The organism is Marinobacter sp. UBA5687, assembly GCF_002420325.1.
In the GTDB taxonomy this organism is placed as follows: domain Bacteria; phylum Pseudomonadota; class Gammaproteobacteria; order Pseudomonadales; family Oleiphilaceae; genus Marinobacter; species Marinobacter nauticus.
This window is the reverse complement of the sequence record NZ_DIHV01000028.1, coordinates 4,900-52,876: the sequence shown is the minus strand read 5'-3', so window position 1 is coordinate 52,876 and position 47,977 is coordinate 4,900. Positions and strand designations below refer to the sequence as shown.

The 47,977-nt window shown below is 57.3% G+C and carries 41 protein-coding genes and 1 tRNA gene; 10 read left to right on the top strand and 32 right to left on the bottom strand.

The features are described from left to right. Positions 1-1,493, bottom strand: a 1,493-nt coding sequence (locus tag B3Y70_RS03120; RefSeq protein WP_288589176.1) for a proline dehydrogenase family protein, incomplete at its 3' end; no start/stop codon positions are given. A gap of 198 nt (positions 1,494-1,691) precedes the next feature. Here B3Y70_RS03120 and B3Y70_RS03115 point away from each other — a divergent pair. Next, a complete protein-coding gene (locus tag B3Y70_RS03115; protein ID WP_011785524.1) occupies positions 1,692-2,144 on the top strand; it encodes a winged helix-turn-helix transcriptional regulator in 453 nt (150 codons plus the stop codon). 1 nt (position 2,145) lies between these two features. Further along, positions 2,146-3,282 (top strand): glycerate kinase, encoded by a 1,137-nt coding sequence (locus B3Y70_RS03110; protein ID WP_286894119.1) that lies wholly within the window; start codon positions 2,146-2,148, stop codon positions 3,280-3,282. Here the strand turns inward: B3Y70_RS03110 and B3Y70_RS03105 are convergent. Then, positions 3,271-3,912, bottom strand: coding sequence for a Crp/Fnr family transcriptional regulator (locus tag B3Y70_RS03105; protein ID WP_022990937.1), 642 nt, complete (start codon positions 3,910-3,912; stop codon positions 3,271-3,273). The two genes, B3Y70_RS03110 and B3Y70_RS03105, sit on opposite strands and share 12 nt — an antisense overlap. A gap of 112 nt (positions 3,913-4,024) precedes the next feature. Between B3Y70_RS03105 and B3Y70_RS03100 the strand changes: the two genes are divergently transcribed. Continuing rightward, on the top strand, positions 4,025-4,213 hold the full coding sequence (locus B3Y70_RS03100) for a YgaP family membrane protein (protein WP_011785527.1): 189 nt from the start codon (positions 4,025-4,027) through the stop codon (positions 4,211-4,213). Between the two features lie 89 nt (positions 4,214-4,302). Here B3Y70_RS03100 and B3Y70_RS03095 read toward each other — a convergent pair whose 3' ends face one another. The 21 genes from B3Y70_RS03095 to B3Y70_RS02995 all read right to left on the bottom strand — a co-directional run bounded on the left by B3Y70_RS03095 (position 4,303) and on the right by B3Y70_RS02995 (position 31,089). Continuing rightward, positions 4,303-4,668, bottom strand: a complete 366-nt coding sequence (locus B3Y70_RS03095; RefSeq protein WP_011785528.1) for a MerR family transcriptional regulator — start codon at positions 4,666-4,668, stop codon at positions 4,303-4,305. Beyond that, positions 4,649-4,951, bottom strand: coding sequence for an integration host factor subunit alpha (ihfA, locus tag B3Y70_RS03090; RefSeq protein WP_011785529.1), 303 nt, complete (start codon positions 4,949-4,951; stop codon positions 4,649-4,651). The genes B3Y70_RS03095 and ihfA overlap by 20 nt, the downstream gene beginning before the upstream one ends. Positions 4,952-4,954: 3 nt before the next feature. Continuing rightward, complete coding sequence (gene pheT / locus B3Y70_RS03085) at positions 4,955-7,327, bottom strand: phenylalanine--tRNA ligase subunit beta (protein WP_286894125.1); 2,373 nt, start codon at positions 7,325-7,327, stop codon at positions 4,955-4,957. Positions 7,328-7,389: 62 nt separating this feature from the next. Further along, positions 7,390-8,388, bottom strand: a complete 999-nt coding sequence (gene pheS / locus B3Y70_RS03080; protein ID WP_011785531.1) for a phenylalanine--tRNA ligase subunit alpha — start codon at positions 8,386-8,388, stop codon at positions 7,390-7,392. A gap of 137 nt (positions 8,389-8,525) precedes the next feature. Then, positions 8,526-8,879 (bottom strand): 50S ribosomal protein L20, encoded by a 354-nt coding sequence (gene rplT, locus B3Y70_RS03075; RefSeq protein ID WP_011785532.1) that lies wholly within the window; start codon positions 8,877-8,879, stop codon positions 8,526-8,528. 50 nt (positions 8,880-8,929) lie between these two features. Then, positions 8,930-9,121, bottom strand: coding sequence for a 50S ribosomal protein L35 (gene rpmI / locus B3Y70_RS03070; protein ID WP_007151842.1), 192 nt, complete (start codon positions 9,119-9,121; stop codon positions 8,930-8,932). Between the two features lie 92 nt (positions 9,122-9,213). Beyond that, on the bottom strand, positions 9,214-9,759 hold the full coding sequence (gene infC, locus B3Y70_RS03065) for a translation initiation factor IF-3 (protein WP_081432078.1): 546 nt from the start codon (positions 9,757-9,759) through the stop codon (positions 9,214-9,216). Continuing rightward, positions 9,756-11,681, bottom strand: coding sequence for a threonine--tRNA ligase (gene thrS / locus B3Y70_RS03060; RefSeq protein WP_022990940.1), 1,926 nt, complete (start codon positions 11,679-11,681; stop codon positions 9,756-9,758). The genes infC and thrS overlap by 4 nt, the downstream gene beginning before the upstream one ends. Before the next feature lie 151 nt (positions 11,682-11,832). After that, entirely contained in the window at positions 11,833-14,433 is a 2,601-nt protein-coding gene (locus B3Y70_RS03055) for a TRAP transporter permease (RefSeq protein WP_022990941.1), read from the bottom strand. 80 nt (positions 14,434-14,513) lie between these two features. After that, the gene (locus B3Y70_RS03050; RefSeq protein WP_011785536.1) at positions 14,514-15,497 is read right to left on the bottom strand and encodes a TAXI family TRAP transporter solute-binding subunit; all 984 of its coding nucleotides are present in this window, start codon (positions 15,495-15,497) and stop codon (positions 14,514-14,516) included. 187 nt (positions 15,498-15,684) lie between these two features. Further along, positions 15,685-18,072 (bottom strand): efflux RND transporter permease subunit, encoded by a 2,388-nt coding sequence (locus tag B3Y70_RS03045; RefSeq protein WP_022990942.1) that lies wholly within the window; start codon positions 18,070-18,072, stop codon positions 15,685-15,687. Between the two features lie 46 nt (positions 18,073-18,118). Further along, positions 18,119-19,267: a WD40/YVTN/BNR-like repeat-containing protein gene (locus B3Y70_RS03040; RefSeq protein WP_023010629.1), complete on the bottom strand. Its 1,149-nt coding sequence runs from the start codon at positions 19,265-19,267 to the stop codon at positions 18,119-18,121. A 145-nt stretch (positions 19,268-19,412) separates the two neighbouring features. After that, on the bottom strand, positions 19,413-20,801 hold the full coding sequence (locus B3Y70_RS03035; protein ID WP_288589175.1) for a DUF1329 domain-containing protein: 1,389 nt from the start codon (positions 20,799-20,801) through the stop codon (positions 19,413-19,415). Between the two features lie 205 nt (positions 20,802-21,006). After that, positions 21,007-23,649 (bottom strand): aminopeptidase N, encoded by a 2,643-nt coding sequence (gene pepN, locus B3Y70_RS03030; protein WP_288589174.1) that lies wholly within the window; start codon positions 23,647-23,649, stop codon positions 21,007-21,009. 31 nt (positions 23,650-23,680) lie between these two features. Then, positions 23,681-24,517, bottom strand: a complete 837-nt coding sequence (locus B3Y70_RS03025) for a DUF2797 domain-containing protein (RefSeq protein ID WP_121206949.1) — start codon at positions 24,515-24,517, stop codon at positions 23,681-23,683. Continuing rightward, on the bottom strand, positions 24,514-24,813 hold the full coding sequence (locus tag B3Y70_RS03020) for a YeaC family protein (protein WP_121206950.1): 300 nt from the start codon (positions 24,811-24,813) through the stop codon (positions 24,514-24,516). The genes B3Y70_RS03025 and B3Y70_RS03020 overlap by 4 nt, the downstream gene beginning before the upstream one ends. A gap of 175 nt (positions 24,814-24,988) precedes the next feature. Then, a complete protein-coding gene (locus B3Y70_RS03015; RefSeq protein WP_170155414.1) occupies positions 24,989-25,663 on the bottom strand; it encodes a rhomboid family intramembrane serine protease in 675 nt (224 codons plus the stop codon). A 16-nt stretch (positions 25,664-25,679) separates the two neighbouring features. Then, positions 25,680-26,693: a metallophosphoesterase gene (locus B3Y70_RS03010; RefSeq protein WP_113878887.1), complete on the bottom strand. Its 1,014-nt coding sequence runs from the start codon at positions 26,691-26,693 to the stop codon at positions 25,680-25,682. A gap of 2 nt (positions 26,694-26,695) precedes the next feature. After that, entirely contained in the window at positions 26,696-27,580 is an 885-nt protein-coding gene (locus B3Y70_RS03005) for an NAD(+) kinase (protein WP_011785545.1), read from the bottom strand. Positions 27,581-27,656: 76 nt separating this feature from the next. Continuing rightward, entirely contained in the window at positions 27,657-28,892 is a 1,236-nt protein-coding gene (locus B3Y70_RS03000) for a DNA repair ATPase (RefSeq protein ID WP_011785546.1), read from the bottom strand. 133 nt (positions 28,893-29,025) lie between these two features. Then, positions 29,026-31,089 (bottom strand): NADPH-dependent 2,4-dienoyl-CoA reductase, encoded by a 2,064-nt coding sequence (locus B3Y70_RS02995; RefSeq protein WP_222179949.1) that lies wholly within the window; start codon positions 31,087-31,089, stop codon positions 29,026-29,028. 135 nt (positions 31,090-31,224) lie between these two features. Between B3Y70_RS02995 and B3Y70_RS02990 the strand changes: the two genes are divergently transcribed. Beyond that, on the top strand, positions 31,225-32,271 hold the full coding sequence (locus B3Y70_RS02990; RefSeq protein WP_288589172.1) for an AraC family transcriptional regulator: 1,047 nt from the start codon (positions 31,225-31,227) through the stop codon (positions 32,269-32,271). Between the two features lie 23 nt (positions 32,272-32,294). Here B3Y70_RS02990 and B3Y70_RS02985 read toward each other — a convergent pair. After that, positions 32,295-32,371, bottom strand: a tRNA-Asp gene (locus B3Y70_RS02985). Positions 32,372-32,489: 118 nt separating this feature from the next. Further along, on the bottom strand, positions 32,490-33,521 hold the full coding sequence (locus B3Y70_RS02980; protein WP_014420974.1) for an AraC family transcriptional regulator: 1,032 nt from the start codon (positions 33,519-33,521) through the stop codon (positions 32,490-32,492). Positions 33,522-33,757: 236 nt separating this feature from the next. On the opposite strand from B3Y70_RS02980, the gene B3Y70_RS02975 reads away from it, so the two are divergent. Beyond that, positions 33,758-34,633 carry a MaoC family dehydratase gene (locus tag B3Y70_RS02975; RefSeq protein ID WP_288589171.1) on the top strand — a complete coding sequence of 292 codons (876 nt, stop codon included), beginning with the start codon at positions 33,758-33,760 and terminating at the stop codon, positions 34,631-34,633. A 3-nt stretch (positions 34,634-34,636) separates the two neighbouring features. On the opposite strand, the gene B3Y70_RS02970 is transcribed toward B3Y70_RS02975, so the two are convergent. From B3Y70_RS02970 to B3Y70_RS02960, 3 genes are read right to left on the bottom strand one after another with little or no spacing between them, the layout of a single operon-like run. Continuing rightward, positions 34,637-36,205, bottom strand: a complete 1,569-nt coding sequence (locus tag B3Y70_RS02970) for a response regulator (protein ID WP_023009323.1) — start codon at positions 36,203-36,205, stop codon at positions 34,637-34,639. A gap of 51 nt (positions 36,206-36,256) precedes the next feature. After that, positions 36,257-36,877, bottom strand: coding sequence for a response regulator FixJ (gene fixJ / locus B3Y70_RS02965; RefSeq protein ID WP_014420970.1), 621 nt, complete (start codon positions 36,875-36,877; stop codon positions 36,257-36,259). Positions 36,878-36,915: 38 nt separating this feature from the next. After that, positions 36,916-39,324: a Lon protease family protein gene (locus B3Y70_RS02960; RefSeq protein ID WP_011785551.1), complete on the bottom strand. Its 2,409-nt coding sequence runs from the start codon at positions 39,322-39,324 to the stop codon at positions 36,916-36,918. A gap of 238 nt (positions 39,325-39,562) precedes the next feature. Here B3Y70_RS02960 and B3Y70_RS02955 point away from each other — a divergent pair, with 238 nt between their 5' ends. Beyond that, positions 39,563-39,940, top strand: a complete 378-nt coding sequence (locus B3Y70_RS02955) for a PilZ domain-containing protein (protein ID WP_031210250.1) — start codon at positions 39,563-39,565, stop codon at positions 39,938-39,940. On the opposite strand, the gene B3Y70_RS02950 is transcribed toward B3Y70_RS02955, so the two are convergent. The 4 genes from B3Y70_RS02950 to B3Y70_RS02935 form a co-directional block, all read right to left on the bottom strand. Beyond that, positions 39,941-40,402: a flavodoxin family protein gene (locus B3Y70_RS02950; protein ID WP_014420968.1), complete on the bottom strand. Its 462-nt coding sequence runs from the start codon at positions 40,400-40,402 to the stop codon at positions 39,941-39,943. It abuts the gene before it with no gap. Positions 40,403-40,434: 32 nt separating this feature from the next. Continuing rightward, positions 40,435-41,478: a recombinase RecA gene (gene recA, locus B3Y70_RS02945; protein WP_011785554.1), complete on the bottom strand. Its 1,044-nt coding sequence runs from the start codon at positions 41,476-41,478 to the stop codon at positions 40,435-40,437. 157 nt (positions 41,479-41,635) lie between these two features. Then, positions 41,636-42,136, bottom strand: coding sequence for a CinA family protein (locus B3Y70_RS02940; protein ID WP_014420967.1), 501 nt, complete (start codon positions 42,134-42,136; stop codon positions 41,636-41,638). Between the two features lie 37 nt (positions 42,137-42,173). Next, a complete protein-coding gene (locus B3Y70_RS02935) occupies positions 42,174-43,274 on the bottom strand; it encodes an FAD-dependent oxidoreductase (protein WP_286715199.1) in 1,101 nt (366 codons plus the stop codon). 73 nt (positions 43,275-43,347) lie between these two features. Between B3Y70_RS02935 and B3Y70_RS02930 the strand changes: the two genes are divergently transcribed. From B3Y70_RS02930 to fdxA, 4 genes are all read left to right on the top strand, one after another. Then, positions 43,348-44,052, top strand: coding sequence for a TIGR04283 family arsenosugar biosynthesis glycosyltransferase (locus tag B3Y70_RS02930; protein ID WP_286715197.1), 705 nt, complete (start codon positions 43,348-43,350; stop codon positions 44,050-44,052). Further along, on the top strand, positions 44,049-44,672 hold the full coding sequence (locus B3Y70_RS02925; RefSeq protein WP_286715195.1) for a TIGR04282 family arsenosugar biosynthesis glycosyltransferase: 624 nt from the start codon (positions 44,049-44,051) through the stop codon (positions 44,670-44,672). Before B3Y70_RS02930 ends, B3Y70_RS02925 begins: the two co-directional genes overlap by 4 nt. A 111-nt stretch (positions 44,673-44,783) precedes the next feature. Further along, positions 44,784-47,408 (top strand): DNA mismatch repair protein MutS, encoded by a 2,625-nt coding sequence (gene mutS, locus B3Y70_RS02920; RefSeq protein WP_286715193.1) that lies wholly within the window; start codon positions 44,784-44,786, stop codon positions 47,406-47,408. A 163-nt stretch (positions 47,409-47,571) separates the two neighbouring features. Further along, positions 47,572-47,895: a ferredoxin FdxA gene (gene fdxA, locus B3Y70_RS02915; RefSeq protein WP_011785560.1), complete on the top strand. Its 324-nt coding sequence runs from the start codon at positions 47,572-47,574 to the stop codon at positions 47,893-47,895. The last annotated feature ends 82 nt before the right edge of the window (positions 47,896-47,977 follow it).

Here is a 47,977-nt window from a genome sequence, read left to right as displayed (position 1 = left end):
TCAATAGGGTCTTTGGCGATTTCTTCCGGGGTGATGCTGGTATCCACAATCTGGTTCACAAAGGAACTGTTGGCGCCGTTCTCCAGCAACCGGCGAACCAGGTAAGCCAGCAGGTCTTTGTGGGCACCTACCGGCGCGTAGATCCGGCAAGGCACACCGCTGTCCTCCAGAACCTGGTCGTGCAGGGATTCGCCCATACCATGCAGGCGCTGGAATTCGAATTTATCCCGACTCAGATCCTTGGCCAGTTCCAGCACCGCTGACACCGAATGTGCATTGTGGGTGGCGAACTGCGGGTAGATACGGTCGGTCATGGCCAGAAGCTTGCGAGCACCGGCCAGGTAAGCGACGTCGCTGCAGGCCTTGCGGGTGAAGACCGGAAAGTCTGACAGGCCCATCACCTGGGCACGCTTGATCTCGGCATCCCAGTAAGCACCTTTAACCAGCCGCACCATGATGCGGCGATCCAGTTTTTCAGAAAGCGCATAGAGCCAGTCGAGGGTCTGCGAGGCGCGCTTGCCGAACGCCTGAACAACAACACCAAAACCTTGCCAGTCTTTCAGTTCCGGGTCGGACAGGATGGCCTCAATCACATCCAGGGAGAGATCAAGACGATCCTGCTCTTCGGCATCAATATTGAAGCCCATGTTGGCCGCTGCCGCCTTTCTGGCGAGCTTGAGTGCCCGGGGCATGAGCTCATTCATCACCCGCTCTTTATGCCCGTACTCATAGCGTGCCAGCAGCGCCGACAGCTTCACCGAGATACCCGGATTCGTCCTCACATCGCCTTTGCAGCGCTTGCTGATGCTGTCAATGGCATCAGAGTACGCCTGGTAATAACGCTGAGCATCGGCATCGGTGCGCGCCGCTTCGCCCAGCATGTCATAGGAATAGGTATAGCCCCTCTCTTCCTGGGACTTGCCGCGGTCCTGTGCCTCTTCAATGGTACGACCCAGTACAAACTGGCGCCCCATTTCCTTCATGGCCTGGCCCGCCACGGTGCGCACAACCGGTTCGCCCAGGCGCTTTACCAGCTTGCGCAAGGTATCCCCCACACTCTGGCGCTCGGAATCCTTCAGCAGGTTGCTGGTCATCAGCAGGGCCAGGGTGGCCGAGTTGATCATTCCGGATTTGGCTTTGCCCACGTGGGCGCCCCAGTTGCCAGAGGTGATCTTGTCTTCGATCAGGTCCTGGATGGTGAGGTTGTCGGGTACCCGCAACAAAGCCTCCGCCAGGCACATAAGAGCCACCCCTTCTTTGGTGGTCAGCCCATATTCGGCGAGAAACTTTTCCATGATGGTCGGGCGTGCGCTGTTGCGAACATCACGCACCAGCTCTGCCGCCCTGGCCGAAATAGCCTTTCGGGTTTCATCCGACAACTGGGCCTCAGCAATCAGCCGGTGAATCACTTCATGTTCATCTGCCAGGTAGTTTGCACGGATCGCCTGGCGAATGTCGTTAAGTTCCGGTGCCACAGATTGCTGAAGACTCATGGTGTACCCTCCTGATTGTTTGAATACTGACCGCATTTTAGCGAAGCAGGTACATGCAATTAGCCTGTTCAGCATCAAAATAGATTATTATTTTCCTTTTTTAGTACCCTAAAAATTATCTATAAGCCTGCACTTTCGCTAATATTGGACGTTTCGGCCTTTTAAAAAATTCATCCACTATCTCAAAGGATAGCAGTCATGGCAGATCTCGACAGAATCGATCTTTCCATCATCCGGGAACTGCAGAAGAACGGCCGTATTACCGTGACAGACCTTGCTTCCCGGGTCGGTTTATCAAAGACTCCCTGTCAGGTACGAATGAAACGGCTGGAAGATCAGGGATACATTACCGGCTACAGCGCCATGGTGAATCAGACCAAGCTGGGGCTCTCTCATGTTGCGTTCGCCCAGGTCACTCTGAATGACACCAGCAGCAAAGCACTGGCGGCGTTCAATGAGGCCGTCCGGCAAATCTCCGCGGTGGAGCAGTGTCATATGATGGCGGCGAATTTCGACTATCTTCTGAAAATACGTACCCGCAACATGGCTGAATACCGCCAGGTTCTGGGAGAACAGATCTCCAGCCTGCCCCACGTACTCCAGACCAGCACTTTTGTCGTGATGGAAAACGTTAAAGACCGAGGACAGTAAGATGCGGATCGTTGTTGCCCCCGACTCTTTCAAGGAATGTCTCTCAGCGCAGCAAGTTGCCTCTGCCATCGCCCGTGGTTGGCGCAACGCTGCCCCGGAGGATGAGATTGTAGAAATCCCTCTCGCTGATGGGGGCGAAGGAACCACAGTGGCACTGACAGAGGCTCTGGGCGGGCAACTGCATACGGTGGCCGTCACGGGCCCGCTGGGTGAGCGTATCGAAGCCCGCTTTGGCCTGGCCAATAACAACGAAACCGCCGTCATCGAGGTAGCTGAAGCCAGTGGCTTGCATTGTGTACCCGCCGAGGCCCGTAATGCGCTCCGGGCAACCAGCCGTGGTACCGGAGAGATGATTCTGGCAGCCCTGAAACACCGGCCGAAAACATTGATCATGGGCCTGGGAGGAAGCGCCACAACGGATGGCGGCGCTGGTATGTTACAGGCTCTGGGGGCGCGCCTGCTGGATAACCAGGGCGAGGAAATCGGGACCGGCGGTGCGGGCCTGGCACGACTGGCCACGGCAGACCTTGAACCTGCGATTCGCAGACTCAACGGCATCCAGTTGATTGTGGCCTGTGATGTCACCAATCCGTTGCTGGGCCCGGAGGGAGCGGCAGCGGTTTTCGGGCCACAGAAAGGCGCCAATGAAGACGACGTTCGTCAGCTGGACGCCAGTCTTGCGCATTTTTCCCGTCTGGTTAAGGCGCAGGGCCTGGACATTGCCAGCTTTCCCGGCAGTGGCGCGGCCGGGGGTATCGGTGGCACGGTCAAGGGTATTCTGGGCGCCCGACTCCAACCGGGAATAGAGCTGGTGATGGAGGCCGTCAAACTGGAGCAGTATATCCGCAACGCGAATCTGGTGATCACCGCGGAAGGTGCCATCGATGCTCAAAGCGCCTTTGGAAAAACGCCGGCCGGCGTGTCCAGACTGGCACATGCCTACGGTGTACCAGTGATTGGCCTGTGTGGAAAATTAGGGGCTGAACTGGCTCCGCTCCATAGCGTTGGGTTAACAGCGGCTTTCTCGATCACCCCCGCGCCCATCACCCTGACGGAAGCCTATGGCCGGGCAGAAGCGAACCTCGAGAAGTCTTCAGAACAGCTGGCGCGCCTGGCGCACAGTTTATCACGCAGGTGAAGCGGTTTTCCGTAATCCGGTGAGTTCTACCCGGCCGCGGGCCAACCGAACCTGGCCCCGGCGTTCGAGTTCTTTCAGCAGTCGGCTGACCACTTCCCTGGCCGTTCCCAGCTCCACGGCCAGCTCCTGATGGGTAATATTCAGTACACTCTGACCATCAGCCGCACGTGCCTGAAGCCACTCCGCCAGACGCTCATCCATACGGTGAAACGCTACTTCTTCAACCAACAACATCAGATCGTCAAGTCGACGGCCATAGGACTCCATAATCCCCAGCCGGAACTCTGCCGACTGATCCATCAGCCGATCGAATAATCCGCGCGGGATAATGGCGGCTTCTGCCTCATCTTCAACGATGGCTTCAGCCCGGTAGCCACGCCCCGTCATCAGACAGCCAATGGACAACGTGCAGATATCGTCAGCGCCCATACGGTAGAGCACGATGCTGTGGCCAGATGCTCCGGTCATCTGCACCTTGATACTGCCATCCAGCACCAGGGGAAGCCCCCGGCAATGTTCTCCGGCACTGAACAGCACCTGCCCGGGAGGGAAACGCATGGCCTGGAGACCCTCCAGGGCATCTTTGCGCAGGGAGTCGTGTAGTGTGTCGAGAATACTGTGCCTGGCCATTCCGCATTGCCTTGTATCGAAAGTCGTCTACCTGTGTGACTTTATCACTGAACCCGGCCAATAACAGGCCTATAGTCAAACCATCATCCGACATCACACAGGAGAGACCAAGATGACGGTAAACATGGGTTCCGCTGATCGTATTATTCGTGCCATCGTGGGTGTTGTCCTGCTGGCCCTGGTCTTTGTTGGCCCTCAGACGCCCTGGGGCTGGATTGGCATTGTACCGCTGGCAACAGCACTGGTGGGAAACTGCCCTGCCTATTCCCTGCTCGGCATCAAGACCTGCAAAACAAAATAGGCCTCCAGGCACCAGAAACACAAAGGCCAGAGCAGCTCTCGCCACTCTGGCCCTTGTCGTTCTTCAATGCAGACAGGCTTACTTCTGTTTCAGCGCACCGGCGTGTTCAGCACATCCAGCACTTCCTCAAGTTCGGTGATCATCTGACGGATCAACTGCTTGTACTGTGAAGTATCATCCTTCACTTCGCTGCTGCTGAGCTTCTGTTTGGCACCACCAATGGTGTAGCCCTGATCGTACAGCAGGCTGCGGATCTGGCGGATGGTGATCACATCCGCGCGCTGATAGTAACGGCGATTGCCCCGGCGCTTGACCGGCGACAGCTGCGGGAATTCCTGCTCCCAATAGCGCAACACATGCGCCTTGACCGCACATAGCTCGGCCACTTCACCAATGGTGAAATAACGCTTCCCCGGAATAACCGGGAGCTCATTGTTATGACTGGGTTCCAGCATACGCTTCTACTTTCTGCTTCAGTTTCTGACCTGGTCGAAACGTAACTACGCGCCGTGCACTGATGGGAATTTCCTCACCCGTTTTCGGGTTCCGTCCCGGTCGCTGCTTCTTGTCCCTGAGATCGAAGTTGCCGAAACCCGACAACTTCACCTGCTCGTTGTGGCTGAGTGCGCCTCTGATTTCGTCGAAGAAAGCTTCCACCATTTCCTTGGCTTCCCGCTTGTTAAGCCCCAACTCCTCGTACAAGCGCTCCGCCATGTCCGCTTTCGTCAAAGCCGCCATCTGTCAACTCCTCAGTGTTGCCCCCAACTCTTCTTTAAGGGCATCGATAACCCCGTTGAAGAGCGAATGCACTTCGTCCTCGTTAAGCGTGCGTTCAGGATGCTGCCAGAACAGGCTCAGAGCCAGGCTTCGGTTACCCTCGCCCAGGCTTTCACCTTCATAGACATCAAACACACGCAACGCCGTGAGGTGCTCGCCAGCATGTTTACGGGCCACATGTTCTACCTGGGCGAACGCCACATCGCTCCCGATAATGATAGCCAAATCCCGGCGAACTTCCGGGAATTTTGAAATATCTTTGAAATTAGGCACATAACCGGCAACGATCGAATTCAAGAATAGCTCAAACATCAGGATCGTGCCATTAAGTTCAAGATTTTTCTGAACTTGTGGATGCAGTGCACCCAGCCAGCCCACATGCTCGCCATCCCTCAACAGTTCCGCCGTCTGGCCCGGATGTAGCGCAGGGTGATGGCTGGCAATAAAATCAACCTCGATGCCAAGCAGTCGGAACAGGCTTTCCAATTCCCCTTTTACATCAAAGAAATCCGTGGTTCTGCGACCGTTTACCCAGTTTTCAGGATTCTGGTTACCAACCACCACCCCCGCCAGCATCGGCTGCTGACTGATGCCATCGGCATCCTGAACGAATCGCAAACCGGTCTCAAACAGGCGAATACGGGGCTGCTGCCGGTTCTGGTTGTAGCCCACGGTTTTAAGCAGGCCGCTCCACAGCGTCGTGCGCATCACCGAAAGATCCGACGAGATGGGATTGGCCAACGCAATCCCCTCACGTTCCGGATCCACCAGCTGTTGAACCTTGGGATCAACAAAGCTGTAGGTCACCGCTTCCTGGTAGCCCTGGGCGACGAAAAAGTTACGCACAGCAGACAGCGGCCGAACCGCTTCTTCCCGGGCCCGCAGCCCAAGCGAGCCGGTTGGCTCGGTGACCGGCAGATTGTTATAACCAAAAATGCGACCGACCTCTTCGATCAGGTCTTCTTCGATGGAAATATCCGGCCGGAAGCTGGGCACACTGATACGCCAGCCGTCTTTCAACAGCTTGTCGATGTGCAGGCCAAGCCGGCTGAGAATCTCTTCAACGGTAGTGCGGTCAATTCTAAGCCCCAACACATCCGCCAGGCGCTGCTCACGCAGATCAATCACCTGCGCCTTTGGCAGGTGTTCCTTGCTGGCCACTTCGACAATTTCGCCGGGCTCACCCCCGACAATAGCCATCAGCAGACCGGTTGCCCGCTCCATGGCATCCCGTGCCAGCTCATAATCCACGCCCCGCTCAAAACGGTGGGAGGCATCTGTATGCAAGCCATATTGACGAGCCTTGCCGGCCAGCGTGATCGGGTCAAAATAGGCGGATTCAAGCACCAGATCCCGGGTTTTCTCACTCACCCCGGAATGCTCGCCCCCCATCACACCGGCAATGGCCACTGGCTTCTCGTGGTCGGCAATCACCAGCGTTTCCGGAGTAAGCTCGACCTCCTGACCGTCCAGCAATACCAGTTTTTCGCCCGAGCCAGCCATACGCACAACAATCCCACCTTTGATCTCATCCCGGTCAAAGGCATGCATGGGCTGGCCCAGTTCCAGCATGACGTAGTTGGTGACATCCACCGCCGCATCAATGGAACGGATACCGGAACGACGCAGCTTCTCCTGCATCCAGAGCGGCGTTTCTGCCTGCAGATTGACGTTTCGCAGAACACGCCCCAGATAACGGGGGCAACCCTCAGGGGCCTCCACCCGGATATCAGGCACTTCCGAGTGCACCGCTTCCACGTGCAGAATGGAAGGCGCATTGGTGACCAGGCTGTTCAACACGCCCACTTCCCGGGCCAGGCCCTTGATGGACAGACAGTCGCTGCGATTCGGGGTCAGATCCACATCAATGGTGATGTCATTCAGCTTCAGATAGTCAACCACCGGCTGCCCAACCGGGGCATCCTCCGGGAGCTCCATCAGGCCGTCATGGTTATCGGACAAGCCCAGCTCGGATTCCGAACACAGCATACCCTCGGAGGGCTGCCCCCGGAGCTTGGCTTTCTTGATCTTGAAATTGCCGGGCAGCACAGCGCCCACCTCGGCAAAAGGTACCTTCAGCCCGTCGCGAACATTGGGGGCACCACAGACCACCTGCACGGTCTGCTCGCCATTGCTCACCTGACACACCCGCAGCTTGTCGGCATCCGGATGGGGCGCAACGGAAACGACCTCGCCCACAACCACGCCGGAAAATTCGCCAGCCACGGCCTCAAAGCCGTCGACTTCCAGCCCCGCCATGGTGATCTGGTCCATCAACTCCTGAGAGCCAATGTTCGGGTTTACCCACTCGCGCAGCCACTGTTCACTGAATTTCATTATCCTGGTCCTGTCCTGATTCGGTTGATTCTGAGCCTGTTACGCCAATTCCTGGTGTCGTATCAACGGAACTGACGAAGGAAACGCAGGTCGTTTTCGAAGAACATACGCAGGTCTTTTACTCCATAACGAAGCATGGCCAGGCGCTCGACACCCAGACCAAAAGCAAACCCGCGATATTCCTCGGAATCAATACCGCAATATTCGAACACTTTCGGATGCACCATGCCGCAGCCCATCACTTCCAGCCACTTGATGCTGCCATCCGGCTCACGTCCCCATTCAATATCCACTTCCGCCGATGGTTCGGTGAACGGGAAGTAGGAGGGACGGAAGCGCACTTTCAGATCCCGCTCAAAGAAAACCCTGAGGAATTCCTCCACCGTGCTTTTCAGGTCCGCGAAGCTGACATTCTTCTCCACCAGCAGACCTTCCACCTGATGGAACATAGGGGTGTGAGTCATATCGGAATCACAGCGATAGACCCGTCCGGGGCAGATCATGCGGAACGGTGGCTTGCCTGCCTCCATGGTCCGAATCTGTACCGGCGAGGTGTGGGTACGGAGCAAGGTACCCGGATTGAAATAGAAAGTATCGTGCATGGCACGGGCCGGGTGGTGCCCGGGAATATTCAGAGCTTCGAAGTTATGGTAATCGTCTTCGATTTCAGGCCCTTGCTCTACGCTATAACCGGCACGGGCAAAGATTTCCTCAATGCGCTGCAGGGTGCGGGTTACCGGATGCAAACCACCCAGGTCCTGCCCCCGCCCCGGAAGTGTTACGTCAATTGATTCCGCCGCAAGCCTGGCTTCAATGGCCGCTTTCTCAAGATCTGCCCGCCGTGCGTTGATGGCTTGCTCCACCTGCCCCTTGGCTTCATTGATCTTCTGGCCGGCCGCCGGGCGCTCCTCCGCAGAGAGCTTGCCCAGAGTTTTTGCCTGCTGGGTAATCACACCCTTTTTGCCGAGGTATTCCACACGAATTTGATCAAGCGCCTGCAGGTTGTCGGCCTTTTCTACGGCATTCAACCCGTCCTGAACCAGTTGCTCCAGGTTTTCCATTGACCCTGCTCCAAACCAGAAATGGGGTAGGTTAAAACAAAAATAGGGGAAGAGCGTGCCCTTCCCCTATCAGAAGGCGCCGTCATGAAACATGGGGCGCCCGGATCGATCAGCAATCGATGAAAGAGCTTAAGCGATCACAGGGACGCTTTGGCCTTCTCAACAACAGCGGCAAACGCCTGCTGTTCGTTCATGGCCAGATCGGCCAGAACCTTACGATCGATTTCAACATTCGCTTTCTTCAGACCAGCGATCAGACGGCTGTAAGACAGACCGTTTGCACGGGCGCCAGCGTTGATACGGGCAATCCACAGAGCGCGGAATGCACGCTTACGGTTGCGACGGTCACGGTAGGCATATTGACCGGCCTTGATAACCGCTTGTTTGGCAACGCGGTAAACACGGCTACGGGCACCGTAGTAACCTTTGGCCTGATTGAGAATCTTCTTGTGACGACGACGTGCTACCACGCCACGCTTTACACGAGCCATACTTTAATCCTTCTACCTTTACTTTCTAAGGAATGATTCGCGCGGCTGAATCAGCACGCGGTCATGCGCTTGATAGATGCCACGTCCGACTTGGCGATGAGCTTGGTACCGCGCAGCTGACGCTTACGCTTCGGGCTCTTCTTGGTCAGGATGTGGCTGGTGAAGGACTGCTTGTGCTTGAAGCCAGTGGCGGTCTTCTTGAACCGCTTGGTAGCTCCGCTCTTGGTTTTCATCTTCGGCATTTTTAAAACTCCGCATTCTATTTTGGATAAACAATTGTGCCCCTGAACGACAAATCCCCCGCTAATGCGGGGGACCCGTCATGGGATCAGGTTCACTTCTTCTTACGGGGTGCGATAACCATGGTCATCTGCCGGCCTTCCATTTTCGGCCGCATCTCAACCTGGGCTATTTCTGCCACATCTTCCTCAATCCGCTGCATGAGCTTCATACCAATTTCCTGGTGAGCCATCTCACGCCCACGGAACCGGATTGTGATCTTGCCGCGGTCCCCGTTCTCAAGGAAACGTACCAGGTTGCGTAGTTTGACCTGATAATCCCCTTCTTCCGTTCCTGGTCGGAACTTCAGCTCTTTGACCTGCGTCTGCTTCTGCTTTTTCTTGGCAGCCGCCTTGGCCTTTTTCTCTTCAAAGATCTTCTTGCCGTAGTCCATTATCTTACAGACGATCGGATCGGAATCCGTAACCTGCACCAGATCCAGGGTCGCCTCTTCCGCCATACGCAGGGCGTCTTCGATCGGAACAATCCCGACCTGATTGCCTTCGGCATCAATCAGTCGGACTTCAGTTGCGTCAATGTTCTCATTGATAGGCGCCTTGGGTGCGCGCCCACCCCGATTCGCTCGCTGTTTAATAATCAGATCTCCGTTTTGGTTCTACCTTTGCGCTCGACGTCCGCTGCAAGCAGCTTTTCAAAATCGTCGACCGACATGGTTCCCAGGTCTTCGCCCTTACGTGTCCGGACGGCAACGGCGTTGTTCTCGATTTCTTTATCGCCAACAACAACCAGATAGGGAACCTTATTTAGAGTATGCTCGCGGATTTTAAAGCCGATCTTCTCGTTTCTCAAGTCAGCATTAACCCGATAGCCTAAAGAATCCAGTTTTTTGGCCAGATTCTGACAGTAATCACGCTGTTTATCGGTAATATTCAGGACAGCAACCTGTGTCGGTGCCAGCCAGGTCGGGAAAGCACCCTCGTACTCCTCGATCAGGATACCGATGAAGCGCTCAAAGGAACCCAGTACAGCCCGATGCAGCATAACCGGCGTTTTGCGCTCGGAATTGTCGGCCACATACTGCGCCCCCAGACGACCCGGCATCGAGAAGTCGACCTGGATGGTACCACACTGCCATACCCGACCGAGGCAATCTTTCAGAGAAAATTCGATCTTCGGGCCGTAGAAGGCACCTTCGCCCGGCAACAGCTCCCAGTCAACCCCTTCACGGTTCAGCGCCTGCTCGAGCGCTGCCTCGGCTTTGTCCCAGACTTCGTCCGACCCTACCCGCTTTTCAGGGCGGGTGGACAGCTTGTAAAGAATTTCACTGAAGCCGAAGTCTGCATATATCTCGTGCAACATGGCAATAAATGCAGACACTTCTTCCTGGATAGCATCTTCCTCACAGAAGATATGGGCATCATCCTGGGTAAAACCACGCACCCGCATCAGGCCATGCAAGGCGCCAGAAGCTTCATTCCGGTGACAGGAGCCAAACTCGGCCAGGCGCAGCGGCAGATCCTTGTAGCTCTTCAGCCCCTGATTAAACACCTGCACGTGACACGGACAGTTCATGGGCTTGATGGCGTAATCGTGCTTCTCGGACTCAGTGGTAAACATGTCATCCTTGAACTTGTCCCAGTGGCCGGACTTCTCCCACAGGGTCCGCGACACCACCTGAGGCGTCTTGATCTCCTTGTAGCCATGCTTGTGCTGCTGGGCACGCATGTACTGTTCCACCTCCTGATAGAGGGACCAGCCATCCGGATGCCAGAACACCATACCCGGGGCTTCTTCCTGCATGTGGAACAGGCCCAGCTTCTTGCCAATCTTGCGATGATCCCGTTTTTCGGCTTCTTCCAGGCGGTGCAGGTAGGCCTTGAGGTCTTTCTTGTTACCCCAGGCCGTACCGTAGATACGCTGCAACTGCTCATTGCTGGTATCGCCACGCCAATAGGCCCCGGCCACCTTGGTCAGCTTGAAGGCCTTGAGCTTACCGGTGCTGGGCACGTGAGGACCACGGCAAAGATCGATGAAGTCGCCCTGACGATAGAACGACAGGTCTTCCTCTCCCGGAATGTCTTCGATGATGCGAACCTTGTACTCCTCGCCCATCTCGTTAAACAGCTTGATCGCTTCGTCCCGGGACATAATGGAGCGGGATACCGGAAGATCCTGTTTCGCGAGTTCTTCCATACGCTTTTCAATGCGCGCCATGTCTTCATTGGTAAACGGGCGCTCATATTTGAAGTCGTAGTAGAAGCCGTTCTCGATTACCGGACCGATGGTGACCTGGGCGCCAGGGAACAGCTCCTGAACCGCCATGGCCATCAGGTGGGCAGTGGAGTGGCGAATAATATCCACGCCGTCTTCATCACGCTCCGTCACAATCGCCAGCTCTGTATCGTTTTCAATCAGGTGGCTGGTATCCACAAGCTTTCCGTTAACCTTTCCGGCCAGGGCCGCTTTGGCCAGGCCCGCGCCAATGTCTGCGGCAACGTCGTGTACGGTTACGGGTTCAGCAAAACTGCGATGACTGCCATCTGGCAGGGTAATGACGGGCATGTTTATCTCCTCGTGGTTTCTCAGCGGTGATCTATACCAAAGATCACTTGGTTGCCGGGCTGCGCGACACAAACCGCGAGCCGGATTTGAGGGCGAGTCTAACAGAAAAAAACCCGGCAGCAACGCCGGGTTTTTACGGAGCCGAAGCCAATCAGGCCGGCTGGGGTTGGGCCTCCTCCCGTGCCTTGCGCCTGAGCTGACCGAAAGCGACCAGACCCAACAGCAACAGTGCCGGGATAAACATCAACTCTTTCGGTGGCCGCTCCAGCTCAATCTGGACTGCATCAATGGTCCAGCCAAACTGGATACCGGCATCTTCCGCAGCACTGCCAAAGTTGACGAAATCCACCACCAGATCACCGCCCTGCTCTGACACTTCCAGGCCTGCACCCGCCAGGCGCTCCTGCGCGGTTTCACCTCCAGGGATCTCAAGCTCGACGTAGGTGGTGACATCACTGCCATCCAGCGCCATGCCTGATACCTTCAGCACCACCTCACCATCAGCAGGCACATCCGCCACGTATTCCATAACGGCGGTCCCCGGCCGCTCTTCGTTCGGCGGATAGATCATGTCCCACCAGAAACCGGGCCGGAACATGGTGAAGGTAATCAGCAACAACAACAGGGTTTCCCACTTCCGGCTCCGGGTGAACCAGAAGCCCTGGGTTGCCGCCGAGAACACCAGCATGGCCGTGACGGCGCTGAACACCGTAACCAGCAGATCAAACCAGCCAGTCAGACCAATCAACAACAGCTGCGTGTTGAAGATGAACATGAACGGCAGAATGGCGGTTCGAATATCGTAGGTAAAACCCTGGACACCCGTTCGGATCGGGTCTGCTCCTGAGATTGCGGCCGCCGCGTAGGCGGCCAGCCCCACGGGCGGCGTATCATCCGCCAGTATCCCGAAATAGAACACGAACAGGTGCACCGCAATCAGCGGAACAATCAGGCCATTCTGGGCCCCCAGGGTTACGATAACCGGAGCCATCAAGGTGGAAACCACAATGTAGTTGGCGGTTGTCGGCAACCCCATTCCCAGAATCAGACTGATCACAGCGGTGAAGATGAGCATCAGCAGCAGATTTCCGCCAGACAGGAATTCCACGAATTGGGTCATCACCAGGCCGATACCGGTCAGCGTCACCGTACCAACTACGATGCCGGCCGTCGCTGTCGCAACGCCGATACCCACCATGTTCCTGGCGCCGGTCGCCAGCGAATGGAACAAGTCACTGATGCCGCCAATGAATTCAGACATCAATCCGCCATGCTTGCGGAAAAATGCCTTCAGCGGCCGCTGGGTAATAACGATAAAGATCATGAACAAGGTTGCCCAGAAGGCAGACAGCTGGGGCGAAAAGCGTTCAACCGTCAGACACCAGACCAGCACCACCACCGGCAGCAGATAGTAGAGCCCGGTTTTAACCGTGGGCCCCACCTCCGGCAACTCGGTCATCTCTTTGTTGGGATCGTCTTCCTCCAGCTCCGGGAATCGGGTGGCGTATCCAACCAGTCCCGCATAGATCAGAACCAGAATTGGCCCGAGCACCCAGGGCGCAGCCTCACCCAGCACCCCTTTGGTCCAGCCAACCCCGTAATAAACCGCGAAGGTCAGTACGATCAGGCCAATCAGAATGACCACCCAGTTCAGCATGCGCTGGGCCAGGGTTGGACGATTCAGCCGCTCTACCCCTTCCATCTTAAGCTTGCAGGCTTCCAGATGAACGATGTAAATCAGGGCAACATAGGAAATCAGTGCCGGCAGAATGGCGTGCTTGATCACCTCGAGATAGGAAATCCCCACGTACTCGACCATCAGGAAGGCCGCGGCCCCCATGATTGGCGGGGTAAGCTGGCCGTTGGTGGACGCAGCCACTTCAACCGCACCGGCTTTGGTAGCCGGGAAACCGACCCGTTTCATCAGGGGAATGGTGAAGGTACCGGTGGTCACCACATTGGCGATAGAGGAGCCGGAAATCACCCCACTCAGGCCACTGGAAACCACCGCCGCCTTGGCCGGGCCTCCGCGCATATGCCCCAGCATGGCGTAAGCCACCTTGATAAAGTAGTTGCCGGCTCCCGCCCGCTCAAGCAAGGCACCGAACAACACAAACAGGAAAACAAAGCTGGTAGATACCCCAAGAGCAACCCCGAATACCCCCTCGGTTCCGAGCCATTGGTGGGAAGCCAGCTTGTTCAGGCTCACGCCTTTATGAGAAATCACATCCGGCATGTAAGGGCCGGCCAGTGAATAGGCAATAAAAACCGCCGCAACAACAGTCAGCGGGAGCCCAAGGGCCCTCCGGGTAGCTTCCAGCAGCAATACCAGGCCACCCAACGCCACCCAGAGATCCATGGTGGTTGGTGCCCCCGGCCTCTGCGAAAGAGCATCATAAAAAACATAAAGATAGGAAGCCGCAAATGCAGCAGCCAAAGCCAACACCCAGTCATATATGGGCACCTTGTTGGCATGCACCCCCTTGATCATCGGGAATGCCGAGAATGCTAGAAACACCGCAAACGCCAGATGGATTGAGCGCGCTTCGGTGGAATTGAATATTCCGAAATTCAGAATGAACGGCAGGGGTGATGCAATCCAGAGCTGGAACAACGACCAGCACACCGGAATGATGAACAGGATAACCGCTGCAGGCCCGGTCAGCGCCCGGCCTCCGGTTTCGGTCTGCAATACCTGTTCTACCTTGCTGGCATCCACACCCGCCCCGGTACCGGGGTCATTCTTTGCCATAGAATGTTCCTGTGATGGGAAATAACCTTACTGAATCAACAGAGCGGGCCTCAGCCCGCTCTGTTGATATTCCTGGCCGATCAGTCGATCAGGCCAGCCTCGCGATAGTACTTGGCCGCGCCCGGGTGCAGCGGCGCACTCAGGGCATCAGAGACCATTTCTTCTTTCTTCAGGTTGCCGAAGGCAGGGTGCAGACGCTTGAAGCTGTCGAAGTTCTCGAACACGGCCTTGACCACTTCGTACACGACATCTTCCGGAACGTCAGTTGAGGAAACGAACGTAGCAGCCACACCGAAGGTAGTTACATCTTCGTCGGAACCACGGTACATACCACCCGGAATCACTGCCTTACGGTAGTAGGGGTTTTCCTTGATCAACGCTTCCGTCGCCTTGTTGTCAACGGCAACAATTACACTGTCACAGGACGTGGTGGCTTCCTTGATGGCACCAGAGGGGTGGCCAACGGTGTAGAAGAAAGCGTCAATGTTGCCATCGCACAGCGCCTGGGACTGCTCGGCAGCCTTGATCTCAGCCGCCAGCGAGAACTTATCCATGGTCCAGCCCATTTCATCCATCAGCACTTCTGCTGTGGCGCGTTGGCCAGAACCCGGATTACCCACAGACACGCGCTTGCCTTCCAGGTCTTCAAAGGTCTTGATGCCGGAACCTTTGCTGGCAACCACGGTGAACGGCTCAGGGTGCAGAGAGAAGACCGCACGCAGCTTCTCGTTTTTGCCCGCATCTTCAAACTGGCTGGTGCCATTGTAGGCGTGGTATTGCCAGTCGGACTGGGCAACAGCCAGATCCAGCTCGCCCTGGCGAATGGCGTTCAGGTTGTAAACGGAGCCACCGGTACTCTCAACCGAGCAACGGATACCATGCTCCTTGCGATCCATATTCACCAGGCGACAGATAGCGCCACCCGCCGGATAATAAACGCCGGTAACACCACCGGTACCGATGGTCACGAAGCGCTGTTCCTGCGCGGAAACCGCAGAGGACGCGGCACCCAGGCTCACGGCGGCTGCAACGGCAAAAGCGGACGCTTTGAGTTTCAGTGTCATGTGTGCTCTTCCTTTTCTTGATAGTTATAGTCGATTACCCGCACGGGTATACGGGCAAACATCCGGTTCGTTCTAGAACATAGAACACTTCTGGCCATAAATAAAGGAAGGATTAGCACGCTAACCAGCTGACCTATCAACAAAAAAGCCCGCACAGGCGGGCTTTTTTGCTGGTTCAGGGCGATTTTCAGGACTTCGCAGCCCGTGCTTTCGCCAGCATCTTGTCCGGGCGAAGCAGGAATCTCGCCAGGGCCGGCAGCAGCCAAATTGCCCCTACCATGTTCCACAGGAACATGAAGAACAGCAGGAAGCCCATGTCCGCCTGGAACTTGATCGGAGAGAATATCCAGGTCACAACACCAAGACCCAGAGTCACACCGGTAAAGATAACCGCCTTACCGGTGGAGCGCAGGGTTTCATAGTACGCCTCCTGCAGCGTCTTACCCTCCAGCAGGAACTTTTCAAGTTTGCTGTAGATATAGATACCGTAGTCCACACCGATACCCACACCCAACGCAATCACCGGCAGCGTGGCCACCTTGATGCCGATACCGGACACCGCCATGATCGCCTCACACAGGATGGAGGTCAGGCCCAGCGGAATCACAATACAGGCCACAGCCCGGATGGAGCGGAAGGTCAGGAAGCAGAGCAAACTCACTACGCCATACACCAGCAGCAGCATCATGTCCTTGGCGTTCGAGATCACCTCGTTAGTCGCCGCTTCGATACCGGCGTTACCAGCTGCCAGCAGGAAGGTATGCTCTTCGTTGCTGTTGGCATCGGCGAACTGTTCGACCCGCTCGACTACCGTTTCCAGAGTTTCCGCCTTGTGATCTTCCAGGAACACCAGAACCGGCGTGAGGCTGCAGTTGGTATTAATCAAACCTGCCGGCGCGTCACGAATGGAGGCATTGATGATGGTCTGGTTGCGGGAAATCTCGTACCACTTCCAGTTACCCTCGTTCAGAGCCTTGGTAACCAGCTTGGAGACATCAGCCAGGGAGGCGGAGCTCTGCACACCCGGAGTGTTCTGCAGCTCCCACTGCAGACTGTCCATGGCCCGGAGTACGTTGTACTGGGTACATTGTTCTTCCGGGGTCTTCACCATCACCACAAGCACGTCTGCACTGGTGGAATAATTGTTGATGATGTAGGCGTTATCCTTGTTGTAGCGGGAATCCGGGCGCAATTCGGGCGCACCCTGGTCCAGGTCCCCCACTTTCAGGTCCTGCTTGTAGTACATGCCCAGCCCCAGGCCGATCACCGCGATCAGCAGGGAAATCGGCGCAACCCCCGGATGGGAGAAGTAGGACATGACCCGCCACTTGCGGTCCTGCTTTTCACCATGATTCTGAACATGCTGGACACCGCCTTTGGAGATGCCGATGTAAGACATGATCAGAACGTGCAGCACCAGGTTGGTGATAATGACGAACGCCACACCCAGACCGGCCGCCACAGCCAGATCACGAATAACGTCGATTTCAATAAACACCAACGTGAGGAAGCCGACAGCATCAGAAATCAGCGCCAGCATGCCCGGAATATAAAGAGCCCGGAACGCCAGACGTGCTGAGGTGACGGCATCGAAACCTTTGGCCGACTCAACCGCCATGGCATTAACGATCTGAACACCATGACTGATACCGATCGCGAACACCAGAAACGGCACCAGTACCGAGTATGGATCCAGGCCATAGCCCAGCAGCCGCAGGGCCCCCAACTGCCAGAACACGGCAATGATTGAGGTAAAGATCGGCACCAGGGTTCCGGCGATGCAGCGGGAATACCAGAACAGCAGCAGCGTGGTCAGCAGAATGGTAATGCCGGCAAACCAGGCAATGGAGCCGATGCCTTCAATCAGGTCCCCGACTTTCTTGGCGAAACCAACAATGTGGATATTGACGTTCGGATTCTGTGCTTCGTACTTCTCCCGGATCTTCTCTTCCAGCTCACGGGAGAATGCTGCGTAATCCAGAGCCTCGCCGGTTTCCGGATTTTTCTCATACAGTGGCGCATACACAATCGTGGATTTGAAGTTGTCTGAAATCAGACGGCCCACTTCGTTCGAACGCAATACGTTCTGGCGCAGCTGCTCCAGACTCTCCCGGGAGCCATCGTAGCCATCCGGAATCACAGTACCGCCCTGGAAGCCCTGCTCGGTAACCTCTACCCAGCGAACGTTCGATGTCCACAAGGTTTTCAGGCCGGAACGGTCCACCCCATTCAGATAGAACACCTCATCGGTGATCTGCTTGAGGGTTTCCATGTATTCGGCAGTAAAGATGTCGCCTTCTTCCACGGCAACCGCAATCCGGACAAAGTTACCCAGGTTGTCTAGGTCGTCCCGGTGATCCAGCATGTTGACGACGTACGGATGCTCCAGCGGAATCATCCGCTCAAAACTGGCATCCGGCTGGATCTTGATAGCGTTGTAGCCAAGAAACAGCGTCAGCACAAAAAAGGCGATCAGGATCAGCGCCCGGTTGTTGAAAAGTAAACGCTCAAGGAACGGTTCCGCCTTGGGCGTTGTCAGGTAATGTTCACCCCTGTCATGCATCGGGTCAGACATTAAAAAACCCCTCTATCCATTAATCCGTTGATGCCACACCAGGGCGTTAATTCAGGTTCCGGCCGCGAGCGTCGGTAATCTCAACACCGCCTTCGCCGACCAGCAATAGATTGGTTCCCGGCAATGGAACCACACCCATGACACCTTCCCGGTCATTGCGGAAGTAGGGGCGGAAGCTTTCACCATTGTTGGTGCTCATCAGCACTGCGCCGCCATTTCCCACCAGGGTAATGCGTCCATCCTCGGCCACCGCCGCGTTATTCAGGGTGGCGCCACCCTCATTGGGCACCATGGTCCAGCTGCGGCCAAGATCGGTCGACAGCAGAGTGTTGCCCCGCAAGCCGAACGCCAGCACCTCGTTCACCCGCCCGGTTCCGGTGACGCCAAACAGGGAGCCGTCGTAAGGGCTTTCCCGCTTCTCCCAGGATTCTCCGCCGTCAACAGATACGTGAATCTGACCAGCTTCACCGACCACCACCAGCGCGCCACCGGCTACCTCGGTAATGCTGTTGTAGTGGAAGTTGGTTGGGTTATCGAGTTTCGGCGCCCAGTCTTCCCAGGTCTGCCCACCATCCTGGGTTCGCAGAATCATGCCATAGGCACCCACCACAAAACCGTGGTTCTCGTCTTCGAACCAGACATCAAGGAACGGGTTAACCGGCCCGATTTCCATATCTGCCTGGGTGTTTTCGAGGGCGAAGAACAGATCGTCAAGCGCCCACTCCAGGTCAGCCTTCTCTTCTTCCGGAGCCTGTTCAATGCGCTCTTCCAGCTCAGCAATCTGGTCTTCCTTGCTGGCAATCACCAGCTCGGCGGCCTGAATACCATCGAGCTGCAGCTCCCAGGTCTCCCCGGAATCGCTGGAATGCAGCACAACACCGCTGTGGCCAACCACCCAGCCATGCTGCTCGGTGCCAAAATCAACGGCGGTCAAGGTGACCGCCACCGGCACCTCGGCCTGCGTCCACGACTGGCCCTGATCGTCGGAATAGATTACGTGCCCACGCTCACCCACTGACACGATTCGATCGCCTGCGCGGGTTGCATCGGTCAGTAGTGACTGGGGAGCCAGTTCTGTTGGCCTCGCCGGTGTCTCGATAATATCCGCGAGTGCAAATGCCGCTGGAGCTGCCAGTGCCATAGAGAGGCCAAGGCAGGCAGTTCCCAGTGTCTCGCACATGAACCTTTTAGCCATTCAGATTGCCTTTACGTTGGTTAAATCCTGATGCGCCTGCTGCACGACTGGCAGCAGCCTTCGCAAACAAACCGGCAGCCCCCTGGGCCGCCGGTCGACATCCTGCTTGTGGCCTCAGGCGCCGGATCAAACCGGCGCCGAAGCCTCAGCGTACGCTTCGCCTGCGCAAAGAAGCTGGCGAGAAGTACCGTGTGTTTGGTACATCATTGGTAAATACACGGGTATTCGGCTCTTCGGTATCCAGACCCAACACGTGATATCGACGGGCCTGGAGATCGTGATACACATCAAGCACCGTCCAAACCCCCGGCAACTCGTAGTAGTTCTTGGGAATACCCATGGTCACACGCCAGAGATTGCCGCGACCGTCATACTGGTCGAGCAATACGGTGTTCCAGCTGTCTTCATCCACATAGAAGCGACGCTTACCATAGATGTGACGCTCACCATCCTTGAGGGTCGCTTCGACCACGTGCACGCGGTGCAGCTCCCAGCGGGTCAGATCAGGATTGAGGTGGGACATACCCAGAATTTCAGAGTAAGGCGTACCCTTCTCACCGATCCGGTAATTGTTGTAGGGAATGTAGATTTCCCGAACACCTTCGTAATCCCAGTTATAGCGATCCATGGCACCGTTGAAGATATCGGTGTCATCAGCGGTACGCAGGTTATCAGAGGCCGCAATCGGTGAGTCGTAGCCCAGGTTCGGAGCACGGCGGACACGACGTTGACCAGCGTTATAGCCCCAGCCATTGCGCGGATTGATGATCTGGTTCAGGGTTTCGTGAATCAGAATGGCGCCACCGGCAAGACGGGGTGGCGACTGAGTGAACGAGAGATAGTAGAAGATCACGTTGTCCAGATCATCTTCACCACCCTCAGGGTTGTAGAAGTTGAAGAACGCTTCCTGCTGAGAGGTCACCAGGCTGTAGTCGCCGTTGGTCTGAACCGCCACCTCACTGGAGCGCCGGGTGACAGACACACCGCGCCAACGGGTCAGGTGGTTCCAGATTACCTGCCAGGCCTTTTCTTCGTCATTGCCGTGAAGAATCGGGAAAGGATAGCCACCAAAGGCACCCTCAATACCCTCTGCCTCACCCACAATCTCGGCATTCACCGCGTTCTTACGGGTGTTTTCAGCCACCCATTCGGGCACCGCGTGGGTGCGCCGGGACTGATACACGGGTATGCGGAAGGTAGTCGGGTAGGTTTCCAGCATCGCCCGGACGCCATCGGTCAGATACTCGCTGTACTGATCCATGTTGGAGGCTGTAATGGTAAACAGCACTTCGTCGTCGGGGAATGGATTGATATGGTGCTGCCCGCTGCCCTCGTAGCCAGCCGGCGGCTCCGTCAGGCCGCCATCCCACGCCGGAATGGTGCCGGCATCGTTACCGGCCTTGGGTGAACCGAACGGGGTGAGATCCTGGCCAAGGCGCGCTGCCTCGGATGAAGACACTGCCGCCTGAAGTGGCGAAGCAGCAAAGGACAGAGCCAGCAACCCGCCAAACAAAACGTTTTTGTTGTATCTCATTGTGCAACCTTAAATCCGTCTGGAAGCCTCTGTGGGCCTTTTTGTTATCGTCTGATGCAATCGCAGACTTTCTGACAGATTAGCCGATCCGGCAACATTGTCTATCGACCGAAAGTGCGATTTTGTATCCGGCTGTGACGACGGCTTTACAATCACAGCCAGACAAAGGGCCCCACGGCATCAGTCGCGGGGCCAGGCTCCGGCGTCAGTCTGCCAGGCTCTTGTGTACTACTTCATACACGTCTCTGGACAACTCGGCTTTATCGCGAATCCGCTCCAGTGCCGATTTCATCTGTTTGCTATACCCGGGAGCGAACTTCCGCCAACGGGTCAGCGGTGCCACCAGTCGCGCCGCAATCTGGGGATTGCTGTCATCCAGTCGGCATACCTGCTCGGCAAGGAATTCATACCCGCTGCCGTCAGGATTGTGGAATGCCGCCAGGTTCTGGGCCGCAAAGGCACCCACGACAGAGCGCACCTTGTTCGGATTCTTCCAGTCAAACGCCGGGTGATCGAGCAACTGCCGTATCTGCGGCAGCTGACCTGCACGATCGCTGGAAGCCTGCACCGAGAACCACAACTCTACCACTTGCGGGTCGTCGCTGAATCGCTTGTAAAAGGCTTCCAGGGCCTGTGTTCGATCTTCCGCGAAATCAGAATTCACCAACGCTCGCAGTGCGCCGAGCCGGTCAGTCATGTTATCAGCACCCCGGAACTGCTCTTTGGCCAGCGCCAGCGCTTCCTGATCACCAATATGCAGCAACCAGCCCAGCGCGGTGTTACGGAGACTGCGGCGGGCAATGGCCTCGGGCGTCAGCTGGTAATCGCCCTGCCCGGCGTTACGCTGATAACAGGCCATGAGTTCATCCCGCAGGCCTTCAGCCAAATAACCAAGCACCTTTTCACGGGCCTGGTGAATGGCAGCAACATCAGCCTGCTCCGCCAGCTCAATGAGATAGGCCTCGGAAGGCAACTGCAGCATCTTTGCCATCAGAGCCTGATCCAGCTCGCTGTCCTGCAGCAACGACCGATAGGCATCCACCAGGCGCGGCTCCACCTCGGCAGACTCAAACTCTCCCACCAGAGACTGAATCACATCCACGGCCAGGCGCTGGCCTGCGTCCCAGCGGTTAAAACCGTCCGGATCATGGCTCATCAGGAACAGTAGTTGTTCCCGCGTCCAGGGGTAGTGCACCCGCACGGGGGCAGAAAAATCTCTCAGCAGAGAAGGTATCGGGCACTCTGACAGGCCCTCAAACTCAAAGCACTGTTCCGCCTGACTCAGCTCCAGCACCCGCTCCAGAGGCGCTTCGCCACTCTCACCACTCAGGTGCAAGGGCAGAGGCTGGCCGTCAGCGCCCAGAAGCCCGAGCGCAAACGGAATATGCTGCGGCTTCTTGTCGGTCTGGCCCGGCGTGTCAGGAATACTCTGGCGCACGGTAAGCCGATAGACACCGCGCGACTCGTCGTACTCATCAGACACCGAAACCACCGGCGTGCCGGCCTGCTCATACCATAGCCGGAACTGGCCCAGGTCCCGCCCGGACGCGTCTTCCATAGCGCGAACAAAATCATCGGTGGTGACCGCCTGCCCGTCATGGCGCTGGAAGTACAGATCGCTGCCCTTACGGAACATCTCGTCACCAAGGAGGTTGTGGATCATCCGAACCACTTCGGCACCCTTTTCGTAGATGGTCAGGGTATAGAAGTTGGAGATTTCCATGTAAGACGCCGGGCGCACCGGGTGGGCCATGGGGCCGGCATCCTCGGCAAACTGTGCTGTGCGCAACAGGGTGGCATCCTCTATTCGTTTCACAGTCGGCGATCCCATATCGGCAGAGAACTGGGAATCCCGGAACACCGTAAAACCCTCTTTCAGGCTCAGCTGAAACCAGTCGCGGCAGGTTACCCGGTTGCCGGACCAGTTATGGAAGTATTCGTGGGCGACGATGGCCTCGATGCGCTGGAAGGCGGCGTCCGTAGCAGTCTCCTGACTGGCCAGGACACAGGAAGAGTTGAAAATATTCAGCCCTTTGTTCTCCATGGCGCCCATATTGAAGTCGTCCACCGCCACGATCATGAAGATATCCAGGTCATACTCCCGCCCATAGACCTCTTCGTCCCAGCGCATGGAACGCTTGAGGGCATCCATGGCGAAATCACACTTCTTCGCGTTGCGGGGCTCGACATACATGCGCAGATCAATGTTGCGGCCGGAACAGGTGGTGAAGGTGTCTTTTTTCTCCACCAGGTCTCCGGCTACCAGGGCAAAGAGGTAAGCCGGCTTGGGGAACGGATCTTCCCAGGTGACAAAATGGCGACCATTTTCCAGCTCGCCCTTATCCACCGGGTTACCATTGGAGAGCAGCACGGGATAGGCGCTTTTGTCTGCCTCGATACGGGTACGGAAGCGCGCCATGACATCCGGCCGGTCCGGATAGAAGGTAATGCAGCGAAATCCTTCCGCCTCGCACTGAGTGCAGAACATACCGGAGGACTTGTACAAACCTTCCAGCCGGGTGTTGTTCTGAGGTTCGATCCAGGTGACTACCTGCAGCTCGAATTCTTCCGGCACCGAGGGCACGACCAGCGCATCGCCACGGTCTTCGAACTCACCAGTGCCCAGAGGCGAGCCATTCAGGGAAACCGATTCCAGTTGCAGACTATCACCGTGCAGAAACAGAGGGGCAGCGCTCTCCGCGGAATCCGGGTTGCGGCGCACAGTCAGGGTACTGTGCACACGTGCGCCGTCTTCAAATAATTCAAAACGCAGATCCACCTGATCAACCAGATACGCAGGAACCTTGTATTCACTCAGGTAAATGGTTTGTGGCTGGTTGGTTCGCATTCATACTCTCCAGAGAAAAGACATGGCGGATTCAGTCAAGAACCCGGAACCGGACTTCATAGCCGGTAAATTTGCGGATATTGATTACACCGGTGTCGAGCATCAGATACTGGCCTTTGATACCTTCCAGCAAGCCCTCCACTTCCGGCGTTTTGTCCAGATTATGGGTTTTCACCTTGGCCGGCCATACCTGAACCGGATAACCCAGCCCAAGTGTGGCTTCGTCCACAATTCGTATGCTGTCTTCACCATGCTGCGCCCGCAATTGCGCCAGGTCGTCTGCGATCAAGTCCAACAGCCGCTCACGCTCTTGCACCAGATCCAGCTCCGGCACATCACCCTTTAGCATGGCTCGCCAGTTGGTGCGGTCAGCCACGTGGTTCTTGCACGCTACTTCTACCAGACCAGACAGGTAACGGCTGGCGACCCGCAGCATCGGTATCGCCGTTACCGCCCCTTGATCAATCCAGCGGGTCGGTACCTGGGTGGCCCGGGTTATACCCACTTTCAAGCCGCTGGAATTGGCCAGATACACGACATGTTCAACCATGCAGTTGGCCTCGCCCCACTCCGGCTCCCGGCAGGTACCCAGGTGATAGTGGCATTTTTCCGGGCTCATGATGCAGCTGTCGCAGGCGGCCAGCTTTCGGAAACACGGATAGCAGTAGCCCTGATTGAAACTCTTTTTGGTGGTGCGATCGCAATGAATACAGCGAATCACGCCATCAAAATTCAGCCGCACCTTATGACCAATAAGGTCATTCAGGGTAATGCGTTTGTCGCCGATAGCCAGGTTGTAGGCCACCGGGTCGCCGGCCTCGGCCGGCATCTTACGAAGCCGACCGGTTACATCAATGGATTCGCTCAAACCTTGACCTCAACAAACTGATCGGGGTCCACATCGTTGTTGCCCTGGCGATCTTTGCGGAACTGCACAGACGGATCGCAAGCGGTACCGGCTTTCTCGCCACGGTCCAGGTATCCCACTCGCTGTTCTTCCGGGATGTTGTGCTTTTCTTCATAATATATCACCGCTTCCAGGCTGATAGCGCGCTGCTCACGGGTCAGCGCGCGACCATCTGGCCATTTACCAAGCTCAATGGCCCGTTTCAGGTTGCGGTAAACCGTCGGGTCCAGCCGCTCAATCAGTTCTTCGTATGTCATTCCCGCCTCCTGAACGTTTCTTCATATAAAAAAATGCCAAGACCGTTTGACAATTAAAAATGATAACGATTATCATTAATTCACCAAATGACAACGGTCGTATCATTTGGTCTCTCTCATCAGGAGCTAAAAGCTCTTTTAACAGCCTCACCTTTTGGTGGGGCTTTTTTTTGTTTCAGCCTCGGTATCGACGAGGAGGCATGATCGCCGCCATCGCCAACCCGGCCAGAAAGCCGCCCAGGTGTGCCTCATTGGCCATGCGACCCACGCCAATCATCTCCGGCACTGGCGTAAAGCCAATGATCATCCACACCAGCGCAAAGGTCACGAGTGCCGGCGGGAATTGGAAACGCGGCAGTCTTCGCTGGCTCAACCAGCAATAACCGAGGATGCCGTACACCACCCCCGAGAGCCCGCCGAACAGCGGGCCGGACACCAGATACTGTAGAAGATTGGACGCCAGACTGGTGGCCAGAAACAGTCCTACCAGCCGTGCCCGGCCGTCCATCCATTCGATCTGACTGCCCAGGAACCAGAGCATCACCGAGTTGAAGATGATATGGGTCCAGCTGAAATGCAGGAAATCCGGCGTCAGCAGCCTCCAGACCTGGCCTCCCGAAAGGGTCATAGAGAGCGCTTCCAGGCGCCCGGCCAGTGTGCTGAAGGTATCCCAGCTGAACGGCCGGGGGTCGACAATCATCATAGCGGCGGCAAAATTGCTCTGCCCCATGCCGGTCAGCCATACCATCACCACGGCAACCACGATGACGCCAATGACAAAAGGAGCATGGCGGGGCGCAGGCTGCCAGCGGCCGCCAGGAGTGATCGGGGAAGACGACGGACTATCCAAAACTACCTCTCTGGTGTTAGCGGGCGACACTATCTTCGCTGGTCGGGTAATCGGGCTGCTCCGGCCGGTCAACATCAACCCAGACAAATTTGTCCGAAGAGAGCACTTTTTCCCCATCAAACCGATAGGCCACCAATTTGCCATACTTCACGGCGCTGAAATCAATACACGCCACATTGTGCTTGAGCGGAGCGGGGGCACCCTCCATCCAGTAATGCCCGACAAACACCGGCGGCGCGTCCAGTGGATAGGTAATCAGCTGCTTGCGCTCCTCCTCGCGCAAAGTCCTGCTGGCCACCTCCGGCGGCAGCGGATCCGGCTGAAACACCACATCTGCATAGGTTTGCGGGTCGTCTGCCCAGAACTTGGTACGGAAGAACTGCCGGACGTAGCCATCCCGGCCCGTAATGGACATCCCTTCCGGCAGGCGCAGGTCGGTTCCGCGCAACAGGGTATCCATCACCTGCCCGGCGAAGGATTCGATGGCCGCCGAGGCGTGCAGGAAATCTTCGTCGATACAGGCGCCGCCCTGGCTCTGGCGGAACTGATCAATCAGGGTCTGATCCCAGCAGGCATGCACCACGCGAAAGCCTTCCTCATCAATGAACAGCGGAATGCTGTAAAACCACTCCAGAAATTCGTTCCATTCATGTGGATACGCATCAAACTGCTCAAGGGTTTCCTTGATCAGCCGATCGTGGCGGGCATTGTGTTCCCTCAGAAACTTCTTGCCGCTGCCTGGCCGTGCCCGGGTGCAGTAACCCAGTGCGTTGTACTCGTGGTTGCCCATGACAATTCGGGCAAAGCCGTGCTCCACCATGTCACGCACCAGATGCAACGCTTCCCGTATTCTCGGCCCACGATCAATAATATCGCCGATAAAAATGGCCTGTCGGCTGGGGTGCTGGTATATGCCGTTCCGCTTCCGATACCCCATCTGCTCCAGCAATCGCTCCAGGGTATGGGCGCAGCCGTGGATGTCACCAATAACGTCGTAGCCGCGATGTGCCGTTGTCTTGATTGCCGCCATGATCAACTCGCTGCTATTTCGCTTGCCCAGCCCAGCTTGTCCCGGCAGGTCGCGTAAAAATTGTGATCGGTGGGATGAATCAGACGGATCTTGAATGGTTTTTTGGTGATTCGGATGATGTCTCCCGGGGCACAGGCAATGTTCATCTGACCATCGAAGCTGACCTGTGGATAGGTTTCATTGGTTTCGCCGATCACCAGCTTGATTTCGCTTTTGCCATCCACCACGATCGGTCGACTGCTCAGGGTGTGGGGGAACATGGGCACCAGCACCACCGCATCCAGCTTCGGGTGCATGATCGGGCCACCAGCCGACAGCGAATAGGCCGTGGAGCCGGTGGGCGTCGCCACAATCAAACCATCTGAACGCTGGCTGTAGACGAAATGACCGTCGATAAACAGGTCAAAGCCAATCATCCGCGTAGATTTACCCGGGTGCAGAACCACGTCGTTCAATGCCGAGCCATACCCCAATGGCTGGCCATTACGCTCAACATGGCCATCCAGCAAAAACCGGGATTCTTCGATGTAATCGCCCTCAAGAACCCGGGCCAGGCGCTCTTCAAGATCTGACGGCGAGATATCGGTCAGAAATCCCAGTCGACCGCGGTTCACGCCAAGAATCGGAATCTTGGACTTGGCCAACTCCCTGGCGGCGCCCAGCAGGCTACCATCACCCCCGACCACGATCACCAGATCACAGATCTCACCCAGGAGCTTCTTGCTGGCCACCTGCAGACCATGACCAGGAATCATGGTGGAAGTGTCTTCCTCGATGATCACATGGTAATTGTTGGCGGTAAGGTACTGCTTGAGCTGCCGTAAAGACTCCACCACCTTGACGCTGCCCATGCGCCCGACGATGCCGATATTCCTGAACTGGTCCATGAAGTGTCCCGTGGTCTCTGAATGAAACAGGAAACAGTTTAACGAAACTCGGGCAGATTCTGAAAAAAGATACCGATCAGGCCTTGTGCTGGTCGCAGCGGTCGTCCTGTCCGGGCTCAAATTCGGCAGGCTGGGTCACGCGCATGATGGGCTCGCCACAGGCTTTGCCTTCGTCATCAACATGTTTGCATACGGGGTGTTCGTAGTGGGCAAGCCATTCCCGATAGGCAGGCTCATTCATACCACAGCGCTCTGCGGCATAGGCCAGCGGGTTTCCGAAGTAAGTGTCGATGTCTTCGTAGGGCAAAGTAATATGCCCGACACCAGGGTGATAGGCCACCAGGAATACCGCCTGGGTGCGCAGCTGCTCCAGCAGGGAATCTTCCGGAGGCTGGCGATGGCGGAGTTCATGGTTCTCCTGCTCCAGAGCCACGATCTTGTCGTCTCGCAATTCCAGCTCCCGCTGTTTGCGTTCCAACTGCTCCCTCAACAACACCGTCTCGGCATTGGCATTGGCATCTTCCCTGCCTTGCTCGGCACTGCCCTCCGCCATTTTTTCCTGCATGCTCAGGTATTGCTCATTGCGCTGGGACAGGCGTTTTTTCAACTGCTCGTTGGTCAGTTTCAGGCGTTCGTGTCGCTGCTCCAGGTCCGCCAGCTCACTGCGCAGCCCCTGCATTTCATTGCGATGCTCACGCTGAAGGTCAGCCAGTGAATCCCGATGGACGCTCTGGAGCGTCTTGATTCTGAGCCGTTGCTCGCGGAGGACCTGAGCCAGACGCGCGCGGTCACGGCTACCATCGTCACTATTCGATTGCGGGGTCGGGGCCGTGAGTACCGGGATATTCTCTTCTTCGGGCTCGATCTTCTGAAAACGGAGAGTATTGGCGTCAACCGCCTTGCGAATGGCCTGAAAATGGTTGTTGCCGGGGGTCATGTCCGGGTCCCAGAGCTCATTGGCAAACTCCGGATCCGGACACTGACTACGACACACCAGCCTGATAGGGCCGCCCCCCATGTTGGGGCCTTTGGCGCCCTGCTCTGCCAGAGCTTCAATGGGGACATTCCAGTGGCTGTCTGCGCGCCCCTCCTCATCAAACCAGATGCGGAAGAACACCAGAGAACGCACATTCAGATCGGTGCTGAGATTGACGAGAACCGCCCGGACATCAGTCTCGGCCAGGTCTGACAGACCGACATAGCCATCCAGGAAAGCGCCAAATTCCGACAGCCTCATCTGCCGGGCAACCTGGCTACCGTCCATAAAAAATACCGCCGAATAACCTTCAGCGGCCTGGCTGGCATTTACCATCAACCTTCTCCGTGCCCCGGGAATCTCAGTTCCGGACGCTCGCCAGCGCCCTTTGGTTCCAATTCAAACACTTTCCGACATAGTCTAGCCAGACAAGTGCCGAAGCACAGAGAAAAACTGCAACGATTTGTGATCAAATTTCCGCAGCGAGCCGGCTACCCTGGTTAATGGCCCGCTTGGCGTCCAGCTCTGCCGCCACATCGGCACCACCAATCAGGTGAACCGGAATGCCCGCAGCCTCAACACCGGCCTGCAGCTCACGAAGCGGCTCCTGACCAGCACATACAATGATGGTATCCACCGGCAGGATCTTGTCCTCACCCTGCTCCGAGCCTTTCGGCGTAACCGTGATGTGCAGACCTTCATCGTCGATCTTGCGATAAGTCACCCCCGGCACCATCTGAACATGGCGATTCTTCAGCGAGGTTCTGTGAATCCAGCCTGTGGTCTTGCCCAGATTCTTGCCCACTTTGGAGGCCTTACGCTGCAGCAGATAGACCTCGCGAGCCGGTGCCGGCACTTCCGCCGTAACGCCCTGGATACCGCCGCGATGCTCTACCGACAGGTCCACGCCCCACTCCTTCATGAAGTGTTCGGTATTCAGCGAGGGAGAATCGCCCTTGTGGACAATAAACTCGGACACATCAAAACCGATACCACCGGCACCGATCACCGCCACTCGCTGGCCCACCGGCTTGCGCTCCAACAGGGCGTCGAGGTAACCGATAACGTTCGGGCGATCAATGCCCTCGATATCCGGAGTGCGGGGTTCCACACCAGTAGCCAGAACCACTTCATCGAAACCACCCGCTTTGAGTTCCTCGGCGGAAACCCGGGTATTCAGACGTACATCGACCCCGGTCTTGTCGAGCATTTTCCGGAAATAACGCAGGGTTTCGTAGAATTCCTCCTTGCCCGGAATACGCTTGGCCACGTTGAACTGGCCACCGACTTCGCTGCCGGCATCAAACAGGGTCACCTTGTGACCACGCTCCGCGGCCACGGTGGAAAACGCCAGGCCCGCAGGGCCGGCACCGACTACCGCGATGGACTTGGGCTGCGCCGCTTTAACGTAAGCCAGCTCGGTTTCATGGCAGGCCCGCGGGTTGACCAGGCAGGAGGTCAGCTTGCCGCTGAAGGTATGATCCAGACAAGCCTGGTTACAGCCGATGCAGGTGTTGATCTCGTCGGCACGATCCTGCTCCGCCTTCAGCACCAGCTCAGCATCGGCCAGGAACGGCCGGGCCATGGAGACCATGTCGGCATCGCCGTCCGCCAGGACTTTTTCGGCGACATCCGGCATGTTAATCCTGTTGGTGGTCACCAGGGGAATGCTGACCTCGCCCTTCAGGCGCGCTGTTACCTTGGTAAATGCAGCCCGGGGCACCGAGGTGGCAATGGTCGGAACACGGGCTTCGTGCCAACCGATACCGGTGTTGATAATGGTGGCTCCGGCTTTCTCGATTTCCTTGGCCAGGTGAACCACTTCTTCCCAGGTGCTGCCGTCTTCAATCAGGTCCAGCATGGACAACCGGTAGACGATAATAAAGTTCTCACCCACCCGCTCACGGACCCGGCGCACAATCTCCAGCGGTAGACGGATACGGTTCTCGTAGCTGCCGCCCCACTGGTCGGTGCGGTGGTTGGTGTGAGCGACGATAAACTGGTTGATGAAGTAACCTTCAGAACCCATGATCTCGACACCGTCATAGCCGGCCCGCTGCGCAAGAGCGGCGCAATTCACGTAATCGTCGATCTGCTTCTGGATACCGGCTTCGTCCAGCTCCCTGGGTTTGAAAGGGTTGATGGGCGCCTGAATAGCAGAGGGTGCCACCAGCTCCGGAGAGTAGGCGTAGCGGCCAGCATGCAGAATCTGCATACAGATCTTGCCACCTTCGTCGTGAACCGCCTTGGTGATGACCTTGTGCTTGTCGGACTCTTCCTCGGTATTCATCTTGGCCGCATGCTGGAATACCGCACCTTCCGTATTCGGGCCTATACCACCAGTCACGATAAGACCAACGCCGCCACGGGCGCGCTCAGCGTAGAAAGCAGCCAGGCGCTCAAAACCGTTTTTCACTTCCTCAAGGCCGGTGTGCATGGACCCCATCAGGGTACGGTTGCGTAACGTGGTAAAGCCCAGATCAAGAGGCTTCAGAAGATTCGGGTATTTGCTCTCGCCGGAAGCAGTGGTCATGAAATTCTCCTCATCTGATCAGGTATCGGGACATCCGCCCATTTGTTATGGGCATAACACTACCGACCCTGCTCTGCGCCAACAATATCCAAAAATAACATTTGATTATCCCTGAACAACATCAATAATAGGCCCATGATCAAATCCCGAACGCCGGCCCGGAATGCTCTGGGCGATATCAGCTTGCTCTACGTGTCCGTACTACTGCGGGCCGTTGCTGCCGAAGGTGGAGATGCGGAACAGCTGAAAGCACGGTTCCATCTGAGCGCTCCGGAACAGGCAGCCGTCGATGCCCGTATCAGCATCCCCAGATTCATGCGACTGGGCCACGCCGCTATCAAAGCCACGGGGAATCCGGCGCTGGGGCTGCGCATGGGGGCGCTGTCACGCCCGGTCGACGCCGGCATCGCGGGGCTCGCCGCCGAAACCGCCGGGACAGTCGCCGGGGCACTTGAATTGCTGGTGCGATATTCACTCCTCACCAGCCATAATTCCCGCGGGGCTCCCAGCTTTCAGCGCGCAATGAAAACCGTGAGCTTCTATTCCATTCGCCCCTACAACCAATACAACTATTTTGTCGTGGATTCTGTGCTGGCCGCCTGGACCCAACTGATTCGACACATGACTGGCCGCTACGATGTACTGGAGCGTGTCCGGATTGAGTACCCATCCATTGGCCAGGACGACCTGTTCGAGAGCTGGTTCCGATGCCCTGTGGAATTCGGGGCTCCGACAAACGATATCCGGATCAAGGCTTCAATCTGGGAACTGGTACCGGCACAGGCCCAGAGAGGCATGAATGAGAAACTGGTGAACCTGTGCGAACAGGAACTGCAGCGAATCCAGCGAGGGTGGAGAATTACCGATCGCGCTCGCCATCACATGGCGCCATTACTGGTGGGTGGCAAGGTGTCGGTGGACGTTCTGGCCGCAAAAATGGGCCTGACGCCCTGGACACTGCAACGACAGCTGGCCGAAGAAGGCAGTGGATTCCGGCAATTACTGGACACTACCCGCCAACAACTGGCCTGGGATTACTTGAAGGAAACCGACAGCTCGCTGGCAGAAATTGCCTGGCTGCTCGGCTTTGCCAACCCTCCGGCATTTCACAAGGCATACCAGCGATGGCATGGCATCAGCCCGGGCGAACATCGAAAGATTCTGAGAATCAGGAAAAACTGAGAAGACTTAAGGGGAGGTAAAAATGGCGGAGCGGACGGGACTCGAACCCGCGACCCCCGGCGTGACAGGCCGGTATTCTAACCAACTGAACTACCGCTCCGCGTAGCTGCCTGAGCTGTCTTGCGACTGCTCTGTGACAACGAGGGCGAATTATAAAGAGGCCCTCGTTTATGTCAACGATTTTCCCAAACTTTTTTCAGATTTGCCTGAATCGCCACTTACATGGCATCAACCATTGCATCCTTGCCTTGGGCGGTCTTGCGGTATTCAATCGGTGTCATGCCAGACCAGCGCTTGAACGCCCGATAAAACGTACTGGGTTCTGAAAAGCCGGTCAGGTAGACAATTTCATCAATGGATTCATCGGTGGTGGCCAGTAGCTGCCGTGCTAGACGGTAGCGGAAATCCGCCAATACCTGATTAAAACTGGTCTCGGCCTCGGTCAGCCGGGTTCGCAGGGTCCGGGGCTTGATCCCCAAACGCTCAGCCACGGCATCAAGCGTGACTTCGCCGCTATCGAGCAATTCCGCGATGATGCGCTCCACCTGGCCAACAATGTCCTTCTTCTCGAGGCGGGCCACCTGCTCACTGGCGAAGCGTTCATGCAGGGCCAACAGTTCGGGTTCCGCATGAGGCGATGCATGGGACAGCAATTCGGCGGGGAAATAAAGCCGGTTCTCCTCGGCACCGAACACCACCTCACACCCCAACACCTCACGAACATGGTCCTGACCCTGCTCCCGATCATGCTCGAACTCAATCCGGGATGGGTAGAAATTGCCGTCGGTAATGGATTTGAAGAAGGTAATCAGGCCTTGAACAAAACACTCATTGAAGTGTTTCAGACGGCGAACATCGTCTGAGGCGGTATCCAGAACCATGCAGGCTTCATCGCCAGCCACGAAAAAATCCGTGTTGGCGGCATCGCTGAGCAAGCGCTGATAATTCTGGGCGCGGCGCAACCCCTCGCCAAACGTCGGACTACTCAGGAACAGGTATTCCAGTACCTGCCCCTTGTAGGCGGGGAGCAATGGCCCAAGGTGCAAACCAACGTCGGGGTCACCGGATACATCCTCCACCGCCTGCCAGAAATAGAGCTGGGCGCTGTGGGGAGTCCTTAGCTGATCCGTGTATACGTACTGCTCGTTAACGCCAAGGCGGCTGAAGATGGCGTCGGTATCAATACCTCTTCGCTTCATCGCCTCGTATATCAGGCGCAGCATCACGCCTGCATCACGTAGTTCCTGCATAGTATCCCGCTTTTTTATTTATTGGTTACTACTTTGACCCGCCGGACAGGGCCCGGAGCACGCCAGGTCAATGCCAGATCTGGCCGGGTTTGCCAGACTTTCGTCGTACATTAGAGCATATCAGGCCACATACGCACAGTTGTACCAGAAATTGGCAACGCCCAATATAAAATCACATTGCCATCAAGACATGCACACGGATGCCGGCCCCGGGGCCGACCAAGGAGAACGCTACGATGTCCGCGCCACTGGTTTATCACCACACGCCCCCTGCCCTCTTGCCTCTGTACGGTAAGGCACTGCTGCCGAAATCCGGAAAGAACCACCCCGAAGCGGTGCAGATTCCGAGGCTGGAGGCCAGTCTTCTGGGCGTTACAACGGACTCTCCCGCGCTCCGCGATTATATGAAAGTCTGCAGTTTTCAGCCGGGAACCCGCCTGCCAGTGACCTGGCCGCATATCCTGGCGTTCCCCCTGCACCTTAAACTGCTCACCGAACCCGCATTCCCGCTGCCGTTGCTGGGGTTGGTCCACCTGAGAAACAGCATCACCCAGCATCGCCCTCTGGCCGCAGGCGAAAATCTGGACCTCAAGGTTATCCTCGACAACCAGAAACGCACCGACCGGGGCCTGGAGTTTGACCTGGTTACGGAAGCGAGAGCCTCAGGACGCCTGATCTGGGAGGAAGTCAGTACCAACCTGTTCCGGATAACCAACGGCCCCGGTAAAACCAGCACCAAACCGAAACCGGAGCTGGAAACCTACCCATTCTCCGAAGCGATCAAGGCCCCGGAAAACCTGGGCCGGCAATACGCCAAAGTCTCGGGGGATCGAAACCCGATCCACATGCACGCCCTGAGCGCCAGAGCCTTCGGTTTTCCACGGGCCATTGCCCATGGCATGTGGAGCAAAGCAAGGGCACTGGCGCTGCTGGAGAACCAGAAGGGCTGGAAGGATGGCCCGGTGCGGGCCAGTTGCCAGTTCAAGAAACCCCTGCTACTGCCGGGAAACGCGATGCTGAACTGGCAGACAGGAAAAGATGGCTGGGATTTCCAGTTACTGAATGCGAAAGGCGATGCCCCGCACCTGACCGGGCGCATCGACTGGCTGTAGCGCTTATTCCTCCGGAGCGCAGACCTCTACTTCTGCTCCGGAAACAGGCAGAGTGAACCAGAAACAAGCGCCGCCATCTTCCGGTCGCTCGTATCCGATTTCGCCGCCCTGAGCCTGAATCAGGGAGCGGCAGGTGGCCAATCCGATACCCATACCCTCGTCTTTGGTGGTATGAAACGGATGAAACAGTTTCTCTTCGGCTTCTTCGGCGACTCCGATGCCATGGTCCCGCACCTGGACCCGGACACAGTGGTCGCCACAACGGCGGGCACTCACTTCAACCGGCGTTGCCGCGCCGGCACTGCGGGTGGCTTCCAGGGCATTGCGTATCAGGTTCAGGGCGACCTGCTGCACCTGTATGGGGTCCGCCAGCACATCCGGCAGCGAATCCTCTACCTGCACCTCGATGCCACCTTCGTTGTTGCGCATGTCGACTTCGGCAAACTGGCGGGTATCCTCCAGCAAACCGGGAACCGAGAGTATTTCCTTACCGGTGGCGGGCTTTTTCATGAATCGCCGGATCCGGCGGATGATTTCGCTGGCGCGATGGGACTGAGCCTCGACCTTGTCCAGGGTTTCCTGCAGCAAACCGAGATCCGGTTGCTCCTTGCCCATCATACGCTTGGCCACACGGGCGTAATTGGTGATTGCCGTCAGTGGCTGATTGACCTCATGAGCAAATCCCGCCGCCATCTCACCCATGGTGCTCAAACGTGAGGTGTGGGCCAGCTGATCCCGCTGCTCCTGAACCATGGCCCGGGCATCCTCCAGTGCCTGCTCGTTTTCCAGCTCGGTGGTGATATCCCGGAACACCACCACCGCACCGTGGAGTTCTTCGTCATCCAGTTTTGGCGTTGAGCGATATTCCGCGGGGAAACCGGAACCGTCGGCCCGCAGCATGCGGATATCGCGCTGGTTTTCGGCCACGCCTTGCCGGCAGGTAGCCATCACCGGCAGGTTGTCTTCCGAATCTGACGCGGTGGAAAAATGCAGATCAAAAAAGCTCTTGCCGATCAGGTCTTCAACCGGGCAACCCATGATCATACCCGCAGCGGGATTGGCGAATTCAATGATGCCATTCTCGTCGAGGCCGTAGATGCCCTCGCTGATGGAATTGAGAATCCGGGTCTGATCACCCTGAAGCTCGCGGTTCCGGGCCTGCAATTCACGCTCAAGGCGAATCACCTGGGCATGGGTTTTCACCCGCGCAATCACTTCCTGGGACTGAAACGGCTTGGAAATGTAATCCGCGCCGCCAAGAGAAAAACCTTTTACCTTGGCCTGCAGATCATCCAGTGCCGACAGAAACACCACCGCACAGTCGGCCGTTTGCGGGTCGGCTTTCAGGCGCTCGCAAACCTCATAGCCGTCCATTTCCGGCATCATGATATCCAGAAGGATGACTTCAGGGTGGTGTCGGTGGGCAAGGTCCAGTGCTTTCTCACCTTCGTTGGCGATCAGCAAACGGTAGCCTTTGTCTTTCAGGGTCTCGTAGAGGACCTTCAGGTTCTGCGGGTTGTCGTCCACCAACAGAACCGTCACCTCGGAGTTCTCACTGACAGTTTCAGTCATAGAAATACGGCCGGTTAAAAACGTTCGGACATGATGACGGTGCCGGCCGTCCTAGTCGATAAGGTCCTTTACGGACAGGACCATACGTACCAGATGGGCCAGGGAATGGGTGCCCATTTTGTGCATTACGCGGGAACGGTGAATCTCCACGGTACGCTGGCTGATTTCCAGCTCAATGGCGATGACCTTGTTGGCCTGGCCGGCAATCATGCGGTCCATGATTTCCCGCTCGCGGGGCGTCAGACTCTTCACCCGGCGGATGATTTCCTGTTTTTCGTCCAGGGATTTACGCTGTTCCTGATCCTGCTCCAGGGCCGCCTCGATCTTCTCCAGCAGGGCCTCTTCACGGTAGGGCTTCTGGATGAAATCCACGGCGCCCTCTTTCATGGCGTCCACCGCCATCGGCACATCGCCATGGCCGGTCACAAAGATGATGGGCAGGATCGAATGCTTGTCGTTAAGCTTCTTCTGAAGCTCCATGCCATCCATCCCGGGCATACGGATATCCAGCACGATGCAGCCGGCCATCTTGTCGGAATAGTCCTTCAGAAAGGCATTGGCGCTTTCGTAGGTTTTCACCGGCTTGCTATCGGATTTCAGCAACAACTCCAGTGAATCACGAACGGCTTCATCGTCCTCTACCACGTACACAGTTTGCTGGATCTCAGTCATGGATCTGTACTCTCCTGTCCGTTTTATTATGGTGCCGGTCAGTGAATGGACGGATCTTTATGATCGTCCCGGGCGTGCTCCTGCCGCTCATGCTCGCGCATTTTTTCGAGCCGTTGCTGAATAATGCCAAAAACACTCTGCTTGGGGTACCTGCCTTTCTCATCGGCTTTGCCCGCCGGCTTGCCCAGTAACAGTGTAATCGCCTCTTCCACCCGGGCAACCGGGTACACGGCAAACCGCCCTGCCCGGGCCGCCTGCACCACTTCGCTGTCCAACATCAGGTTCTGGACATTGGTGGTTGGAATGATGACACCCTGGCTGCCGGTCAGACCACCTTTAAGCTCACAGGTGGCATAGAAGCCTTCCACCTTTTCGTTCACACCACCAATCGGCTGAACCTCGCCAAACTGATTAACAGAGCCGGTAATGGCCAGATCCTGCCGCACCGGAATGCCGGACAAGGCCGAAATCAGCGCACAGAGTTCCGCCAACGAGGCACTGTCGCCATCCACCTCGCCATAGTTCTGCTCAAAGGTCAGACTGGCAGACAGGTGCATGGGATCGTTCACGGCAAAATGAGAGGCCAGCCAGGAACTCAGAATCATCACGCCCTTGGAGTGGATATTGCCGCCCAGCTTCACATCGCGCTCAATGTCCATAACTCCGCCATCTCCATAGTAGCAGCTTGCGGTCACACGATTGGACAAACCAAACTCGAAGCCACCGGTGGACAATACCGAAAGCGCGTTTACCTGACCTACGCAGGTGCCCGTGGTGGTCACCAGAGTGGAACCGTCCCGGATGGAATCATAGAACTGATCACGGATGCGACTGCTGCGGTAACGGGCGCTCTCCAGCGCACGTTCCACATGTACCTCAGAAATCAGCTTGGCACCAGCCTGGCGGGCCCAGAAATCCGACTCTCGCAACAGGTTGGCAATGTCGGCGGCATGCAACGACAGCCTGTCCTGATGGTCGGCCATGCGGGCACTATGCTCGATAATGCGAGCCACCGCCTTGTTGGTGCAATGCAACAGCTTCTTCTCGACCACAAGGCTGGAGATGAACTTGGCGTACAGCAACTGGCTCTCTTCGGTGCGGTACATCTCGTTTTCGAAATCCGCCGTTACCCGGAACAGCTCGGCAAACTCGGAATCGTATTCCTGCAGCAGCATCCAGGTTTCCCGATCGCCGAACAACACAATCTTGACGTTCAGGGGAACCGCCTCCGGCTCGATGGAAATGGTGCCGGAGAGGGTCAGCTCCCGCTCCAGGGAGTTGATCTGGATCGATTTTGATCGCAATGCGCGCTTCAGACCATCCCATACGAACGGCTGCTCCAGCACCTTGATGGCGTCCATCAGCAGATAGCCACCGTTGGCCCTGTGCAGGCTTCCGGCCCGAATCAGAGAGAAGTCGGTAAAGACCGTGCCCTTGTAGGTCACGTTTTCCACATAGCCGAACAGATTGTGATAGGTGGGATTATCTTCCACCACCACCGGTACTTCATTGGTTTTCTGATGCACCAGCACATTGATGAGGTAGCGCCGGGGCATTCTCTTGTCCAGTGCGGCCCAGGCAATGGCCGCCTGCTCCTCGTCGTCTTCCAGGAAGATATCCAGGTTATCCACCAGGTCTTTGCGAACGGCCTCCAGGTAAGTAACCACATCGGGCTGTTCACGATATTTCTCTACCAGCTCGTCAATCTGATGGCCGGAAATACCCTCCAGGGTCTCCTGGTTCAGAGCCTGCTGTTTGTCGGCATATTCCTGTTCCCAGTCCGCCATCTTCCGCAACGCCTGGCGCAGCTTCTTCTCGAGCTTGTTGATCGAGTCCTCAAACTTGTCCCGCTGCTCCTCGGTCAGAGCCTGGAAGCTTTCCGCGGTGTGAGGCTCGTCGCCATTCATGGCGACCAGGCGATAGCCACCGGGGGTGGTTACCGTCAGGCTTACCTTTTTCCGCTTGGCCTGGGCAGCCACTTTGGCCAGCTCATCTTCCTGCCTCTTGCCGTAATCATTCTTCAACTGCTCCGAGCGTTCCAGAAAGCTGTCGCTGTCAAAAGTCTGGGGGATCGTTTTCACCAGCCGGGTCATCAGCTTTTCCATGTCCTGCTTCAGCTGGGTCCCCATACCTCCCGGCAGCTGCAACAGCTTGGGATTACGCGGTTCCTCGAAGTTGGCGACATAACACCAGTCATGGCTTTGCTGCAGCGTGTCCACATGATGCTCAAGGTAACGCAGCATCATCGTTCGCTTGCCCAGCCCATTCCGACCCACGGCATAGACGTTGTAGCCGCCATGGGGCATGGCCAGGGCAAAGCGCACGGCCTCCTGGGCACGGTTCTGGCCCACGATTTCGGCCAGGGGCTCAAGTTGCCTTGTGGTCTTGAATGGCAGGTCTTTGAGGACGCAGGCTTTATACAGCTGATGCAGGGGCAGAGACTTCAAATTGGCTTCCCGTAACGGTCAGTTTTGTCGGATTTCAGGCCCGCCATTGTAGTGCCTGGGGCCGGGTCTGTCGCGTACCTCGTCCGGTTTTATCGAAAGGGGCCAGAGCCGACCGCAAGTGCCAACTTGGTCACAAATCCGGCCGTGGTCATTTTTCATGCAAGCCGTCGATTACTACACTTCATCTCCCGGACGGAATCCGGCCACAACAAGTACAAGACACGTGATGACTGAAAACATGACGAATAATTCCGCAGATCGCCGCATCAAGGATCGTTTTCCGGCGTCCTGCCTGAGGGTTCAACTGCGTGAGCGCGGTTTCTTCGGCCGTGGCAAACAGCCTGTGGCAGTTACCTGCCTGGACATGAACCGCTATGGTATGGCGGTTCTCTGCCCACGACCGGTGGATGTAGGTGTGCGACTGTTTCTTGATATCGAGGGCAAGTACATCAGTGAATCCCGGGTCGGCGCCCGGGTTATCGCCTGCCAGCCCTACCAGGCGGGATATCGGGTCAGTCTGCAGTTTGCCTATTGCCTGGACAAAAATGCCTACTCACGAACGATGGACAACGCACTGTCCCGTATTGAAGGCTTCTACAACCGCTACGCCAGTTGATCAAATCAGGCCGGCGTCAAGACTGGCCGCCACTGCCATACCCAACTCGTAACACTGCTCTTCAAACTCGGGCCGGAATTCACCCCGGCATACCAGTGCATCCTGCACCAGCTTCCAGCGCAGCCCTGTGGTTATGGTCTCAATAGCTCGGCGGGTCCCGGTACCATCATGGCCGGCACGGATATAAAAGGCAAAAGGCAGGCCCTGGGTTTTCTCCAGGCAGGGATAGTAGCTGCGGTCGAAAAAGTCTTTCAGGGCGCCAGACATGTAGCCGAGGTTTTCCGTGGTGCCCAGGATGATGGCGTCGCATGCGAGGATGTCTTCGGGGCCAGCTTCGAGAGGCGCCTTTACCACCACCTCTACCGCTTCGATGTCCGGATTACGAGCGCCATTTTCGATGGCGCTCCGTAATCTCAGGGTATTCGGAGACGGGGCATGAGCCACAATCAGCAGTCGCTTCATGTCACGCCTCCCTATCTTTCTCTTTTTAGAATTTATAGCAGTTCGCCATTGGCTTCAGCAGGAGCCTCCGCCGTCTCTTTCTTGACCGGCTTGGGCATCAGCTTGTCACGCACTTTAGCCTCGATTTCATTGGCGATATCCAGGTTCTCTTCCAGGAACTTACAAGCGTTTGCTTTGCCCTGGCCGATCTTGTCGCCGTTATAGGCGTACCAGGCGCCGGATTTGTCCACAAAGCCTTCTTTCACGCCCATGTCGAGCACTTCCGCCATGTGGTAGATGCCCTTGCCGTACATGATCTGGAACTCCGCCTGCCGGAACGGAGGCGACACCTTGTTCTTGACGACTTTTACGCGGGTTTCGTTGCCCACCACCTCGTCGCCGTCTTTCACCGAACCGATACGGCGAATATCCAGACGCACAGAGGAATAGAATTTCAGGGCGTTACCACCGGTGGTGGTCTCGGGGCTACCGAACATAACACCAATCTTCATACGGATCTGGTTGATGAACACCATCAGGCAATTGGCGTGCTTCACATTACCGGTAAGCTTGCGCAGTGCCTGTGACATCAGGCGAGCCTGAAGACCCACGTGGCTGTCGCCCATCTCGCCTTCGATTTCCGCTTTCGGGGTCAGGGCCGCTACCGAATCGACTATGATCACGTCCACCGCGTTCGAGCGCACGAGCATGTCGGCAATTTCCAGCGCCTGCTCACCGGTATCCGGCTGGGAAACCAGCAGCTCATCAACGTTAACACCCAGCTTTTCCGCATAAACCGGGTCCAGTGCGTGCTCGGCATCCACAAAGGCACAGGTTTTACCCTGTTTTTGCGCTTCCGCGATAACCTGCAGAGTCAGCGTGGTTTTACCGGAGCTCTCCGGGCCGTAAATCTCAACGATCCGGCCGTAAGGAAGACCACCAATGCCCAGAGCAACATCCAGCCCAAGGGAGCCGGTGGATACGGCAGGAATCGCCTCACGGGGCTGGTCGCCCATCTTCATTACAGCACCTTTACCGAACTGACGTTCGATCTGGCTCAACGCTGCGCCGAGTGCTTTCTTGCGGTTATCTTCCATTCTTGCAAACCCTCGTTACCAGGGCCGCTCAACCTTGTTGGCCAAAGCGGCAGAATCCGGAGAAAACCTGAATAGCCATCCAGTGTTTTCCTGTATATTTGAACAGTATTAAAACATATGGCCAGAAGGAGACCAACCCCCGGAAAGGTGAAAATCCTCACAGGGTTTCGACAAATCCGGTAACTCCTTCTAATACATACAAAACCGACTGCCGGCGCACCTGATCCCGATCGCCATCGAAATGCGCTACCCGGGCTTCGGTGTTGTCAGCCCGGCTGCCCCAGGCAAACCAGACCGTACCAACCGGCTTGTCTGCACTACCCCCACCCGGCCCGGCAACACCGCTGACAGCGACAGCGATATCCACGCCTGTGGCACGTATGGCACCTGTCACCATCTGTCGCACCACCGGTTCACTGACCGCCCCGCACTGCTCCAGAGTATCAGCCTGTACGCCAAGGATGGCCTGCTTCGCGGCGTTACTGTAGGTCACCAGACCCGCCATAACATAGGCGGACGAACCCGCCCGGTCAGTCAGCACCTTGGCCACCCAGCCACCGGTGCAGCTTTCAGCGGTAGCGATGGTCATCCGCCTGCGCTCAAGCGCCGCCGCCAGCGCGTCACCAGCCTTGGCCAATTGTCCGTCGGTCACATTCATACGGTTCTCCCGTTTCCTGTAATGCCCGTCGCCATTCTCAGGCTCCGGGAAAACTGTCAACAAATCCGCGATCAATGCGGTCTTTCCACTTCCAGACCCAGGCGCCCGAAAACGTCAAGGGGCCATAACTACCAATCGCCGTGCAGTCTCCCGCCGCCAACAGGTACAACGAAAACCTGCGCGGATAGAAACGCACCAACGGTTTACCCGATATCGCAGCCGCAAGATTGCGGGCCAGTATCGGCCCGGCACGAACCGCGTGTACCCCGGAACGGTCCAGCCGTTGGTCAACCCGGCTACAGGCATCTCCGGCCACAAACACATTGTGGTGAGACGTGCTGCGATGGCTGGCGTCTACCCTGACAAAACCGGCTTCGTCTACGGCCAGGCCGCTGGCTTCCAGAAAGGGCAGAGCCCTGCCACCGGTAGATACCAGAACCGCATCGGCCCGCATTCGTCGCCCACCAGCCAACCGGACCCCATCAACCACCGGTTCGCCATACTCCTCAACAATCTCGACACCGCAGCGCATCAGCGCCCGCCGCACCAGGCGGCGAAAGCGGGGACGAAAGCCCGGCACTACACCATTGCTGCCGGCCACCAGAACAACGCCCGCCTGGTCGCAGTCCGCTGATCGCCGGGCCAGGGCCATAGCGATCTCCGCACCTCCAGCGCCTCCACCAAGAACAACAATGCGCGGGCGCGCTCTGGCGCGCAGGGATCTTTCGGTTGCCGGCCAGTCTTCAGCAAATCGTTCGACGGGCTTAACACCGAGGATCATGCTGTCCGGCTCGTTCAGCACGGCACTGTCACTGGCCGATCCAACATCGACAGAGAGCAGATCGTAGGGCACCCGTTCACCACTTGCCAACACGACCTCCTGCTCGGCTGCCCGCAATTCAACAGCCCGATCGAGCACCAGCCTGCCACCGGCGGCGATCACCGTGGGCTCGACCAGGACACGACACTGATCGAGGCGATAGTGCCCGGCCAGCCAGCCCGGGATCATCCCGGAGTAGTACTGCCACCGGGACGGTGACACCACCACCAGCTCCGTTTCCGGCAACGGCTCGCGCGCGAACTGACGCAACGCCACCATGTGAGCGTGGCCGGCACCCAGCAAAACCAGTCGTTTCATAACCTCATCTCCCGCCTGCCATGCTCACCACCCCGAGCTCTGATATGCTCCTCTCAGGAGGCCACCAAAACCCATGTTGCGACACCCAATACGCGAAGAAGATCCCCGGCTCGCAATCATCGTCCCCGTTCTCAACGAGATCGAGGGTATCGAACCGCTGCTGAGCCACCTGGAAACCTGGCGTCAGCGGGGCGCCGAAATCATTGTGGTGGATGGCGGCAGCGACGACAAATCGGACAGTCTCATTGAAGCAAGGGGGGTTCCCCTGATCCGCTCTGCCCGCGGACGCGCAACCCAGATGAATGCTGGAGCCCGCACCAGCCAATCGCCTTTCCTGATGTTCCTGCACGCGGACACCCGGCTGCCGGAGCATGCGGACACGCAAGTGATGACTCACCTGGCACGCTCAGAAACCAGCTGGGGCCGTTTTGATGTTTGTATCGACGGCCGCTCCGGCCTGTTGCCGATCGTTGGCGCCATGATGAACCTGCGCTCGAGACTGACCGGCATCGCCACCGGCGATCAGGCCCTGTTTATGACTCGAACCCTGTTCGAGCAGGTCGGAGGCTTTCCGGAACAACCACTGATGGAAGATGTGGAAATCTGCAAACGCCTGAAACACATCACGCCCCCGGTGTGTCTGAGGGACAGAGTGGTCACCTCCGGCCGGCGCTGGGACCAGCGCGGCGGCTGGCGGACGATCTTTTTAATGTGGCAGTTGCGCTGGGCCTATTGGCGCGGCGTTCCCGCAGACCAACTGGCAGCCCGTTACCGATGAACCAGACACGTATTATTGTTATCGCCAAAGAACCCCGGCCCGGGAAGGTAAAAACCCGCCTGATCCCGGCGCTGGGCGAGGCCGGTGCCGCCCGGCTGGCAGACCGCATGCTGCGGCACACTCTGGCGCAGGCCCTCGACGCCAATATCGGCCCGGTGGAGCTCTGTGTCAGCCCGGATCCTGCGGCAGATTACTGGCAACAGTTGGACCCTGGTGACCGAGCCATCCTGTCTTCCCAGGCCGAAGGTGACCTGGGCCATCGCATGGCGGAAGCCGCCAGACATGCCCTGACAGCCGGCTTACCGGTGATCCTGATCGGAACGGACTGCCCGGATCTTGACGCCAACCGACTGAGGCAAATGGCCGGCGACCTCCTGAACCACGATGCCTGCCTGTGCCCGGTCGCCGACGGCGGCTATGCCCTGCTGGGGCTCCGGCGTTTCAGCCCGGCCCTCTTCACGGATATACCCTGGAGTACCGAACAGGTGGCCGCCATCACCCGACAGCGTCTGGCGGCCCTGGGGTGGCGGCTGGCGGAGAGCGAAACCCTGAACGACGTCGACGAACCGGCTGACCTGCAAAGGCTGGCGACAGACTATCCCGGACTGATGATGCCCTGAGTGACTGACCGGCTGCCGACACCTCCGGACCGTGGTACCATCGCGGGTTTTGGTATCCCGAACGGCGTGCCACCACCCTTGCCGATGTTTACCCGGAAGAATTGAGGAACTATGACGGACCTGTCCAAGCACACCCCGATGATGCAGCAGTACCTGAAAATCAAGGGAGAACACCCGAACGAGATGGTGTTCTACCGCATGGGGGACTTCTACGAGCTGTTTTACGACGACGCTAAAAAAGCCGCAGAATTGCTGGACATTACCCTGACCGCACGTGGCCATTCCGGAGGTAATCCGATTCCCATGGCAGGGGTACCCTTCCATTCGGCCGAAGGCTACATTGCCCGCATGGTTCGCGCGGGCCAGTCCATCGCTATCTGCGAGCAGATTGGTGATCCTGCCACCAGCAAGGGCCCGGTGGAACGCAAGGTCGTGCGCATTGTCACTCCCGGTACGCTGAGTGACGAGGCCTTTCTGGAAGACCGCCGCGATAACCTGCTGGCAGCCATCTACCATCACAAAGAGCAGTTCGGTTTTGCCTCACTGGATATTTCCAGTGGCCGGTTCGCAGTGTCGGAACTGGAGAGCCTTGAAGCCCTGCAGGGTGAGCTTCAGCGCCTGCGACCCGCTGAAATCCTGATCAGCGAAGATTTTCCCTATACCGAGATCCTTGAGGGTTTCACCGGCGTACGCCGCCAGGGCCCCTGGCTGTTTGAATCGGACACCGCCCTCCGGGTGATCACCCAGCAGTTGCAGGTACGCGATCTCACCGGCTTTGGCTGCGAAGACCTGACCCTGGCCGTTTGCGCTGCCGGCTGCCTGTTGCAATACGCCAAGGAGACCCAGCGCACGGCGCTGCCACATATCCGCAAACTGACCCGCGAACGCCGGGAAGACGCCGTGATACTGGATGCCGCCAGCCGCCGGAATCTGGAAATCGACACCAACCTGATGGGTGGCCAACAACACACCCTGGCCTGGGTGATGGACCGCACCGCCACTGCCATGGGAGCCCGGGAGCTCCGACGCTGGCTGAATCGTCCACTTCGGGATGTTGAGCGCGTGCGCCAGCGCCAGCAGGCAGTATCTGCACTGCTGGACGGTTTCCACTACGAGCCAGTGCACGATCTACTGAAACGGGTGGGTGATATCGAACGGATTCTGGCCCGGGTTGCCCTGCGTTCTGCCCGCCCCAGGGACCTTGCGCGCCTGCGCGACGCTTTTCATGCCCTGCCAGAACTGCAGGAGGCACTGAAACCGGTCAACTCACACCATGTCGTGAAACTGGCCACCGTCATCGGTGAATACCCGGAACTGGCCAACCTGCTGGAACGCGCCATCATCGACAACCCGCCGGTGGTGATTCGTGATGGCGGCGTGATTGCCGAAGGCTTCGACGAAGAATTGGATGAACTCCGCAACATCAGTGAAAACGCCGGCCAGTATCTGCTGGATGTGGAAACCCGGGAGCGTGAACGCACCGGCATTTCCACCCTGAAAGTGGGTTACAACCGGGTGCACGGCTACTATATCGAGATCAGCCGGGCCCAGTCTGAGCAGGCGCCGGTGGACTATATCCGCCGCCAGACCCTGAAAAACGCCGAACGCTTCATCACCCCGGAACTGAAAGAGTTTGAGGACAAGGCACTGAGCGCCAAAAGCCGTGCCCTGGCCCGGGAAAAAGGCCTGTACGACGACGTCCTGGAAACCGTGGCCGAACAGTTGGCCCCGCTGCAGGACGCCGCCCAGGCCCTGGCCGAACTCGACGTACTGAGCAACTTCGCCGAACGAGCCACGTCCCTGCGCTTCACCGCGCCGGAATTTACCGACCAGCCAGGATTTGATGTGGAGGAAGGTCGGCACCCGGTGGTGGAGCAGCTGCTCGACGAGCCGTTTGTGCCCAACAACCTGTTGATGGATACCAAACGCCGCATGCTGGTGATCACCGGCCCGAACATGGGCGGTAAGTCCACCTACATGCGCCAGGCCGCCCTGATTGCCCTGTTGGCCTACACCGGCAGTTTCGTGCCCGCCAACCGCGCCGTGCTTGGCCCGGTGGACAGGATCTTCACTCGCATGGGCTCCTCGGATGACATAGCCGGTGGCCGCTCCACCTTCATGGTGGAAATGACCGAAACCGCCAATATCCTGCACAATGCCACCGAACACAGCCTGGTGTTGATGGATGAAGTGGGCCGCGGCACCAGCACCTTCGATGGCCTTTCGCTGGCCTGGGCCACGGCCGAGCACCTGGCGAAGAACATCCGGTGTTATACCCTGTTCGCCACCCACTACTTCGAACTGACCCAGTTGGCCGATGACCTCGACCATGCGGTTAACGTGCACCTGACCGCCACCGAGCACGACGACTCCATCGTGTTTCTGCACAATGTGCACGATGGCCCGGCAAGCCAGAGTTACGGGCTGCAGGTGGCAAAACTGGCCGGTGTACCCCAGGATGTGATCCGCAACGCCAAAACCCAGCTGGCGCATCTGGAAGGTCTGGAAGCAGGCAGCAACCCGTCGCCGGCGCCCGTGAGCGTTAATGAGCCGAAACCGGCTACGCCATCTGCGGCTAAGACCGCCAGTGTGGATGCAGTGTACCAGGGCGACATGTTTGCCGTGGCCGAGCCGAGTGAAGTGGAACAGGCTCTGGAGAAGCTCGATCTGGACGGCATTACCCCAAGAGACGCCCTGAACCAGCTTTATGAACTCAAGGAGTTACTGGCAAAATAACAGCATTCTGCGCCAAACTTGATCTGGGTAATAACGATATAGCAGGCCAACGCTTGCGGCAGTGTGGGGGGCTCCCTACAATATCGCTCCAAATTATAAACGGGGCCGGGTAACTGACAGGCTCCTGATGAGACTGAATCTTCTACGAACCAGGGATCTGACTATGGCGTTTATCGTTACTGATAACTGCATCAAGTGTAAATACACCGACTGCGTGGAAGTCTGCCCCGTGGACTGCTTCTACGAAGGCCCCAACTTTCTGGTCATCGACCCGGACGAGTGCATTGACTGCGCCCTGTGCGAGCCAGAGTGCCCGGCCGAGGCCATCTTCTCGGAAGACGAGCTGCCGGCAGGCCAGGAAGCCTTTGTTGAAATCAACGCAGAGCTGGCCGGCAAGTGGCCCAACATCACTGAAAAGAAAGACCCGCTGCCAGATGCCGAAGAGTGGGACGGTAAGCCCGACAAACTCAAGTACCTGGAGCGCTGAGGCCAGGCCGCGCGCAAACGAAAAAGGCCGGAGGCATCACCTCCGGCCTTTTTTGATTGGCCCTGATGCGTTTCAGCCAGCG

Bases quoted from the DNA above. Each gene is read 5' to 3' on its own strand.
- B3Y70_RS03115 (WP_011785524.1), top strand. From the start codon at position 1,692: ATGGCAGATCTCGACAGAATCGATCTTTCCATCATCCGGGAACTGCAG.
- B3Y70_RS03110 (WP_286894119.1), top strand. From the start codon at position 2,146: ATGCGGATCGTTGTTGCCCCCGACTCTTTCAAGGAATGTCTCTCAGCG.
- B3Y70_RS03105 (WP_022990937.1), bottom strand. From the start codon at position 3,912: ATGGCCAGGCACAGTATTCTCGACACACTACACGACTCCCTGCGCAAA.
- B3Y70_RS03100 (WP_011785527.1), top strand. From the start codon at position 4,025: ATGACGGTAAACATGGGTTCCGCTGATCGTATTATTCGTGCCATCGTG.
- B3Y70_RS03095 (WP_011785528.1), bottom strand. From the start codon at position 4,668: ATGCTGGAACCCAGTCATAACAATGAGCTCCCGGTTATTCCGGGGAAG.
- ihfA (WP_011785529.1), bottom strand. From the start codon at position 4,951: ATGGCGGCTTTGACGAAAGCGGACATGGCGGAGCGCTTGTACGAGGAG.
- pheT (WP_286894125.1), bottom strand. From the start codon at position 7,327: ATGAAATTCAGTGAACAGTGGCTGCGCGAGTGGGTAAACCCGAACATT.
- pheS (WP_011785531.1), bottom strand. From the start codon at position 8,388: ATGGAAAACCTGGAGCAACTGGTTCAGGACGGGTTGAATGCCGTAGAA.
- rplT (WP_011785532.1), bottom strand. From the start codon at position 8,879: ATGGCTCGTGTAAAGCGTGGCGTGGTAGCACGTCGTCGTCACAAGAAG.
- rpmI (WP_007151842.1), bottom strand. From the start codon at position 9,121: ATGCCGAAGATGAAAACCAAGAGCGGAGCTACCAAGCGGTTCAAGAAG.
- thrS (WP_022990940.1), bottom strand. From the start codon at position 11,681: ATGCCCGTCATTACCCTGCCAGATGGCAGTCATCGCAGTTTTGCTGAA.
- B3Y70_RS03055 (WP_022990941.1), bottom strand. From the start codon at position 14,433: ATGGCAAAGAATGACCCCGGTACCGGGGCGGGTGTGGATGCCAGCAAG.
- B3Y70_RS03050 (WP_011785536.1), bottom strand. From the start codon at position 15,497: ATGACACTGAAACTCAAAGCGTCCGCTTTTGCCGTTGCAGCCGCCGTG.
- B3Y70_RS03045 (WP_022990942.1), bottom strand. From the start codon at position 18,072: ATGTCTGACCCGATGCATGACAGGGGTGAACATTACCTGACAACGCCC.
- B3Y70_RS03040 (WP_023010629.1), bottom strand. From the start codon at position 19,267: ATGGCTAAAAGGTTCATGTGCGAGACACTGGGAACTGCCTGCCTTGGC.
- B3Y70_RS03035 (WP_288589175.1), bottom strand. From the start codon at position 20,801: ATGAGATACAACAAAAACGTTTTGTTTGGCGGGTTGCTGGCTCTGTCC.
- pepN (WP_288589174.1), bottom strand. From the start codon at position 23,649: ATGCGAACCAACCAGCCACAAACCATTTACCTGAGTGAATACAAGGTT.
- B3Y70_RS03020 (WP_121206950.1), bottom strand. From the start codon at position 24,813: ATGACATACGAAGAACTGATTGAGCGGCTGGACCCGACGGTTTACCGC.
- B3Y70_RS03010 (WP_113878887.1), bottom strand. From the start codon at position 26,693: ATGGCGGCAATCAAGACAACGGCACATCGCGGCTACGACGTTATTGGT.
- B3Y70_RS03005 (WP_011785545.1), bottom strand. From the start codon at position 27,580: ATGGACCAGTTCAGGAATATCGGCATCGTCGGGCGCATGGGCAGCGTC.
- B3Y70_RS03000 (WP_011785546.1), bottom strand. From the start codon at position 28,892: ATGGTAAATGCCAGCCAGGCCGCTGAAGGTTATTCGGCGGTATTTTTT.
- B3Y70_RS02995 (WP_222179949.1), bottom strand. From the start codon at position 31,089: ATGACCACTGCTTCCGGCGAGAGCAAATACCCGAATCTTCTGAAGCCT.
- B3Y70_RS02990 (WP_288589172.1), top strand. From the start codon at position 31,225: ATGATCAAATCCCGAACGCCGGCCCGGAATGCTCTGGGCGATATCAGC.
- B3Y70_RS02980 (WP_014420974.1), bottom strand. From the start codon at position 33,521: ATGCAGGAACTACGTGATGCAGGCGTGATGCTGCGCCTGATATACGAG.
- B3Y70_RS02975 (WP_288589171.1), top strand. From the start codon at position 33,758: ATGTCCGCGCCACTGGTTTATCACCACACGCCCCCTGCCCTCTTGCCT.
- B3Y70_RS02970 (WP_023009323.1), bottom strand. From the start codon at position 36,205: ATGACTGAAACTGTCAGTGAGAACTCCGAGGTGACGGTTCTGTTGGTG.
- fixJ (WP_014420970.1), bottom strand. From the start codon at position 36,877: ATGACTGAGATCCAGCAAACTGTGTACGTGGTAGAGGACGATGAAGCC.
- B3Y70_RS02955 (WP_031210250.1), top strand. From the start codon at position 39,563: ATGACGAATAATTCCGCAGATCGCCGCATCAAGGATCGTTTTCCGGCG.
- B3Y70_RS02950 (WP_014420968.1), bottom strand. From the start codon at position 40,402: ATGAAGCGACTGCTGATTGTGGCTCATGCCCCGTCTCCGAATACCCTG.
- recA (WP_011785554.1), bottom strand. From the start codon at position 41,478: ATGGAAGATAACCGCAAGAAAGCACTCGGCGCAGCGTTGAGCCAGATC.
- B3Y70_RS02940 (WP_014420967.1), bottom strand. From the start codon at position 42,136: ATGAATGTGACCGACGGACAATTGGCCAAGGCTGGTGACGCGCTGGCG.
- B3Y70_RS02935 (WP_286715199.1), bottom strand. From the start codon at position 43,274: ATGAAACGACTGGTTTTGCTGGGTGCCGGCCACGCTCACATGGTGGCG.
- B3Y70_RS02930 (WP_286715197.1), top strand. From the start codon at position 43,348: ATGTTGCGACACCCAATACGCGAAGAAGATCCCCGGCTCGCAATCATC.
- B3Y70_RS02925 (WP_286715195.1), top strand. From the start codon at position 44,049: ATGAACCAGACACGTATTATTGTTATCGCCAAAGAACCCCGGCCCGGG.
- mutS (WP_286715193.1), top strand. From the start codon at position 44,784: ATGACGGACCTGTCCAAGCACACCCCGATGATGCAGCAGTACCTGAAA.
- fdxA (WP_011785560.1), top strand. From the start codon at position 47,572: ATGGCGTTTATCGTTACTGATAACTGCATCAAGTGTAAATACACCGAC.